60 protein-coding genes and 1 pseudogene (2 of these 61 running past the window's edge) are annotated in these 55,702 nt (G+C 70.2%); 37 read left to right on the forward strand and 24 right to left on the reverse strand.

The genetic code is table 11. The annotated features are described in order from the left end of the window. From J5X75_RS24230 to J5X75_RS24285, 12 genes are all read left to right on the forward strand, one after another. Nucleotides 1–447, forward strand: the 3' portion of a protein-coding gene (locus J5X75_RS24230; protein WP_208469786.1) for a flagellar motor protein. 342 nt of this gene lie to the left of the window's left edge; the window shows 447 of its 789 coding nt (coding positions 343–789); the start codon falls outside the window, past its left edge; it ends in the stop codon at nucleotides 445–447. 5 nt (nucleotides 448–452) lie between these two features. Beyond that, the gene (locus J5X75_RS24235; protein ID WP_208469787.1) at nucleotides 453–1,472 is read left to right on the forward strand and encodes a flagellar motor protein MotB; all 1,020 of its coding nucleotides are present in this window, start codon (nucleotides 453–455) and stop codon (nucleotides 1,470–1,472) included. Nucleotides 1,473–1,487: 15 nt separating this feature from the next. Further along, on the forward strand, nucleotides 1,488–1,946 hold the full coding sequence (locus tag J5X75_RS24240) for a flagellar basal body-associated FliL family protein (protein ID WP_208469788.1): 459 nt from the start codon (nucleotides 1,488–1,490) through the stop codon (nucleotides 1,944–1,946). A gap of 109 nt (nucleotides 1,947–2,055) precedes the next feature. Further along, nucleotides 2,056–3,006, forward strand: coding sequence for a flagellar motor switch protein FliM (locus tag J5X75_RS24245; RefSeq protein WP_307798233.1), 951 nt, complete (start codon nucleotides 2,056–2,058; stop codon nucleotides 3,004–3,006). Continuing rightward, entirely contained in the window at nucleotides 3,003–3,755 is a 753-nt protein-coding gene (gene fliN / locus J5X75_RS24250; protein WP_208469789.1) for a flagellar motor switch protein FliN, read from the forward strand. The genes J5X75_RS24245 and fliN overlap by 4 nt, the downstream gene beginning before the upstream one ends. A 5-nt stretch (nucleotides 3,756–3,760) precedes the next feature. Continuing rightward, the gene (locus J5X75_RS24255) at nucleotides 3,761–4,219 is read left to right on the forward strand and encodes a flagellar biosynthetic protein FliO (protein ID WP_238489045.1); all 459 of its coding nucleotides are present in this window, start codon (nucleotides 3,761–3,763) and stop codon (nucleotides 4,217–4,219) included. A gap of 4 nt (nucleotides 4,220–4,223) precedes the next feature. Then, entirely contained in the window at nucleotides 4,224–4,985 is a 762-nt protein-coding gene (gene fliP, locus J5X75_RS24260) for a flagellar type III secretion system pore protein FliP (protein ID WP_208469790.1), read from the forward strand. Nucleotides 4,986–4,989: 4 nt separating this feature from the next. After that, entirely contained in the window at nucleotides 4,990–5,754 is a 765-nt protein-coding gene (gene fliR, locus J5X75_RS24265) for a flagellar biosynthetic protein FliR (RefSeq protein WP_208469791.1), read from the forward strand. Between the two features lie 58 nt (nucleotides 5,755–5,812). After that, on the forward strand, nucleotides 5,813–6,904 hold the full coding sequence (locus tag J5X75_RS24270) for an EscU/YscU/HrcU family type III secretion system export apparatus switch protein (RefSeq protein ID WP_208469792.1): 1,092 nt from the start codon (nucleotides 5,813–5,815) through the stop codon (nucleotides 6,902–6,904). A 131-nt stretch (nucleotides 6,905–7,035) separates the two neighbouring features. Continuing rightward, entirely contained in the window at nucleotides 7,036–9,087 is a 2,052-nt protein-coding gene (locus J5X75_RS24275) for a flagellar biosynthesis protein FlhA (RefSeq protein ID WP_208469793.1), read from the forward strand. Continuing rightward, nucleotides 9,077–10,606, forward strand: a complete 1,530-nt coding sequence (locus J5X75_RS24280) for a hypothetical protein (RefSeq protein WP_307798234.1) — start codon at nucleotides 9,077–9,079, stop codon at nucleotides 10,604–10,606. Before J5X75_RS24275 ends, J5X75_RS24280 begins: the two co-directional genes overlap by 11 nt. Before the next feature lie 12 nt (nucleotides 10,607–10,618). Further along, nucleotides 10,619–10,867 carry a hypothetical protein gene (locus J5X75_RS24285; protein WP_208469795.1) on the forward strand — a complete coding sequence of 83 codons (249 nt, stop codon included), beginning with the start codon at nucleotides 10,619–10,621 and terminating at the stop codon, nucleotides 10,865–10,867. Between the two features lie 63 nt (nucleotides 10,868–10,930). Here J5X75_RS24285 and J5X75_RS24290 read toward each other — a convergent pair whose 3' ends face one another. From J5X75_RS24290 to J5X75_RS24355, 14 genes are all read right to left on the reverse strand, one after another. Further along, a complete protein-coding gene (locus tag J5X75_RS24290; RefSeq protein WP_208469796.1) occupies nucleotides 10,931–12,625 on the reverse strand; it encodes a flagellar hook-length control protein FliK in 1,695 nt (564 codons plus the stop codon). A 38-nt stretch (nucleotides 12,626–12,663) separates the two neighbouring features. Next, complete coding sequence (locus J5X75_RS24295; RefSeq protein ID WP_208469895.1) at nucleotides 12,664–13,635, reverse strand: transglycosylase SLT domain-containing protein; 972 nt, start codon at nucleotides 13,633–13,635, stop codon at nucleotides 12,664–12,666. A gap of 8 nt (nucleotides 13,636–13,643) precedes the next feature. After that, a complete protein-coding gene (locus tag J5X75_RS24300) occupies nucleotides 13,644–14,096 on the reverse strand; it encodes a flagellar FliJ family protein (RefSeq protein WP_208469797.1) in 453 nt (150 codons plus the stop codon). A 116-nt stretch (nucleotides 14,097–14,212) separates the two neighbouring features. Beyond that, nucleotides 14,213–15,520, reverse strand: coding sequence for a FliI/YscN family ATPase (locus tag J5X75_RS24305; protein WP_208469798.1), 1,308 nt, complete (start codon nucleotides 15,518–15,520; stop codon nucleotides 14,213–14,215). Between the two features lie 11 nt (nucleotides 15,521–15,531). Then, complete coding sequence (locus tag J5X75_RS24310; RefSeq protein ID WP_238489047.1) at nucleotides 15,532–16,200, reverse strand: FliH/SctL family protein; 669 nt, start codon at nucleotides 16,198–16,200, stop codon at nucleotides 15,532–15,534. Then, on the reverse strand, nucleotides 16,184–17,179 hold the full coding sequence (gene fliG / locus J5X75_RS24315) for a flagellar motor switch protein FliG (protein ID WP_238489049.1): 996 nt from the start codon (nucleotides 17,177–17,179) through the stop codon (nucleotides 16,184–16,186). The genes J5X75_RS24310 and fliG overlap by 17 nt, the downstream gene beginning before the upstream one ends. A 52-nt stretch (nucleotides 17,180–17,231) precedes the next feature. Continuing rightward, nucleotides 17,232–18,836 carry a flagellar basal-body MS-ring/collar protein FliF gene (gene fliF, locus J5X75_RS24320; protein ID WP_208469800.1) on the reverse strand — a complete coding sequence of 535 codons (1,605 nt, stop codon included), beginning with the start codon at nucleotides 18,834–18,836 and terminating at the stop codon, nucleotides 17,232–17,234. 1 nt (nucleotide 18,837) lies between these two features. Continuing rightward, a complete protein-coding gene (gene fliE / locus J5X75_RS44580) occupies nucleotides 18,838–19,191 on the reverse strand; it encodes a flagellar hook-basal body complex protein FliE (protein WP_208469801.1) in 354 nt (117 codons plus the stop codon). 5 nt (nucleotides 19,192–19,196) lie between these two features. Beyond that, nucleotides 19,197–19,589, reverse strand: coding sequence for a flagellar basal body rod protein FlgC (locus tag J5X75_RS24330; protein WP_208469802.1), 393 nt, complete (start codon nucleotides 19,587–19,589; stop codon nucleotides 19,197–19,199). A 2-nt stretch (nucleotides 19,590–19,591) separates the two neighbouring features. Continuing rightward, on the reverse strand, nucleotides 19,592–19,939 hold the full coding sequence (gene flgB / locus J5X75_RS24335; protein ID WP_208469803.1) for a flagellar basal body rod protein FlgB: 348 nt from the start codon (nucleotides 19,937–19,939) through the stop codon (nucleotides 19,592–19,594). A gap of 185 nt (nucleotides 19,940–20,124) precedes the next feature. After that, nucleotides 20,125–20,448, reverse strand: a complete 324-nt coding sequence (locus J5X75_RS24340; protein WP_208469804.1) for a hypothetical protein — start codon at nucleotides 20,446–20,448, stop codon at nucleotides 20,125–20,127. 8 nt (nucleotides 20,449–20,456) lie between these two features. Beyond that, a complete protein-coding gene (gene fliS, locus J5X75_RS24345; protein ID WP_208469805.1) occupies nucleotides 20,457–20,825 on the reverse strand; it encodes a flagellar export chaperone FliS in 369 nt (122 codons plus the stop codon). A 52-nt stretch (nucleotides 20,826–20,877) separates the two neighbouring features. Next, entirely contained in the window at nucleotides 20,878–22,263 is a 1,386-nt protein-coding gene (gene fliD, locus J5X75_RS24350) for a flagellar filament capping protein FliD (RefSeq protein WP_208469806.1), read from the reverse strand. 125 nt (nucleotides 22,264–22,388) lie between these two features. Then, nucleotides 22,389–23,213, reverse strand: a complete 825-nt coding sequence (locus J5X75_RS24355; protein WP_204293906.1) for a flagellin N-terminal helical domain-containing protein — start codon at nucleotides 23,211–23,213, stop codon at nucleotides 22,389–22,391. Nucleotides 23,214–23,455: 242 nt separating this feature from the next. On the opposite strand from J5X75_RS24355, the gene J5X75_RS24360 reads away from it, so the two are divergent. The 7 genes from J5X75_RS24360 (at nucleotide 23,456) to J5X75_RS24390 (ending at nucleotide 28,785) form a co-directional block, all read left to right on the forward strand. Further along, nucleotides 23,456–23,941 (forward strand): flagellar protein FlgN, encoded by a 486-nt coding sequence (locus tag J5X75_RS24360; RefSeq protein ID WP_208469807.1) that lies wholly within the window; start codon nucleotides 23,456–23,458, stop codon nucleotides 23,939–23,941. Next, on the forward strand, nucleotides 23,941–25,377 hold the full coding sequence (gene flgK, locus J5X75_RS24365) for a flagellar hook-associated protein FlgK (RefSeq protein ID WP_208469808.1): 1,437 nt from the start codon (nucleotides 23,941–23,943) through the stop codon (nucleotides 25,375–25,377). Before J5X75_RS24360 ends, flgK begins: the two co-directional genes overlap by 1 nt. 19 nt (nucleotides 25,378–25,396) lie before the next feature. After that, complete coding sequence (locus J5X75_RS24370) at nucleotides 25,397–26,293, forward strand: flagellin N-terminal helical domain-containing protein (RefSeq protein WP_274383634.1); 897 nt, start codon at nucleotides 25,397–25,399, stop codon at nucleotides 26,291–26,293. A gap of 56 nt (nucleotides 26,294–26,349) precedes the next feature. Next, nucleotides 26,350–26,733 (forward strand): flagellar assembly protein FliW, encoded by a 384-nt coding sequence (fliW, locus tag J5X75_RS24375; protein ID WP_238489051.1) that lies wholly within the window; start codon nucleotides 26,350–26,352, stop codon nucleotides 26,731–26,733. A gap of 83 nt (nucleotides 26,734–26,816) precedes the next feature. Then, a complete protein-coding gene (gene csrA / locus J5X75_RS24380) occupies nucleotides 26,817–27,059 on the forward strand; it encodes a carbon storage regulator CsrA (RefSeq protein WP_208469811.1) in 243 nt (80 codons plus the stop codon). A 225-nt stretch (nucleotides 27,060–27,284) separates the two neighbouring features. Next, entirely contained in the window at nucleotides 27,285–27,965 is a 681-nt protein-coding gene (locus tag J5X75_RS24385) for a hydrolase (RefSeq protein WP_307798235.1), read from the forward strand. 88 nt (nucleotides 27,966–28,053) lie between these two features. Beyond that, a complete protein-coding gene (locus J5X75_RS24390; RefSeq protein ID WP_238489053.1) occupies nucleotides 28,054–28,785 on the forward strand; it encodes an SRPBCC family protein in 732 nt (243 codons plus the stop codon). Between the two features lie 1,540 nt (nucleotides 28,786–30,325). On the opposite strand, the gene J5X75_RS24395 is transcribed toward J5X75_RS24390, so the two are convergent. Then, nucleotides 30,326–31,732 carry a PAS domain-containing sensor histidine kinase gene (locus J5X75_RS24395; RefSeq protein ID WP_307798236.1) on the reverse strand — a complete coding sequence of 469 codons (1,407 nt, stop codon included), beginning with the start codon at nucleotides 31,730–31,732 and terminating at the stop codon, nucleotides 30,326–30,328. 76 nt (nucleotides 31,733–31,808) lie between these two features. After that, nucleotides 31,809–32,021, reverse strand: coding sequence for a DUF7455 domain-containing protein (locus J5X75_RS24400; protein ID WP_208469813.1), 213 nt, complete (start codon nucleotides 32,019–32,021; stop codon nucleotides 31,809–31,811). A 225-nt stretch (nucleotides 32,022–32,246) separates the two neighbouring features. On the opposite strand from J5X75_RS24400, the gene J5X75_RS24405 reads away from it, so the two are divergent. Continuing rightward, nucleotides 32,247–33,521, forward strand: a complete 1,275-nt coding sequence (locus J5X75_RS24405) for a S8 family peptidase (protein WP_307798237.1) — start codon at nucleotides 32,247–32,249, stop codon at nucleotides 33,519–33,521. A 119-nt stretch (nucleotides 33,522–33,640) separates the two neighbouring features. After that, entirely contained in the window at nucleotides 33,641–34,036 is a 396-nt protein-coding gene (locus J5X75_RS24410) for a response regulator (RefSeq protein ID WP_208469814.1), read from the forward strand. Here the strand turns inward: J5X75_RS24410 and J5X75_RS24415 are convergent. Both J5X75_RS24415 and J5X75_RS24420 read right to left on the reverse strand, forming a co-directional pair. Next, entirely contained in the window at nucleotides 34,033–34,788 is a 756-nt protein-coding gene (locus J5X75_RS24415; protein ID WP_208469815.1) for a class I SAM-dependent methyltransferase, read from the reverse strand. The two genes, J5X75_RS24410 and J5X75_RS24415, sit on opposite strands and share 4 nt — an antisense overlap. Further along, nucleotides 34,788–35,543, reverse strand: coding sequence for an SDR family oxidoreductase (locus J5X75_RS24420; RefSeq protein ID WP_208469816.1), 756 nt, complete (start codon nucleotides 35,541–35,543; stop codon nucleotides 34,788–34,790). The genes J5X75_RS24415 and J5X75_RS24420 overlap by 1 nt, the downstream gene beginning before the upstream one ends. Nucleotides 35,544–35,682: 139 nt before the next feature. On the opposite strand from J5X75_RS24420, the gene mshA reads away from it, so the two are divergent. After that, on the forward strand, nucleotides 35,683–36,996 hold the full coding sequence (gene mshA, locus J5X75_RS24425; protein WP_208469817.1) for a D-inositol-3-phosphate glycosyltransferase: 1,314 nt from the start codon (nucleotides 35,683–35,685) through the stop codon (nucleotides 36,994–36,996). Then, on the forward strand, nucleotides 36,990–37,472 hold the full coding sequence (locus J5X75_RS24430) for a type III secretion system chaperone family protein (RefSeq protein ID WP_208469818.1): 483 nt from the start codon (nucleotides 36,990–36,992) through the stop codon (nucleotides 37,470–37,472). The genes mshA and J5X75_RS24430 overlap by 7 nt, the downstream gene beginning before the upstream one ends. A 494-nt stretch (nucleotides 37,473–37,966) precedes the next feature. On the opposite strand, the gene J5X75_RS24435 is transcribed toward J5X75_RS24430, so the two are convergent. Continuing rightward, complete coding sequence (locus J5X75_RS24435; protein WP_208469819.1) at nucleotides 37,967–39,208, reverse strand: MDR family MFS transporter; 1,242 nt, start codon at nucleotides 39,206–39,208, stop codon at nucleotides 37,967–37,969. A gap of 136 nt (nucleotides 39,209–39,344) precedes the next feature. Here J5X75_RS24435 and J5X75_RS24440 point away from each other — a divergent pair, with 136 nt between their 5' ends. After that, entirely contained in the window at nucleotides 39,345–40,094 is a 750-nt protein-coding gene (locus J5X75_RS24440; RefSeq protein ID WP_208469820.1) for a phosphoglyceromutase, read from the forward strand. 69 nt (nucleotides 40,095–40,163) lie between these two features. On the opposite strand, the gene phoU is transcribed toward J5X75_RS24440, so the two are convergent. Continuing rightward, on the reverse strand, nucleotides 40,164–40,817 hold the full coding sequence (gene phoU, locus J5X75_RS24445; RefSeq protein ID WP_208469821.1) for a phosphate signaling complex protein PhoU: 654 nt from the start codon (nucleotides 40,815–40,817) through the stop codon (nucleotides 40,164–40,166). Nucleotides 40,818–40,999: 182 nt separating this feature from the next. Here phoU and J5X75_RS24450 point away from each other — a divergent pair, with 182 nt between their 5' ends. Then, on the forward strand, nucleotides 41,000–42,280 hold the full coding sequence (locus J5X75_RS24450) for a sensor histidine kinase (protein WP_208469822.1): 1,281 nt from the start codon (nucleotides 41,000–41,002) through the stop codon (nucleotides 42,278–42,280). A gap of 30 nt (nucleotides 42,281–42,310) precedes the next feature. Then, on the forward strand, nucleotides 42,311–42,994 hold the full coding sequence (locus J5X75_RS24455) for a response regulator (RefSeq protein WP_208469823.1): 684 nt from the start codon (nucleotides 42,311–42,313) through the stop codon (nucleotides 42,992–42,994). A gap of 42 nt (nucleotides 42,995–43,036) precedes the next feature. Here the strand turns inward: J5X75_RS24455 and J5X75_RS24460 are convergent, their stop codons facing one another. Further along, a complete protein-coding gene (locus tag J5X75_RS24460) occupies nucleotides 43,037–43,900 on the reverse strand; it encodes a DUF3109 family protein (protein ID WP_208469824.1) in 864 nt (287 codons plus the stop codon). Between the two features lie 85 nt (nucleotides 43,901–43,985). Between J5X75_RS24460 and J5X75_RS24465 the strand changes: the two genes are divergently transcribed. Further along, nucleotides 43,986–44,795: a sugar phosphate isomerase/epimerase family protein gene (locus tag J5X75_RS24465; RefSeq protein ID WP_208469825.1), complete on the forward strand. Its 810-nt coding sequence runs from the start codon at nucleotides 43,986–43,988 to the stop codon at nucleotides 44,793–44,795. Here the strand turns inward: J5X75_RS24465 and J5X75_RS24470 are convergent. Next, nucleotides 44,782–45,324 carry a CGNR zinc finger domain-containing protein gene (locus J5X75_RS24470; protein ID WP_208469826.1) on the reverse strand — a complete coding sequence of 181 codons (543 nt, stop codon included), beginning with the start codon at nucleotides 45,322–45,324 and terminating at the stop codon, nucleotides 44,782–44,784. The two genes, J5X75_RS24465 and J5X75_RS24470, sit on opposite strands and share 14 nt — an antisense overlap. Nucleotides 45,325–45,447: 123 nt before the next feature. On the opposite strand from J5X75_RS24470, the gene J5X75_RS24475 reads away from it, so the two are divergent. The 5 genes from J5X75_RS24475 to J5X75_RS24495 all read left to right on the forward strand — a co-directional run bounded on the left by J5X75_RS24475 (nucleotide 45,448) and on the right by J5X75_RS24495 (nucleotide 49,219). Next, on the forward strand, nucleotides 45,448–46,368 hold the full coding sequence (locus tag J5X75_RS24475; RefSeq protein ID WP_208469827.1) for a proline dehydrogenase family protein: 921 nt from the start codon (nucleotides 45,448–45,450) through the stop codon (nucleotides 46,366–46,368). 191 nt (nucleotides 46,369–46,559) lie between these two features. Next, a complete protein-coding gene (locus J5X75_RS24480) occupies nucleotides 46,560–46,772 on the forward strand; it encodes a helix-turn-helix domain-containing protein (protein ID WP_183222523.1) in 213 nt (70 codons plus the stop codon). 159 nt (nucleotides 46,773–46,931) lie between these two features. Next, a complete protein-coding gene (locus J5X75_RS24485) occupies nucleotides 46,932–47,033 on the forward strand; it encodes a 30S ribosomal protein bS22 (protein WP_007465623.1) in 102 nt (33 codons plus the stop codon). A gap of 76 nt (nucleotides 47,034–47,109) precedes the next feature. Further along, the gene (locus tag J5X75_RS24490) at nucleotides 47,110–48,189 is read left to right on the forward strand and encodes an NAD-dependent epimerase/dehydratase family protein (RefSeq protein ID WP_208469828.1); all 1,080 of its coding nucleotides are present in this window, start codon (nucleotides 47,110–47,112) and stop codon (nucleotides 48,187–48,189) included. Nucleotides 48,190–48,232: 43 nt separating this feature from the next. Beyond that, complete coding sequence (locus J5X75_RS24495) at nucleotides 48,233–49,219, forward strand: lysophospholipid acyltransferase family protein (protein ID WP_208469829.1); 987 nt, start codon at nucleotides 48,233–48,235, stop codon at nucleotides 49,217–49,219. A 414-nt stretch (nucleotides 49,220–49,633) separates the two neighbouring features. Here the strand turns inward: J5X75_RS24495 and J5X75_RS24500 are convergent. Further along, nucleotides 49,634–50,488: pseudogene (locus tag J5X75_RS24500) on the reverse strand (DUF5667 domain-containing protein); the annotation flags it as partial. 166 nt (nucleotides 50,489–50,654) lie between these two features. Continuing rightward, entirely contained in the window at nucleotides 50,655–51,596 is a 942-nt protein-coding gene (locus J5X75_RS24505) for an ECF subfamily RNA polymerase sigma factor, BldN family (RefSeq protein ID WP_208469831.1), read from the reverse strand. A gap of 376 nt (nucleotides 51,597–51,972) precedes the next feature. On the opposite strand from J5X75_RS24505, the gene J5X75_RS24510 reads away from it, so the two are divergent. The 5 genes from J5X75_RS24510 to J5X75_RS24530 form a co-directional block, all read left to right on the forward strand. Then, nucleotides 51,973–53,412, forward strand: coding sequence for an AMP-binding protein (locus J5X75_RS24510; RefSeq protein WP_307798240.1), 1,440 nt, complete (start codon nucleotides 51,973–51,975; stop codon nucleotides 53,410–53,412). Beyond that, nucleotides 53,409–53,654, forward strand: coding sequence for a glutaredoxin family protein (locus J5X75_RS24515; protein ID WP_208469833.1), 246 nt, complete (start codon nucleotides 53,409–53,411; stop codon nucleotides 53,652–53,654). Before J5X75_RS24510 ends, J5X75_RS24515 begins: the two co-directional genes overlap by 4 nt. Before the next feature lie 11 nt (nucleotides 53,655–53,665). Next, entirely contained in the window at nucleotides 53,666–54,307 is a 642-nt protein-coding gene (locus J5X75_RS24520) for an HAD family hydrolase (RefSeq protein WP_208469834.1), read from the forward strand. 232 nt (nucleotides 54,308–54,539) lie between these two features. Continuing rightward, nucleotides 54,540–55,298, forward strand: a complete 759-nt coding sequence (locus tag J5X75_RS24525; protein ID WP_208469835.1) for a redox-sensing transcriptional repressor Rex — start codon at nucleotides 54,540–54,542, stop codon at nucleotides 55,296–55,298. Beyond that, nucleotides 55,295–55,702, forward strand: partial view of a glutamyl-tRNA reductase gene (locus J5X75_RS24530; RefSeq protein WP_208469836.1) — the beginning only. Its footprint extends 888 nt past the window's final position; only the first 408 of its 1,296 coding nucleotides appear in the window; it begins with the start codon at nucleotides 55,295–55,297; its stop codon lies beyond the right edge, outside the window. The genes J5X75_RS24525 and J5X75_RS24530 overlap by 4 nt, the downstream gene beginning before the upstream one ends.

Below are 55,702 nucleotides of genomic sequence, written 5' to 3' on the forward strand. Positions count from 1 at the left end.
GCCATCGACGGCACCGACCCGGACGAGCTGCACGACATCCTGCACGCCGAGGTCGCCGCCAAGAAGAAGGCCGACAAGGCCGGTGTGAAGTTCTTCGAGGGCATGGGTGGCTACGCCCCGACGATCGGCATCATCGGCACGGTGATGGGCCTGGTCCACGTCCTCGAGAACCTGGACAAGCCGGAGACCCTCGGCCACTCCATCGCCGCCGCGTTCGTCGCGACCCTCTGGGGCGTGCTGAGCGCCAACATGATCTTCCTGCCGATGGCCGCCCGCCTCGGCCGGCTGAGCGCGCTCGAGGCCGAGGAGATGGAGCTGGTGATCGACGGCGTCCTGGCCATCCAATCCGGCTCGAACCCGCGTCTGGTCGCCCAGAAGCTGCGCAGCATGTTGCCGCCCGACGAGATGAAGAAGGCCGAAGCGGCATCGAGCAAGAAGGCGGCCTGATCTAGATGAGTTCCGGCAGGGGCAAGCGTAAGCAGAAGCACGAGGAACACGAGGAGCACGTCAACCACGAGCGCTGGCTCGTGTCGTACGCGGACATGCTGACCCTGCTGTTCGTCCTCTTCGTGGTGCTGTTCTCGATGAGCAGCGTGGATCAGAAGAAGTTCGCCCAGCTGGCGTCCGGCCTGTCCGCCGGGTTCGGCGCCCCGACCGTCGCCTTCCAGGGCGCCAAGGCTCCGCTCGACGGTTCGGCCAACAGTGCGCAGCTGGTGCAGATCGAACCGGGTTCCAACCCGGACGACGGCACCTCCGGCACCACGGGCATGACCAAGAAGCAGAAGGAAGCGGTCGAGCGGGCCATCAAGGCCGAGGACCGCAAGCGGGCCTCGATCGACGCTCAGAAGGCGGCCGGGGAGGCCGAGAACCTGAAGGCGATCGAGCGGAGGATCGCCGACGCGCTCGCGGCGCAGAAGCTGCTCAACAGCGCCAAGTTCACCATCGACCAGCGCGGCCTGGTGGTCACCATCGTCACCAACGAGGTGGTCTTCGCCGGCAACCGTGCGGAGCTGCAGAAGGGCGGCGAGAAGATCCTGAACGCGATCGCCCCGACGCTGGTGAAGCTGCCGAACAACATCGAGGTCGACGGCCACACCAACCAGCTCAAGTCGAAGACCACGTTCTACCCGAGCGGCTGGGAGCTCTCCGCGGCCCGGGCCTCGACCACGGTCCGGTTCTTCACCGACCACGGTCTGGCGAAGAAGCGGCTCACCGCGGTGGGCTTCTCCGACACCAAGCCGCTCATCGACCCGAAGGACCCGCGCTCGGTCACCCAGAACCGCCGGGTGGACGTCGTCGTCCTGACCCAGCTCACGCCCGAGCAGGCGGCGCTGCTGCCCTCCGCGGCCGGCGCCGACGGCAAGCTGCACACCGGCCAGACCACGGCCGAGTACCGGGCGCAGGTCAACGCCGAGAAGGCGGCGACCGGCACCGGCACCACCCCGACCACCAGCACCACCACCCACGACTGATTCCGAGGGATTCTGATGTCTGACGAGAAGGACGCGGCCGCCGAGGCGCCGAAGTCGAACAAGATGCTGATGATGATCGTCGCCCTCGCGATGGTTCTGCTGGGCGGCGGTGGAGTAGGGGCGTTCTTCATGCTCCGCGGCGACTCTGCCTCGGCGGCCGAGGAGAAGCCGGTCAAGGGCGCGGTGGTGGCGATCGAGAACCCCCTCACGGTGAACCTCGCGGAAGGGCACTACCTGAAGTTCGGGTTCGCCCTGCAGATGACCGAGAAGGCCGGCGAGGAGGAGGTCGACACCAACGAGGCGCTCAACCTCGCGATCGAGCAGTACACCGGCCGTACCGTCGCCGAGCTCTCCACCCAGGCGGGGCGCGACAAGATCAAGGCCGACCTGCTGGAGAAGATCGAGAAGGCCTACGAGAAGGACGACGAGCAGATGGTCATGGACCTCTACTACACCTCCTTCGTGACCCAGTGAGGCTGGGCTGATGGGCGGGCCGCCGCGGGCGACCCGCCCATCAGCGCGAAGAAAGGCGGAAAGCGCCGCCACGGCTCAGCGGATCGGTAAGTGAGCCGATGAGGACGACGTGACCACCGCTTCCCGTTCCACCGGCAGGATGGCACGTCGCGCCCAGGGCGGAGGCCCGACCGCGTACGACTTCCGGCGCCCCATCAAACTCTCCCGTGAGCACGTCCGCACGCTGCAGATCGCCTTCGAGACGTACGCGCGCAGCTGTGGCACCCTGCTGACCACCCGGCTCCGGGCGGTCAGCAACATTTCGCTGATCTCCATCGAGCAGCTCACCTACGACGAGTACGTCGCCTCGCTCGTCACCCCGACGATCATCGCGGTGGTCGCTCTCGACCCGCTGCCCGGCACCGGCCTGCTGGAGATGTCGCAGCCGGTGGTGATGACCGCGATCGACCACATGCTCGGCGGCCCCGGTGGTTCCCAGCCGGAGCGGCCGCTGACCGAGGTCGAGATGCCGCTGCTGCGCGGCCTGATCGACCGGATGCTGGGCGAGCTGCGGTACGGCTTCGAGAGCATGGTCGACCTCCGGCCGAAGCTCAAGGAGATCGAGTACAACGCGCAGTTCCTGCGTGCCCACGCGCCCGGTGACACCGTGGTGGTGGCGTCGTTCGAGACGAAGATCGGTGCGGAGGAGTGCCTCTCCACCATCTGCCTGCCGTTCAACGCCATGTTGTCGGTGCTGGAACGGACCGAGGCGGTCGTGCTCAGCGCCGCCGAGCGGGAGGTGCGGGATCAGGCCCGGCGCAACCTGACCGCCGGACTTTCCGCCGCTCCGATCGACGTAGCAGTGCGATTCCACCCCATTCGGATGCGTACCGATGACATCGTGGATCTACGTCCCGGTGACGTCGTCCCGCTGGGACACCCGACCAGCCGGCCGCTCGAGGTGACCACCGCCGACATCGTCTTCGCTCATGCGGTTCCCGGTAATCAGGGCACCCGGCTCGCCTGTCTCGTCGTGCCGTCGTCCAACGAGAGTTCGTCCAAGGAGTCTGGCCGCCCATGACAGCACCCACCATGACTGTTTCCCAGCTCGGCCTTGCCCGGAACGCCGCCGAAGCCGCACTGGCCGTCCTGCCCACCAGCCACACCCTGGTGGTCGCCGACCCGGTGGCGCCGACCGCTGCGACGATGATCGAGGGGCAGGCGATCACGGCCCGATTCACCGGTGCGGCCTCGGGTGAGGTCGTGGTGGTGGTCGGCCAGGATCTGGCGAACGCCCTGCGGGAGAGCCCGCTCGGCGAGCTGGATCTGACCGCGGCGGTCCGCCCGGCTCTGGAGGCCGCGGCCCGGGTGTTCGGGCCGGTGGTGCTGGATCCCGGTCAGCTGATGGAGCCCGAGGTCGCGCTCAGCGCGCTCGCCGTGAAGGAGGGCGCCGTCGCGGTGCCGTTGCGCGACGACGCCGAGGTACGCGCGGTCGTCGCTCTCGCCCTGAGCCAGTGGCCCGGCGACGACCCCGGCGCGGTGGACGTCGCCCAGCGTGCCGCGCCGGTCAAGGAGTCCGGTGGCCGGCGCGGGCTGGACATGCTCTACGACGTCGAGATGGAGGTGTCGGCCGAGCTGGGCCGGACCCGGATGAGCGTGCGGGAGCTGCTGTCGCTCACCCCGGGCGCGATCGTCGAGCTGGACCGGGCCGCCGGTAGTCCGGCCGACCTGCTGGTCAACGGCCGGCTGATCGCCCGCGGCGAGGTCGTCGTGGTGGACGAGAACTTCGGTATCCGGATCACCGAGATCGTCTCCCCCGGTACGGAGTAGCCGTCTTGATCTCCTCCGCCGTCCGTATGATCCTCGCCCTGTTGGTCGTCCTGCTGCTGATGTGGCTGCTGGCGAAGGTGATGCGCAGGCCGTACGCGAGCCGCCACGCCGGTTCGCTGTCGGTGCTGAACCGGCAGCAGCTCAGCCGGGGCGCGGCGGTGGCGGTGATCCGGGTGGCGGACCGGGCGCTGGTGGTGGGGATAACCGAGCAGCAGGTGAGTCTGCTCGGCGAGGCCGACGTCCACGCCTTCGAGACCGAGACGGCCGAGACGACCGAGCCCGCCGAGACGACCGAGCCGGCCGAGACGGACGAGGAGCACCGGGCGATTCTCGAGGTGGCGCCGGACGAGCTGCCCGGCCGGCACGCGGCGAGCCGCCGCGGCGGGCTGGAGGGCTCGGCGCACGCTCTGCGGACGTGGGGTTCGGCGATCGAGTTCCTGCGGGACCGAACAGCGAGGCGATGATCCGATGAGCCGGCGCGCGATCCCGTTGCTGCTGATGGCGGCCACCCTGGTGCTGCTGCCGGAGGCCGCCGCGGCGGCTCCCGCGCCGACTCCGTCGCCACCGAGCGTCGACATCCAGATCAACGGTACGAATCCCGACGGCGGCCCACCCGCGTCCCTGGTGATCGTCCTCGCGCTGACCGTGCTCTCGGTGGCGCCGGCCCTGCTGCTGCTCTGCACCTCGTTCACCAAGGTGTTCATGGTGCTCGGCATCACCCGCAACGCGCTCGGCCTGACCAGCATGCCGCCGAACCAGGTACTCGCCGGGCTGGCCCTGTTCCTGAGCATGTTCATCATGGGACCGACCCTCTCGGCCATCAACCAGGAGGGCATCCAGCCGTACCTCAACGGCGAGAAGACCCAGTCCGAGGCGTTCGAGGACGGGGTGCAGCCGCTGCGCGAGTTCATGTACCAGGTGACCCGCCCGGACGAGATCGCCCTGCTGACCAAGGCGGCCGGTCAGGAGAAGCCGGAGAACATCGACGACGTCCCGCTGGCCACGCTGATTCCGGCCTTCGTGCTGTCCGAGCTGCGTGCCGCGTTCATCATCGGGTTCGTCATCTTCATCCCGTTCCTGATCATCGATCTCGTGGTGTCGGCGTCGCTGATGTCGCTGGGCATGATGATGCTGCCCCCGGTCACGATCGCTCTGCCGTTCAAACTGTTGCTGTTCGTGCTGGTCAACGGGTGGGCGCTGATCATCACGGCACTGGTGGGGTCGTATTGAGGCGATGGACTTCAGCATCCCGATCGGGGAGTTCATGGCCTTCATGCTGGGGGTCGTGCGAACCAGCGCGTGGTTGATGGTGTGCCCACCGTTCAACTCGCGGTTCATCCCGGGACCGGTGAAGGCGCTGCTCTCCGTCGGCCTGACCCTGCCGATGGCGCCCTACCTCCGGCAGACCGTCCCGTCGCTGGAGACGATGGATCTGATCGCCAGCGCGATCATGCAGGTCTTCATCGGCGCCGCGCTCGGCTTCATCACCGCGTTGTTCTTCGCCGCCCTCCAGGCCGCCGGTGACCTGCTCGACCTCTTCTCCGGCTTCACCCTGGCGTCGAGCTACGACCCGTTCTCGCAGAGCAGCAGCTCGATCTTCGGCCGGTTCTACAACCTGGTGGCGCTCACCCTCCTGTTCGCCAGCGACGCGCATCAGATCATCCTGCGTGGCTTCCTGCAGAGCTTCGAGACTCTGCCCCTGGACACCGTCTTCTCGATGGAGACGTTCAGTCAGGTGCTGATCCAGGGGATCGGTGAGATGTTCCTGGCCGCGATCCAGATCGCCGGGCCGCTGATCGCGGTGCTCTTCCTGGCCGACGTCGCGCTGGGCCTGCTGAACCGGGTGGCGCCCGCGCTGAACGTGTTCCAGCTCGGATTCCCGATCAAGATCTTCCTGGTGGTCACCCTCTCCGGCATCGCCATCATGATGCTGCCGGGCGTGCTGGAGAAGCTGGTCGAGGAGGCGGTCACGATGGTGGTGCGGCTCAGTGGCGGCTGAGGTGCGCCGAAGAGGCCTTTGACAGGCGCGCGGCGCCCCGGCGCCGAGGAGGTGAGACGTGTCCGGCGAGAAGACCGAGCAACCCACTGCCCAGAAGCTCAAGAAGGCCAAGCAGGAGGGGCAGATCGGCCGTACCCAGGACCTCGGCGCCTGGGCCGGCATGTTCGCCGCCAGCATCATCCTTCCGCGCACCCTGACCAAGGCCATGGAGCACGCCCAGGAGGTGATGGCGAAGGTCCCGGAGACGATCGCCGATCCGGACCCCGGCAAGGCCCTCGCCATCCTGAAGGAAGGGCTGATGGGCGCGGCCTGGACGGTGCTGCCGCTGGCGCTGACCATGATGGCGGTCGGCATCGTGGCGGCCGGCGCGCAGGGCGGCATCCGGGTCGCCACCAAGCTGTTCAAACCCAAGTTCAACCGGCTCAACCCGTTCACCGGGATCAAGCGGATGGTCGGCCCGCAGGGGCTGTGGGAGGGCGTCAAGGCGCTGGTCAAGACGACGGTGCTCGGGGTCGTCCTCTACCTGATCATGAAGGACATCGTCCCGACGCTGATGACCGCCGGCCAACTGCCGCTGCGCTCGCTGATCGGCGTCATCAACGACGCCGCGATCCAGCTCATCCGGGCCGCCGCGGCGGCCGGTCTGGTGATGGCCGCGGCCGACTACTTCGTGGTGCGGCGCCGCACCAACAAGCAGCTGCGGATGAGCAAGGAAGAGGTCAAGCAGGAGCACAAGAACACCGAGGGCGACCCGTTGATCAAGGCCCAGATCCGGGCCAAGCAGCACGCCATGGCCCGGAACCGGCAGATGGCCGACGTGCCGACCGCGGACGTCGTGGTGGTCAACCCGGTGCACATCGCGGTGGCGCTGCGGTACGAGCCGGAGAAGGGCGCGCCCCGGGTGGTGGCGAAGGGTCAGGGGCCGCTGGCCGCGAAGATCCGCGACCTCGCGACCGAGAACCGGATCCCGATGGTGCAGGACGTCCCGCTGGCCCGGGCGCTGAACAAGGACTGCGAGATCGGTCAGGAGATCCCGGCGGAGTTCTACGGTGCGGTGGCGAAGGTGCTGGCGTTCGTGATGAGCCTGAAGGCACGTGGTGCGGCCGCTGGTTTCCACCGCAACCCGAACCCCACCCCAGCTGCGGCATAACCACCAAATCCGGAGATTTCCTCACAACACGCTGCAAGAGCAGGGAAGATCGGTGCGTGGCGGTGCCACAGCGGCCTCAGTGACAGCGGGGCTCGGATGGCCACCGGACTGCCCACCGCTCGGAAGGTGCCGTGAAGACGAAGCAGCTTGGCAGGTTCGCCGTACCCGTGGGGGTCGTCGGCATCATCATCATGATGGTCGTCCCGCTGCCGACCTTCCTGCTGGACCTGCTGATCGCCCTCAACATCACGACCGCGCTGCTCGTGCTGCTGATCTCCATGTTCGTACAGAAGCCGCTCGACTTCGCCATCTTCCCCGCGCTGCTGCTCGTCCTGACGCTGTTCCGGCTCGCCCTCAACATCAGCGCGACCCGGCTGGTGCTGCGCGACGGTGACGCGGGCAAGGTGATCCACGCGTTCGGCAGCTTCGTCGTCGGCGGCAACCTGGTCATCGGCCTGGTCATCTTCTCGATCCTGGTGATCGTCCAGATGATCGTGGTCACCAAGGGCGCCGAGCGGGTCGCCGAGGTGGGCGCCCGGTTCACCCTCGACGCCATGCCCGGTAAGCAGATGGCCATCGACGCCGACCTCAACGCCGGCCTGATCGACGACGCCGAGGCCAAGAAGCGCCGCGCCGAGGTCGCCGCCGAGGCCGACTTCTACGGCGCCATGGACGGTGGGTCCAAGTTCGTCAAGGGCGACGCGATCGCGGCCATCATCATCACGGTGATCAACCTGGTCGGCGGCTTCGCCGTCGGCATCATGCAGGCCGGCATGTCCCCGGCCGACGCGATGAACCACTACAGCATGCTGAGCATCGGCGACGGCCTGGTCTCGCAGATCCCGGCACTGCTGCTGTCGGTCGCCACCGGTCTGATCGTGACCCGCTCGGCCACCACCGGGGACATGGGGCAGAGCGTCACCACCCAGCTCAGCCAGAACAAGCTCGCGCTGCGCATCGGCGGCGGCGCCGCGATCGCCCTGTGTGTCATCCCCGGCCTGCCGAAACTCCCCTTTCTGCTGGTCGGCGGGGCGGTGCTGTTGATCGCCCAGCGGGTGAAGGACGCCGAGCCGGAGGTGATCGAGGCACACGGGGCCGCCGCGGAGGGTTCCGACCTGCCCGCGCCGGACAGCCCGGAACAGCTGCTCGGCGAGATGCGGATCGACCCGCTGGAGCTGGCGCTCGCCCCGGATCTGGTCGACCTCGTCGACGCCAACGGCGGTGACCTGCTCGACCGGGTCCGGGCCCTGCGCCGCAAGATGGCCATGGAACTCGGCGTGATCATGCCGCCGGTCCGTACCCGGGACGACCTGGACCTGCCCCTCTCCTCGTACGCGATCCGGATCTCCGGGGTGGACGCCGGCGCCGGCCAGGCGCCACCGGGCACCGTGCTCGCCATCGGCGAGGGCCTCCAGGCGCTCCCCGGCCGCGCCGGCGTCGAACCGGTCTTCGGGCTGGCCGGCAAGTGGGTCCCCGCCGAGCTGCACTACCAGGCCGAGATCTCCGGGGCGACCGTCGTGGACCGAGCCTCGGTGATCATCACGCATCTCGCCGAGATCGTCCGGACCAACGCCAGCCGCCTGCTCGGCCGTGAGGACGTTCGCGCGCTCAGCGAGATGGTCAAGCGCACCCACCCGGTCGTGGTGGAGGAACTGACCCCGGCGCTGCTCAGCCTGGGCCAGATCCAGAAGGTGCTGCAGGCCATGCTCGACGAGGGCGTGCCGATCCGCGACCTGGTCCGCATCTTCGAGGCGCTCTCGTTGCGGGCCAAGATCTCCGTCGACCACGACGGCCTGGTCGAGGCGGCGCGCGCGGCCCTGGGCCCGGCCATCGCCGCCCAGTACGCGACCGCCGGCCGGCTCACCGTGATCACACTCGACCCGATGCTCGAGCAGAGTCTGCTCGAGTCACTGCGACCCAGCGACACCGGCGCCTTCATGGCGATCGACGGCATGCGTGCCGAGGCGATCGTCAGCGAGTCGGGCCGGCTCACCGAGGTCGCCGAGCAGCAGGGCCTGAATCCGGTCCTGGCGTGCTCACCACAGCTGAGGCTGCCGCTGATGCGACTGCTGCGGGCCGGCTCGCGCCGGGTCCAGGTGCTGTCGTACAGCGAAATCTCTGGTTCCACCGCACAGATCGAAACGATAGGGGTGGTGAACGGTGCCTACGCGGGTGCTTCTTGAGGGGCCGGCCATCGAGCCATTGCTGGCTCAGATTCGTGACGAGTACGGCTCAGGCGTACGGATCATCTCCGCCGACAAAGTACGAAGTGGTGGCATCGGGGGCTTCTTCGCGAAGCAGCACTTCGAGCTCTCCGTCGAGGTACCGGATCCGAACGAGGACAGTGAGGACATGGCGCAACAGACCGCTGCCGACAGCGGCACACCCAGCTTCGAGCGCCTGCTCGAACAGGCGGAAGCCCAGGATCGGGTGAACACCGAGAGGGCGGCCGTCGCCGATCGTCCCGCGCGCCAGGAAGGCCGGCAGGCCGGAATGGGCGACACCGGTGCGGCGTTCGCCGAGCTGATGGCCGGTCTGGACGTCGCCGGTCACCTGGGCGAAGGCCGGGCACCGGGCAGCTCCCGGTCGGCCAAGCCCCGGCATGCCGAGGCCGGCGAGGACAAACCCACGGTGCGGCCGTTCCGGCCGGCCGCCGCCGGTGGCACCCCGGTCAACACCGGCCAGCGGCCGGCGCCGGACGAGTTGCCCACCATGCCGAATTTCGGGGAGTGGCCCCCGGGCCGGGATCGGGAGCCCACCGAGCCGCGCGGGGCCATGACACCGATCCGGGCGGCCGCGGCGGCACCGCGCGCCGCGGCACCCCCGGCGTCACCGCAGGCCGCGTTCGGCCCGGCTCCGGCCCCGATGCGGTCGGCCGCCGAGGTGTACGGCCTGGAGGAGTCGGTGCCGCTCTCCCCGGTCCCGGCGCCACCGGTTCCGGCCGAGGCGTCGGCCCCGGCCGTGGCTTCGGCCGTGGCCCCGGTCGCGGTCGGCCGCGGCGAGCTGGATGCCGTCCAGCGCAACCTGGTCTCGGTCGGGATGCCGGAGTCGATGGCTCGCAAGATCACCGGTGGGGACACGTACGCCGGTGTGCTCAGCGTCCTGGCCGCCCGCCCGGCCGCACCCGGCATCCCGGACGGCGCCGGCGAGATCCTGGTGCTGGCCGGTGAGGTGCACACCGCGGTGCCGATCGCCAAGCAGCTCCTCGACCAGGTGCACGTGGACCACAACCATCTGCTGCTGGCGGCGCCCTCCACGGCGGGTACCGGGCTGCACTCGTCCCGGCTCATCTCCAGCGTCAACGCGGCCGAGATGCGGGCCGAGAAGTTGCAGAGTTCCGACAATCCGTGGGTGGTGGTGATCGACGCCCCGGTCGGCGGAACCGACGCGTTCTGGGTCAACGACATGTGCGAGGCGCTCGGGGCCACCGCGCTCTGGGCCGTCGTCGACGCCACCCGCAAGACCGCGGACACCGCCCGTCATCTGCGCGGACTCGGCGAGGTCGAGGCCCTCGTGGTGCACGGCGTGGACCTCACCTCGGACCCGGGTTCGGTGCTGGGCCTGGACGTGCCGATCTTCTCGCTGGACGGCAAACCGGCCACCCCGCACGCCTGGGCCGCGATGCTCTGTGCCCGGATCGCGGCCGAGGTGATGCCGTCCGCGGTCGCCCAGCGCCGGCTGAGCCGCTCCGGCCGTCATTGACCGGGTGCCGCGATGATCAGGCCGTCGGTTCTGCTGTTCGCGCTGCTGATCAGCGCGCCGGCCTGGTACCGCCTACTCCTCGACGAACTGGAGGTGCGCCAGGCGCTGATCCGGTTCCTGGTCGCGGTGCCGGTCGCCGCCGTGCTGCTGGCCGGGCTCCGGTTCGTCCTCGCCGGTTACCGGAAGGTCGAGGAGGAGGAACCGGTACCCGTCGTGACACCCGAGCGGTTCGACGCCCCGGCGCCCGACGAATCACCCTGACCGCCCGCCGTGAAACCGTCGGCGCCGGCCCGCGAACCGCGGGCCGGCGCCGATCACACCACACTAGGCATGGGTGTCCAGCCGCCCGCTGCCCACGTCGGCGCGGCGGGTGGTGGCCGGGGCCGGTTGTTCGTCGCCGGTGTCCGGGCCACCCCGCGATCCGCTGTCGCCGCCCCGGGCGAGCGTCTCGGCGAACTGCTGCCGGGCCTGCTGCTGTTGGGCGTTGCCCTGCCGCAGGTCGAGTGAGCAGTTGCCGAAGCCGGCCTCGTTCAGCTGGCGGCGCAGGTCGTCGAGGGACTGCCGCAGCGCCTCGGTGCCGGCTTCGGTCTGGCCGGCCAACTGCACGGTGATGTCACCGTTGCGGATCTCCGCCACCACCTGCACCGGGCCCAGGTCGGCCGGGTGCAGGTGCACGGTCAGCCGGTGTACGCCGTCCGCGTCCAGCCGCAGCGGGATGATCCGGGTGGCGATCTGCGCCGCGTAGGGCGACGGGGTGGCCGGCGCCGGTGGCGGCGCGGCCGGGGTCTGGGCGACCGGCGCGCCGGCCTGCGGGCCGGTCATGCCCGGCAGCCCGGCGACGCCCGGATGGGCCGGACCGGCCCCGCCGGGTCCGGTGGCCTGGGGCGGAACCGCCGAGAACGCGGTCCCGGACTCCGCGGCGGCGCGTCCGGTGGTGGGCGCGCCCGCCCCGCCGCCCGTTCCGGGCTGGTCACCCTGTCCGGTGGAGCCCTGCTCGGGCGCGGTGTCCCCGGTGGGCGCCGCCGGGGCGGAGGCGTCCGTGGTGGCGCCGAGGTCGGTGTCGGCGGCTTCGGCGCCGGGCGCGGTCGCCTGGGTGGCGGCCTCGCCGGCCCGCAGGCTCTCCGGCCGCAGTGTGGCGGGCGCCTCGGCGCCGGTGGCCGTCCCGGTGCGGCCGTCCGCCGGAACGGCGGCCTGCTCGGTGACCTTCTGACCCGGAACGGCGGCCTGCTCGGTGGGCTTCTGGCCGGGAACGGCGACCTGACCGGTATCAACGGTGGTTTCCGGCACGGGCGGGCCGGCCTGACCCGCCGTAGCCGGTCCGGTCGGTGCCGTCACCGGGTCCGTACCGGCCGCGGCCACGTCTGCCTGCGGCTGGTCGGTGGTCATGGCCTGGACCGCGACCGGCACCGGAACGGCGGCCGTCGCCGCCACGGCACCGGTCTCACCGGCCTCCGGCTCCTTCTCGGCGCCGGTCTGGTCCGGGTCCGAGGACGCCGCGGCGGACCGCTTGGTCGCCCGCTCGGCGGTGTTCCGGTCGTCGGCGGCGCGGTTCGGCGAGGTCCGCTCCGACGCGGTGCGGGCGGCCGGGCGCCGGTCCGCGACCGCCCGTCGGTCGGCGGCCTGGTCGGCCGCTCGCGCGACGGCGGCGCGCTGAGCGGCCTCCCGGCTGTCGGCCGTGCGTTCGGCGGCCTGCTCGGCCGCTCGCGCGACGGCGGCCCGTTGAGCGGCCTCCCGGCTGTCGCTGAGGCGCTCGGCGGCCGCCCTGGTGGCGGCGGCGGCCCGTTCGGTGGCCGCCCGCGACATCGCGGCGCGGGACATGATGGCCTGGTAGTGAGCCGAGCCGGCACCGGGCCGGCCGACGGCACGAACCAGGTCGTCCGCATCGGCCGACTGGTCCAGCTCGTTCGAGAGCGCCGACCCGAAATCCGATCCGTCACCACTGCGGCGCCCGGTCGGCTGGCGACCGCTCTCGATACCGGGCCGGCGGTCGGGTCCGGTCACTGAACTCGGCATGGTCATCGGGTCTCCCTGCTCTTCGATATGTGCCCGGATTCGTCTCAGCCGCCGAGCGCGGCCAGGGCCTTCTGCACCTTCGGAACGTAAGCCTGGGTCTCCGCGTACGGAGGAATGCCGTTGTGCCGGTGCACCGCTCCGCCGCCCGCGTTGTACGCGGCCAGGGCCAGCGGCACCGACTTGAACTCGCGCAGGTGCTGGGACAGCAGCTTGGCGGCCCCGTTCACCGCCTGGGCCGGGTCGAAGGCGTCGTGCACCCCGAGCCCGCGGGCGGTGGACGGCATGAGCTGCATGAGGCCCTGAGCGCCGGCCTTGCTGACCGCGGTGGGGTCGTACCCGGATTCCACCTTCGCAACCGCTGCCAGCAGCTTCGGTGACACGTCGTACTTCGCGCCGGCCTTCAGGAACAGGTCGGCGTACGGCACTCCACCGAGTTCGCCACCGGTCCGCAGACCGGCCGGGCGCAGCGACGACATGTCCTGGACCGCGGCGGTGGGGACGGTGTCGAGGACCCGGCGGATGGCGCTGGGCGTCTCGTACACGGTCTGGATCTTGACGTGGTCGCCCGGTTTCGGCGCCGCGATCATCCGGTTGTCGCCCAGGTAGATCGCCACATGGTCGACCGGCGAGTTGAACGCCAGGATGTCACCCGGCTTCGCCTCGGACAGGTTCGACACCGGGCGCCCGGCGCGGGCCTGCTGCCACGAGTTGCGCGGCAGGTCGACGCCGAGGTCCCGGTAGGCCCGCTGGACCAGGCCGGAGCAGTCCAGGCCCTTGTCCGGGTCGGTGCCACCGAAGACGTACGGCGTACCCAGATACTTCTTGGCCGCCGCGACGATGTCCTCACCGCTCGGTCCGCCGGTGGCGGCCGACCCGCCGAGGGTGCCGGTGGCACTGGCCAGCGCCGACGCGAACTTCGTGCCGGAGGCGCCGCCGGTGGTGGTCGGGGCCGGGTTCAGGCCCAGCTGATTCTGCAGTTCCGCGACACGGGAGAGGATCCCGCTGACACCCAGCATCGTCACGCTCAACTCCGGTTCGGGTCGTTGACGTCTCCGGCGGCGCTGCGGGCCTTGGCGGTCACCGCGAGCTCGTCCAGGACGGCCTGATCGGTCCGCAGGTCGTGGGCCTTGACCATGGCCGCGTGGCGGTCGCCCATCATCTCCACCGCCCGGCGCCGCTTGGCGGCGTCCGCGAGAGCGGCGAGCCTCTCCTGCTCGATCTCCTCGGCCGCGGTCACCATCCGCTGGGCGTCGAAGAGGCCGGCGGCGAGCGACTGCCGGGCGACCAGCGCCGCCACCATGGCGCGCGCGGAGCCCTCGGACGGCGCGTCCGCACCGACGAGTTCGAGCTTGCGGCGCTTGACCATGGCCTCGGCATCCCGGACCTCGGCCCGGGACTGGATCACGGCGCCGCGGGCGGCGTCCTCCTGAGCCTTGCGGGCACGCAGGACGGGCGCCAGTCGGAACAGGCGATTCAACGGTGCCTCCTAGCGGGGCGGGTGGGCCTTCATATGCCGGTTCGGTCAGACAGCCGTTCCGCTGAGGTCCTGCACCCGCTTCGCTCCCCACCTGCCCCGCTTGCTTACCTCAACCCTCAGGTTCCGGCGATCAGGGCACGCAGCTCGGCCCACGCGGACTCGGCGGTGGTGCGGTCGTCGAGGCCCTGGCGAAGGAAGGCGCTGATTCGCGGCCAGGCCGCGTTGGCCCGGTCCGCGTCCGGATTGGTACCGGGCACGTAGGCGCCGATCTCGACGAGTTCGCGGACGTCCCGGTGCGCGGCCATCAGCCGGCGCAGCTCGGTGGCGTCGGCACGCTGCTCCGGCGTCGTGATCTTGTTGGCGACCCGGGAGATCGAGTCCAGCGCCTGGATCGCCGGGAAGTGCCCGGCGGTGGCGAGCTTACGGTCCAGCACGATGTGCCCGTCCAGGATCGAACGGGCGGCGTCGGCGATCGGCTCGTTGTGGTCGTCGCCTTCGACCAGCACCGTGTAGAGGCCGGTGATGCTGCCGCGGGCGCCCGGCCCGGCCCGTTCCAGCAGGGAGGCGAGCATCGCGAAGACGGACGGCGGATATCCGCGGGTGGCCGGTGGCTCGCCGACCGAGAGGCCGACCTCACGCTGTGCCATCGCCGCACGGGTCACGCTGTCCATCATCAGCAGCACGTCGGCGCCGTCGTCCCGGTAGTACTCGGCGATCCGGGTGGCCACCGCGCCGGCCCGGAGCCGGACCAGCGGTGGGGTGTCCGAGGTGGCGATCACCAGCACCGAGCGGGCCAGCCCTTCCGGGCCCAGATCGTGCTCGATGAACTCGCGTACCTCCCGGCCGCGCTCGCCGACCAGGGCGACCACGTTCAGTTCCGCCGAGGTGCCTCGCGTGATCATGCTCATCAGGGTGGATTTGCCGACCCCGGAGCCGGCGAAGATGCCGATGCGCTGACCCCGGCCGCACGGGACGAGGGTGTCCAGGACGCGTACCCCGAGAGACATCGGCGCGTCGACGAGCTGCCGTTCCATGGCCGAGGGCGGCGCCGCGTCGATCGGGACCAGATGTCCGCGCAGCGGCGGACCACCGTCCATCGGCCGGCCCAGCCCGTCCAGGATCCGGCCGCGCAGGTCGGGGCCGACCGCGACGCGCAGCGGCCCGCCGGTGCTCACCGCCGGGGTGCCGGCGCCGATCCCGGCGATCGGGCCGAGCGGCATGCAGGAGAGCCGCTCCCCGTCCAGCGCGGCCACCTCGGCCAGCACGATGTCGTCGCCGACGCCGAGCCGTAGCAGGTCACCGACGTTCGCCTCGATCCCGCTGACCGTGACGCGCAGCCCCACCGCTCCGGTGACCCGCCCACTGACCAGGGGACGGGCCGCCTCGACGGCACTGTGCAGCCGGTGCTGGAACAGATCGGTCATCGCCGGGTCCTCTACATCCGTAGTGCCTCCCGGGCACGGTCCATCGCGGTGGCGATGGTCGCGTCGACGGTCGCGGTACCCGTCTCGGCGACCGCGTCACCGGGTCGGAGCCCGGGTTCGGGGCGCAGCACGATCCGCCGCCCCTGATAGTCGAAATCGCCGCCGGAGCCCTCACCGACCAGGCTCCGGAAGTCGTCCGGGTGCAGGCTGACGACCACGTCGGCGTGTTGCGGGGCGGCGGTCATGGCCCGTCGCAGGGCGTCTGCCCCGCGTTCCGGGTCGTCCCGCAGCGTCCGGCCGATGATCCCTTCGGCCAGCTCCCAGGCACTCGCCATGATCATCTCTTGCACATCGGTGTAGGTCGGCCTGAGCTGGTCCTCCAGCCCGGTGACGGCACGGCCGAGGGCGTTCACCGCCTGGGCCAGAGCCATGGCACGGCGATGCTCGTGCTCCTCCTCAGCGACCACGGCGCGCGCCGCGGCGGCCTCGTTGGCCGCCGCGGCGTCTCGTTTGCCCGCCGCCCACCCTTCGGCGTAGCCGGTGGTCCGGGCCTGCTGTTTGGCCTTCTCGACGGCTTCGCTGTCGACCGGGGTGTCGGGCCGCAGGTCGACGGCGAACCGCGCGGCGGCGGCGTTGTCGGCCATCGCCCCGCGGATCACCCGGTCAGACGATGAGCTCATCGGCCTCGCCGCCACGCTGGATCTCGATCTGGCCGGAGTCCTCCAGCGAGCGGATGACACCGACGATCTTGGCCTGGGACTCCTCGACCATCTTGACCTTGACCGGGCCCAGCAGATCCATCTCCTCCAGCAGATTCTCCCGGCCCCGCTCGGACAGGTTCGCGGTGACCTTGTCCCGCACGCCCACCGGCACGCCCTTGAGGGCGGTGGCCAGGTCGGCCGGCTCCACCTGCCGCAGGATCAGCTGCACCGCGCGGTCGTCCAGGTTCACGATGTCCTCGAACATGAACATCCGCCGGCGGATCTCCTCGGCCAGCTCCGGGCTGCGCGTTTCGAGGGCCTCCAGGATGAGCCGCTCGGTGGTGCGGTCGGCGCGGTTGATGATGTCGACGAGCGGTTGCAGACCACCGACCGTGGAGAGCTCGTCCGGCTGCAGCACGCTGGACAGCTTGCGCTGCAGGGCACTCTCCACCTGCCGGATGATGTCCGGCGAGGTCCGGTCCATGATCGCGATGCGATGCGCGACCTCGGTCTGCACCTCCAACGGCAGGTTGGCCAGGATCGACGAGGCCAGCGCCGACGGGATGTGCGCCAGCACCAGGGCGATCGTCTGCGGATGCTCGTACTGGACGTAGGACAGGAGTTGCCGCGGGTCCGCGTTGCTGAGGAAGTTGAACGGGATGTCGTCCATCGACGCCTCGAGCCGGTCCAGGATCAGCGCCGCCCGCTCCGAACCGAGCGACGCCTCCAGAAGCTCCCGGGCGTAATCCATGCCACCCGCCCCGGCGTACCGGGTGGTCGCCATGACGTAGAACTCGTCCATCACGTCGTCGACCTGCGCCGGTTGGAGCTTGCCCAGCCGGGCCACCTCGGCGGACACCATCTCGACCTCTTTCTCGGTCAAGTTCGCCATCACCTGGGAGGCGTGTTCCTTGCCGAACTGGACGAGCATGATGGCGGCCTTGCGAGCTCCCGTCATGGACAGGGTGGCTAGCTGCGGTGTAGTCAACGGGTACTCCTGCCGTTCAGTGCTAGACCGGGTCAGAGGAGATCCAGCTGCGGATCAGCGCCGCCGTCTCGTCGGGCTTCTCCCGGACCAGTTCCTCGATCTCCCGGCGACGTTCCTCGCGCGCCTCGTCCACCTGGTTGGTCGGCTCCGGCGCTTCCAGCGCCGCCGGTGTGTCGATGTCCAGCTCCGCCCGCTGGGCCTCCAGCGCGGCCTGCATCTCCTCGAGAAGACGACGCTCCTCGTCGGTCAGCTGCTGCTGGCGCTTCTTGGCACGCCGGTGCGCCCGCCAGGCCAGGAAGACCAGGATCAGCACCACGAACAGCAGGACCGCCGTCTGGATGACCTTGGACCGCTTGTCCGACTCCTCCTCCGCGGCCGCTGCCGCGAGCTCCTCCTGAGCCGCCTTCGCCTGGGTCTCGTCGAACGGCATGGCGGCCACCGCGATGGTGTCGCCCCGGGTCGGGTCGATGCCGGCCGCCGCGCTGAGCAGCTGCTGCACCTCGTCCTTGTTGACCGCGCCGGCGACCGCGCTGTTCAGGAGAACCGACACGTTGAGCCGCTCGATGCTGCCCGGAGCGTTCCGGCGCACCTCCTCCACCTCGTTGAAGCGGCGGGTACGGGTCTCGTCCTTCTGCTGGTACTGGCCGGTCCCGCCGGCGCCGTTGGGCACCTGGATGTTGTCCGGGCCGAGCACGCCGCCGGTACCGGTGCCGGTCCCGGCGTACGTCTCGCTCTTGACGTTCTCCTGCTCGGCGGGCATCGACGGGTCGGTGCTGTAGTTCTTGCTACGCGTCTCGGTCTGGTCGAAGTCCAGGACCGGGCTGGTGGTGACCACCGCGTTGCCGGGGCCGACCAGGTTGTCGAGCATCCGCTGCAGCGACGAGTTCATGCGGTTCTGGAAGGCGACCGTCTGCTGCTCGGTGCCACTGTCGGCGCCGGCGGCGCCGACCGTGTTGCCACCGCCGGTGGAGAGCATCTTGCCGTCCGAGCCGGCGACCGTGACCTGGGTGGGGTCGAGTCCTTCGACGCTCGACGCGACCAGGTGCACGATCGACTGCACCTGCTGCTGGCTGAGCTCCTGGTTCGGCTTCGAGGCGACCAGCACCGACGCCGTCGGCTTCTTCTCGTCGTCGGAGAAGATGTCCTCCTTCGGCATCACGAGGTGAACCGTCGCGGCCTCGACACCGTCGATGGATTTGATCGTGCTGGCCAGCTCGCCCTCGAGCGCCCGCTGGTAGTTGGCGTGCTGCATGAAGTCGCTGGTGGTGATGCCCTGCTGGTCCAGCAGCGAGTAACCGGTGCCCTCGTCGCCGGGCAGGCCCTCACTGGAGAGCTGGAGCCGCAGCTCGTTCACCTGGTCTTTCGGCACCATGACGGTCTGGCCGTCGTTCGCCAGCTCATAGGGGGTGCCGGACTTCTCCAGCGACTCGACGATCGCGGCGGCGTCCTTGGTCGAGAGATTGTTGAAGAGAGCCTGGTACGACGGTTTGGCCGCCCAGGTGGCGAAGAAGTAGCCGCCGACGATGAGAGCCAGTACCGCGAAGATCGTGACCGCCTTCTGTCCCGGTGTGAAGGACTTGAAGGTGTCCGTAACGCGGCGAACGGGAGCGGGAAGGCGGTCGGTCATGTCAGGCCTGCATCCTCATGATCTCTTGGAAGGCCTCGACGGCCTTGTTGCGAACGGCCATGGTCAGCTGCAGCCCGAGGGACGCCTCGGTGGCCGCCATCGTGTACTGCGCCGGGTCCTGCAGCCGACCGTCGGCCACCTGCACGGCCAGGTCGCTGGCCTTGGTCTGGGCGGCCTGCACGTTCTCCAGGCCCTTGGCGATCATGCTGGCGAAGTCGCTGTTCGGGCCGACCGCGGACGGCGTGGACCCGGTCTCCGAGGCGCCGCCGAGGCCGCCGAGTTTGAAGCCGCCGGTGACACCGCTGAGGCCGGAGACGGAGGAGAAGCCCCCGATGGGGCTGATCGGTGAGGTCACGGCAATCACTTCCCGAGGTTGATCGCGGCGGTGTACGTCTCGCGCGCCCGGTCGACGACCGCGAGGTTCGCCTGGTAGGAGCGCTGGGCCATCATCATCTGGGCCATCTGGTTACCCATGTCGATGTCCGGCCGGCGGACGTAACCCTCGGCGTCGGCGAGCGGGTTGTCCGGCTCGTAGGCCAGGATCCCCTCAGCGCTGCCGAGGTGGGTGCCGGCGATCTCCGCACCGTTCCCGTCCTGCGCGGCGCGCGCCGCGACGTACCGGGCCTGGAAGGCGTTCTCGCTGGTCCGGGTCGTGGTGTTGACGTTGGCGAGGTTGTCGGCCACGGCGTCCAGCCACTTCCGGTAGACCGTCACACCGGTGCCGGCGATCCCGATGGCGTTGAAGGTGCTCATCGTCAGGCCCCCTTGATGGCTTCGCGAAGCAGGCTGTACTTGCCGTCCAGCGCCCGAATGGCGAGGTTGTAACGCATCGTGGTGTCGATGTGCGACAACGTCTCCTCGTCGAGGTTGACGTTGTTGCCGTTGAGCCGGGTGGGCTCCAGGGACCGCAGCTCGGCCGGGGTCACCTCGGCCGGTGACCGGCCCTGACTGACGGCGCTCTGCAGCGCCTCCTCGAATTTGACCTTACGGGCCTGGTAGCCGGGGGTCTCGATGTTGGCGATGTTGTTGGCGATGGCCTGCTGGCGCGCCGCCAGGCCGGTAACAGCCACCCGCAATGCGGACGACGAGCGGTCGTCGAACAAGGGGGCTCCCTCCGTCGATCCGGGTTGTCGCCGATCCTTGGCTTCTCGTTCGAGCGATCCGTCGCTCGTACCCTGCACTTCGGCGCGCCCGCCGATCCGCTGAGTACCAACCGGTTGCCGGAAGGTTGCACACGAAAAAGGTCCCGTCCCCCGTGTCCGGGGGACGGGACCTTCATCGGTCGTGATCACATGGCGCAGTCGAGGTAAACCGGGCGCTTCACCGCTTCGCCGGTCTCGATCCGCGCCGTCACCGCCGTCTGCTGGCGGTTCGCGGTGATCCGCCGGGCGATCTCCTCGGCCGCGGCCAGCTGCCGGGTGAGGATCTCGTCCGCCCGCGGCCTGAGCTCGAGCGGGAGAGCGCCCAACTCGGTGGGCGGAAGCCACAGGTTCGACGGTGGCGTCTCGGCGAGGCGCCGCTCGTCGGCGAGCAGCGTCTCGACCGCCAGCACGTCCATCTCCAGCTCGTCCAGCGCCGCGGTCCAGGCGCCCCGCCAATCGACGGACGACATGGCGGTCGTCACGCCGGGGCCAGAGCAGCCTCGCGCCACGCGTCACGCAGCGGTTCCACCAGCTTCCGGCACCCGGCCACCCGGTCGGCGTCCTGCTTGACGTTCGCGCCGATCAGCTCGGTGAGCATGAAGCTGTAGAGGTTCGCCAGGCCCGGCGCGCCGTCCCAGGCGTCCAGCTTGAGGCTGGCGTGCAGCTCCATGACGATCTCCTGCGCGTGGCCGATCCGGTTGTTCGCCGACTCCCGGTCACCGCCGCGGAGGGCCTCCTCGCCCTGCATCAGGTCCAGCACGAGCCGGTCGTAGAGCATCATCAGCAGCTTCGCCGGCGAAGCCGTGTTGATCGAGTCCTGCAGGTAGCGGTCACGGAGGTTGCTCACGGTGGTCGTCCCCTCGGTCGGTTGGTGCGGGAGTCGGTGTCGCGGACGGGTGTTACATCAGGCCGGACAACTGCCCGGAGAGCCAGCTCGACTGGTTCTGGAGCTTGCCGAGCGCGACCTCCAGGCCGGAGTACTGCCTCTGCAGCGCCTCACGCTTGTTCACCAGCCGGACGTCCCAGCTGCTGATCTGGTCGTTCAGCGAGTCGATCTCGTTCTTGCGGCCGGTGACGGCATTCGTGATCACCGTGGACTGCTTGTCGGCGAGACCCTCCACCTGGGCGGCGAACGCGCTGCCGACCTGCTGGATCTTCTGCGGGTCCTTGTTGTATTCGGCGGTGAACTTGGCCGCGTCGAAGGTCAGCTGGCCGTCCCGGTTCAGCCCGACGCCGAACTGGCTGAGGCTGCCGAAGTCGACCGTCTCGGTGCTCTGATCGGGCAGGGTCCGTTCGTAGGACAGGCCCCGGCTCACCGTGCCCAGAATCGCCTGGCTCATCTCCCGCACGGTGGAGTCACCGGTGAGCGGCGAGCCCTTCTTCGTCCCCAGGTTGTACGCGGTCTGCGTCTTGACCTCGGTGAGCGCCGCGTTCATGGCGTCCACCATCGCCTGCATCTTCGCGGTGACGGCGGCGGCGTCCGCGGTGGCCGTGACGGTGACGCCGGTCTCCTGCTTGGTGGCCGTGATCGCCACGCCCGGCATCAGCCCGTTGAACGTGTTCGTGTCGCTGCTGACCGAGTACTCCGCGGCGGTACCCGGGTTCACCTTGAGGAGGGCGCTCTGCGAGGGCGTGTCCTCGGAGGTGAGGCCGGCCGCGCTGAGATCCACCTGGAACCCGTTGCCGGCGCCGGTCTTGGTGCCGGAGAACTGGAGCACGCCGTTGGTGCCGTCGGTGTTGACCACGGTCGCGCGGACGTTGAGCCCCGCCGCGTTGACGGCGGCGGCGATGTTGGCGGCGGTGGGGTCCTGATCGGCGGGGATCGTGATCGTGGTGGGCGCGCCGCCGGCGGTGAACAGGTCGTTCGTCCCGTCCGCGTCGCTGTCCGACCACGATCCGGTCGTGATCGTGAACGATCGGGGGTAGGTGGTCGCGGTGGTGTCGACGTTCTTGACCACGCTGACCTGTGCCCGGGCCACCTGATCCACGTCGAAGGTGATGCTGCCGGTCATGCCGGCCATGCCACCGGTGGCCGCCGCGGTGACGCTCGTCGAGGTGGACTCGGCCTTGAGCGATCGCCAGGTGGCGAGCGACTGCATCGCGTCCGCGGCCGTCTTGACGGCCTTCAGCTTGGTGTTGACCGACTGGTAGGCGTTCTGCGCCTTCTGTGCGGTCTCCGCCTTGGCTCGGAGCTTGTCCTGCGGGGCGGCCTCGACCTGCATCAACTGCGAGATCATCGAGGAGGTGCTGAGACCGCTGACGAGACCGTCGATGGAGCTGACCACGGGAACCTGCCTTCAGGGTCTTGCCGGTTGGAATGCGGATGGGGGTGGCCGTTGCCGGTCCACCCCCATCTTCGGTATCGCGTCGTACTTATTCAGTTGTTGTCGGTTGCCGTCCGGTTAGAACGTCAGCGGAGCAGCGACAGCACGCCCTGCGAGGACTGGTTCGCCTGCGAGAGCATGGCCGTGCCGGCCTGCGTCAGGATCTGGGAACGGGTGAACGAGACCATCTCCTGGGCCATGTCGGCGTCACGGATACGCGACTCCGACGCGGACAGGTTCTCCACGGTCGTGTTCAGGTTGTTGATGGTGTGCTCGAAGCGGTTCTGCGACGCACCGAGCGAGGCACGCTGGTCGGTCACCGTCTTGAGGGCGGCGTCCAGCGCATCGATGGCGGCCGTAGCACCGGCGCTGGTGCTCAGGTCGAGGGAGTCGATGGCGAGAGTGGTCGCGTCCATGGCACCGATCGAGATGCTGAGGACGTCCTCCGTACCCGTGTTCGCGCCCACCTGGAAGTCCTTGGCGGTGAAGGTACCGTCGAGCAGCTTGGACTTACCGAACGACGTGGTGTCGCTGACACGGGTGATCTCGAGGGCGAGCTCGTCGACCTCCTTCTGCGACGCCGCCTTGGCGTCGGTGTCCAGAGCGGCGCTGTTGGCCTGGACGGCCAGGTCACGCATACGCTGGACCATGCTGGTGACCTCGCTCAGGGCACCCTCGGCGGTCTGCACGACGCTGATCGCGTCCTGAGCGTTGCGGGTGGCGACCTTGAGGCCACTGACCTGCGAGCGCAGACCCTCGGAGATCGAGAGGCCGGCCGCGTCGTCCGCCGCGCGGTTGATGCGGAAACCGCTGGACAGCTTCTCCAGCTGCTTCGACATCTGGTTGTCGCTGACGGAGAGGTTGCGGTAGGCGTTCTGCGCCGCGATGTTCTGGTTGATGCGAAGACCCATGAGTGATTCCTCCTTGAGTGGGGTCTTGAACCGGCCCGTCCATGGGCCGTGGTGTTGTGCCCTTCCCATCGGCGGTGGGTGGGGGGCCATGAGGATTCCCGAAAAATTCTTCCGGCCTTTCGGGCGAAACGGAGAAGTGCCGATCGGCGGCGAAACTGCTCAGTGTCACGGCGGATGTGCCGAAAGGCCCGGATGAGCGGTCCACCGAGAGGTGGCCGACCACCGACACGACGGAGGACCACGTGAGCCTGACCGATCTGGCCAGTGTCCTGTGGCGCTCACGTGAGCTGCTGGAGATGCTTCTCTTCAAGCTGGAGGAGGAGCAGCTGCTGCTCGCCGCCAACCGTTCACGCTGGCTCAGCCACGCCACCCGCGAGGTGGAGCTGGTGCTCGACCAGATCCGGCAGACCGAGGTCATCCGGGCGGCACACGCCCAGGCGGTGGCCGTCGAGTTGGGCCTGGACCCGGAGGTCTCCCTCGGCGAGCTCGCGGACGCCGCCCCGGACCCCTGGTCCGACCTCCTGCACCAGCACCGCAAGGCGTTCCTGCTGCTGACCTCGGAGATCCGGACGCTGGCCGACGTCAACCGTGACCTGCTCACGGCCGGCCAGCGCGCGGCCCGCGAAACCATGCTCGCGTTCGCCGAGACCGTGGAAACGTATGGACCACAGGGACAGACAGTCACCGGCGGCGTGCGCCGCCCCACCCTGGTAGATGAGGCGATCTGATGGGCAGCACCTTCGGCGGCATCAACACCGCGCTCACGTCGCTCTACGCACAGCGTCGCGGCCTGGACGTGACCGGCCAGAACATCGCGAACGCGAGCACCGAGGGATACACCCGGCAGCGGGTGACGATGCGCTCGCTGAACTCCAACACGGTGCCCGGCATGTACTCCATGTCGACGGAGGCCGGCGCCGGTGTCGCGGTCTCGTCGGTCGACCGGTTGCGCAGCGCCGGGCTGGACCAGCGCAGCTACATCGAGCATGGAACCTCGGCCTACCACACCGAGCGGGCCGGATCGTACGGGCTCATCGAGGAGGTCTTCGCCGAGCCGAGCGACACCGCGCTCCAGGCTCGCCTGCAGGACCTGTGGGACGGCTGGAACGCCGTCGCCGTGAACCCCGGCCAGAACGCGCCCAAGGCGGCACTGCTCGAACAGGCCGCAACCGTGGCGGCGTCGCTCAACGACGCGGCCGCCTCGCTGAACAACCAGTACATGACCAACCGGACCGGGCTGGACATCCGTACCGCCGAGGTGAACAAGACCGCCGCGGAGATCGCGAAGCTGAACAAGGAGATCGTGGTGGCCACCGCGGCCGGCCTGCAGCCGAACGAACTGGCCGACCAGCGTGGACAGCTGATGCTGAAGCTGTCCGACATGATCGGCGCGACGGCGCAGAGCCTGCCGAACGGCGCGATGAACGTCTACGTCGGCAACGCCGCTCTGGTCAGCGAGTTCACCGCACAGTCGATCGAGATCGAGCCCGGTGGCGCGACCCGGCTCGAGGATCTCGCCACCACCGGGCTCAACCTGCGATGGAAGGACACCGGGACTCCGGTGAACGCCGGCGGGACCATGGGCGCCCAGATGGAACTGCTCTCCAAGGGCGGCACTCTGGACGAGATCTCCGGGCGGCTGGACAAGGTGGCCGCCACCCTGGCCAAGACCGTCAACGACCTGCACAGCACCGGGTACAGCATCGACGGCACGACCGGGCAGAACCTCTTCATCGCGGGCGGCGGCCTCCCGAGCACCGCCCCGATCACCGCGAAGAACATCGTGGTCGGCATCACCGACACGAACAAGCTCGCGGTCTCCGGGGGAGACCCCACCGGAACACCGGCGGTGCTCGACGGATCGATCGCGGACAGCCTCTCCGAGCTGGGCACCTCGACGACCGGAGCCGACGCCGAATATCAGTCGATGGTCGGCGACCTCGGTGTGGTCGCCCAGTCCTCGATGCGGCGCCGCGACATCCAGATCTCGGTGACCGAGCAGGTGGACGCGGCCCGTGACGCGGAGTCCGGGGTCAACCTCGACGAGGAGATGACCAACCTGCTGACCTACCAACGAGGGTACGAGGCAGCCTCACGCGTCCTGACCACGATCGACTCGATGCTTGACCAATTGATCAACCGTACCGGCCTCGTCGGTAGGTAAGGGGAGCTACTTCATGAGCATGAGCCCGCGTGTCACCGAGAACAGCGTCCGTACCCGGATGATGGGAAACCTGCAGCGCAGCCTCGGCCGGACCCACACGTCCATGGAGCAGATCTCCAGCGGCAAGCAGCTGCACCGGCCCTCGGACTCCCCGACCGGGGCGGTCACCGCACTCCAGTTGCGCGGCGAGGTGCGTGCGAACCAGAAGTACTCCCTCAACGCCGACGACGCCTTCGGCCGCCTCGGCATGATGCAGGACAACCTGCAGTCGATGACCGGCCTGATGTCCCGGGTCCGCGACCTCGCCCTCGAAGGGACCAGCACGGGCGGCACCTCACCCGATGCGAACGCGGCCCGGGCCGCCGAGCTCGACCAGATCAAGGGCACGCTGCTCCAGATGGCGAACAGCAAGTACCTGGACCGGCCGGTCTTCGGCGGCGCCACCATGGGCGCCGAGGCCTATGACCCGTCCGGCACCTACGTCGGCGAGACGACCGTGCAGACGCTCCGGGCGGTCGGCCCGAACGCCAAGGTCCGGGTGGACCTGGGGGGTCCCGAGGTCTTCGGGGCCGAGGGTTCCCCGACCCAGCTCTTCGCCGTCCTGGACGAGATCTCGACGGCGCTCCGAGCGAATGACCACACCGCTATCACCGCCGGCCTGAACAATCTCGATCAAGCGTCTGACCTCGTGAAATCCACCCTTTCGGAGGTAGGTGCTCGATACAATCGGGTTACCCAGATGAAGCAGTCCGCCGAGGATCGCTTGATGTCCGTGTCGTCGCAGCTCTCCGATATCGAGGACATCGACCTGCCGAAGGCGATCATGGATTTGCAGCTTCAGCAGAACTCCTATCAGGCCGCCCTGGCCGCCACGGCCAAGGTGATCCAGCCCTCGCTCATCGATTTCCTGAGGTGACCATGACTACCCGTACCGCATCCCGTCCGATTGAGGCGACAATGTCCGATCCGTCGATGGGGCTGCCGACCATCTCGATGGCAGCACCTATGCCCGGCTTCCCGGAACACCGGGAATTCGTCCTGGTGCGGCTGAACGACAACGGCCTGCTCTACGCGCTGACGTCCATCGAGAATCCCGACCTCCGCTTTCTCGTGGCCCCGCCGGAGCCGTTCTTCCCCGAGTACGCCCCGGAGATCGACAACTCGGTGTTCGCCATGCTGAACACCAAGGACCCGGACCGGCTGCTGCTGCTCACGGTCATCACCGCGGGGGAGAACGAGACCACGGCGAACCTGCTCGCCCCCATCGTGCTGGACCGCGACAGCATGCGGGCCATGCAGGTCGTGCTGACCGGCTCGAACTACCCGGTTCGGGCGATCATGAACAAGACCTTCTAGGCCTCGAAGTGCGGGCGCGGTCGCGTTTCCTCGCGGCCGCGCCTTTGCCATGCTGTCCGTTCCATGGATGGAGGAGGGCACCGATGCTTGTGCTGACCCGGCGGGCCGGGGAGAGCGTCATGATCGGCGACGACGTCGTCATCACGGTTCTCGAAGCCCGTGGTGACGTCATCCGGCTGGGCATCCAGGCACCCCGCGACGTGCAGGTGCACCGCGAGGAGGTCTACCGCGAACTGCAGGAGGCCAACCAGGCGGCCGCCTCGCCCGACGAAGGCGCCGTCAAGGCGCTCGCCAAGATGTTCGAGAAGCCGGAATCGGCCGAGTGAGGAACACCCGGAACGCCCGCCGCGACCACGCGGCGGGCGTTTCCGCGTCACCGGCCCTGCCGCTCCTGACCTGCACCGGTCGTTGACCCCGCTGAACAACGTCGGCCCCGCACTCTCATCTCGGCGGGAGAATCCCGTTCCTGGAACCTGGGAGCGACTGTGGGCGCAGAGCGCGAAGTGATCGATGGCGGTGCGGTCGGTACTGCCCGCGCGCTGAATCTGACGGTGGACGCGCACGTACACACCGGATTCGCGGCCGGCCGGGACGCCGTGGGTGTGGTGGTGTCGGCCGCCGACCAGGCCGGCCTGTCCACGATCACCTTCGCCGATCAGGCCGGACCGGACACCACCTGGCTTCCGGCGTACGCGGCCGCGGTCCGGCGGGCCCGGCACCGTACCGAGATTACCCTGCGGGTCGCGGTCGAGGTCGAGGTGGTCAGCGCGGACGGCTGGCTGGCCCTGCCGGCCGACCTCGCCCCGCTGGACGCCCTGTCGGTGGCGGTCTCCGGCCTTCCGATCGGCGACGACGTGCTCAGCCCGCGCGAGGTCCGCACCCGGATGGACGATGGGCTGCTGCTCCCCGGTCAGGTGGCCGAGCTGCTGGTCGCGGCGGTCGTGAAGGGCATGGAGCGGGCCTCCCGGTACGTTCCCGCGCAGCTGGCCCGGCCGCTGGCCCTGCTCGGGCAGGCCGGCCTCGACGACTCCGTGATCACGCCGGCGCTGGTCGGTGAGCTGGCCACCGCCTGCCGGGCCACCGGCACCGTCGTGGAGGTCAGCGAGGCATGGCGCAGCCCGTCCTCCCGGGTGGTGCAGATGCTCCTGGACGCCGCCGTGCCGGTGGTGCCGGCCAGCGACGCCCGGTACGCCGCCGAAGTGGGCCGCTGGCAATACCTGCGCCGCGTGTGAGCGCGACGAGGAACCGCCAAACTGAACACGATTCGCACTCGTCTACGTACTCTCTGTGATACCAGCACTTCAGCATGGGAGAGTTGCGATGAGCATGGTTCAGCAGGCTATCGAGGTGAGCGCACCGGTCCACACGGTGTACGAGCAGCTCGCGGCGTTCGAGAACTACCCGCGTTTCATGACCGGCGTACGTCAGGTGACCTCGCTGGGGTCCGACCAGACCCACTGGATCATGGATGTGGACGGTAAGCGCCGCGAGTTCGACGCCCAGATCATCGAGCGGTCGCCGGACGAACGGGTCTCCTGGTCCACCATGGAGGGCCCGCTGCTCGCCGAGACCATCACGGTGCGCCCGATGGGAGAGGCCAAGACGCAGATCATCGCCCAGTTGGAGGCTGACATCGCCTTCCTCATGCCGAGTGACCGGCACGGGCAGGAGTCGCTGAACCGGCGCCTCAAGGACGACCTGACCACCTTCAAGGGCCTGGTGGAAAGCGGTGTGCTCGGCGGTCGCGCGATCCCGCCGAGCGGCGCCAGCAGCAAGCGGATGGCCGCCCACTCGCACACCCTGCTGCCCGGCGTCAGCGCCGACCCGGCCACCCCGGCCACGGTCGCCGCCCGCATCCGCAACCGCAACGCCGCCGCCGCCGCCGCTGCTGCCGCTACCGCCGCTGCCGCTGCCGCGAAAGCGGGCACCGGCACCACGGCCCCGACTGGCGCCGACCCGGCCGGCATCGCCGGATCCGCCCGCATGGGCGGCCGCACCGCCCAGAGCGACATGTGGGGCACCGGCATGATCAACGAAGAGGAACGCGGCTAGGGATTCCCGGCCCGCGCGGCCCGGAGACGCTCAGCGTCTCCGGGCCTTCCCTTTCCCGAATCTTGTGGTCCAGGTCCGCGCGCCTCTCACCCCCTTTCCCGGTACGCGCGACCCCGCCCCGCCTTACTGCGACCGTCCCGTCCGTGCCGCGCGCGCTCGGCGGGTGGTCCCGCCCGTGCCGCGCCCGCCGGGCTCAGATCGGTGCTCACGCAGGCCGGCACACAGGCCCCTCACCCACCTGCCGCCGCTCCCGCCCCTGCCGCCGGTCCTGCTCGACGGGTAGGTCACCGTCTCGCTTCGCAGGCGCCCGGTTTGCCTGCTCCCGGTCTCTGCCGCCGGTCCGGTCCGGCCCTGGGTCACCGTCTCGCTTCGCAGGCGCCCGGATCGCCTGCTCCCGGCCTTTGCCGCCGGTCTTGCTCGACGGGTTGGTCACCGTCTCGCTTCGCAGGCGCCCGGCTTGCCTACTCCCGGCCTTTGCCGCCGGTCCTGCTCGACGGGTTGGTCACCGTCTCGCTTCCCAGGCACCCCGCTCGCCCACTCCCGGTCTCTGCCGCCGGTCCCGCCCCACCGGCTGGTCACCGCCTTGCTTCCCAGGCACCCGGCCTGCCCACCCCCCGGCCGTTGCGCCAGGCGCGGTGGGCGCGGGGCCACGGTCGGTCGGCGCCACAGCCGACGGTGCGCCAGGCCGTGCATCACCCGCCACCCACCAGCCCCACCCACCAGGCGCGACCTTGGACGCCCCACCACCCAAAACGGTGGTCAATCGTCCAAGATCGACGCTTCGCCAGGCGCGAGCGGCATGCTGCAGGACTCCGCCCACCAGACCGCGCGATCTTGAACGCCTTGCCACCCGAAACGGTGGTGAAACGTCCAAGATTGACGTGCTGCCGTGCGCGAGTGGTGTGTTGCGCGCCCCTATCGACCACGCCACGCGATCTTGGGTGCTTTGCCGCCCGAAACGGTGGTCAATCGTCCAAGATTGACGGGCTCTCGGGCGCGTGTGACGGGCTGTCGGGCGCGAGTGGTGTGCTGCGCGTCCGCACCCGCCAGGCCACGCGATCTTGGGTGCTTTGCCGCCGGAAGTGGTGGTGAAACGTCCAAGATTGATGGGCTGTCGGGCGCGTGTGACGGGCTGTCGGGCGCGAGTGGTGTGCTGCGCGCCTTCACCCGCCAGGCCGCGCGATCTTGGGTGCTTTGCCACCCGAGACGGTGGTGAAACGTCCGAGAATGACGCGCTGCCAGGCGCGAGCGGCATGCTGCAGGACTCCACTCACCAGGCCGCGCGATCTTGAACGCCTTGCCACCGGAAGCGGTGGTGAAACGTCCAAGATTGACGGGCTGTCGGGCGCGAGTGGTGTGCTGCGCGTGCGCACCTGCTGGGATGCGCGATCTTGGGTGGTCTGCCACCGGGAGCGGTGGTCAATCGTCCAAGATTGAGGGGTTTAGCGGGTGCGTTCGTGTGGGCGGCCGAAGGGGCAACGCTGCCGCGACCAACCGCCGGCTCGGCCGGCGGGCGCGGCACGGGTGGGCGGGAAGGTGTCTAGAGTGCCGGCGCCGCTTCCAGGGTGACCAGCAGCCGGGCGCCGCGTGGTTCGGCGTGTTCGTAGCGGACCGAACCGCCGTTCGCCTCGGCCAGGTGCCGGACGATGAAGAGGCCGAGCCCGGCGCCTTTGATGAACCGGCCGAACAGGTTGGGCAGTACGTCCTCCGGGATGCCGGCGCCGCTGTCCTGCACGATCAGGCACAACGTTCCACCCGGCTCCCGTTCGGCCCGGATGTGGATGGGTGGCGCCCCGTGGGCGAGGGCGTTCTTCAGCAGGTTCTCCACGATGACGGTGAGGTGCCCGCGGTCGGCCAGTGCGGCCAGGTCCTCGTCGATGGTGATTTCCACGTCGCTGGAGCCGGCTACCGACGCGCTGACCGTTTCGACGACCTCGAGCAGCGGGACCGGTACCCGGCGGGCGGTGACCGCGCCGGTGTCCAGCCGGAACAGCAGCTGCAGGTCGTTCATCATCTTGATCAGCCGCCGGGTGTTCTTGTCGATCTTGGTGGCCAGTTCCAGCCGGATGTCTTCCGGCAGGTCGGCCCAGTCGGCGCAGAGCAGATCGGCGAGGCTCGCGATGCTGCTGATCGGCTGCGCCACGTCGTGGGTCAGCATCGAGGTGAGGTCGTTCTTGAAGGCCAGGGCGGCGGCCAGTTCGGCGTTGCCGCGTTCCAGGTCGGCGGCGTGCCGGGTGAGTTTCTCCTCGGCCTGCTTGCGTTCGGCGATGTCGACGTAGGTGGCGACGTAACCGCGGGTCGCGCCGGCCGCGTCGGGGATGGCGGCCATGGTGGCGAGCACCGGTACGTCGGTGCCGTCGGCGCGGGGCAGCAGCCAGTCGCCGCCGGTGCCGGGAGGGGGGAGCGGCGGCGATTCCGGCAGGGTGTCACCGTGTCCGGTGAGTTCCCGCCAGCGCCGGTTCACGTCGATCACGTGGTAGTTGGCGTCCAGCACCATGACCGCCTCGTTCATCGACTGGAGCAGCGTCTGCGCGAAGTCCTGCCGTTCATGCAGTTCGTCGAGCAGGCGCCGCTGGCGCCGGACGGCGTGGTAGATGCGTACGCGGTAGGCGAGAAGGGCCAGCAGGGTGAGCGCCACGAGGATCCCGGCGACGCCCACCGCGGCGGCGCCCGGGTCGATCTCCAGTCGCCCGGCGAGGGTGTTGCCGCCCAGGCCGGCCGCGACCAGGGCGAACGGCGCCGCCGTGCGGGCACGGAAACGGCCCGTCCCCCCATCGGGAACGGGCGTCACCTGGAGCACTAGGGCGATCCCAGCCGGGATCAGGGCGGCCGCCGGAGCGCCCTCGAGGCCCTCCGGCGGATCGCCCACATCGCATGTGTGCAGCGCGCCGGAGACGGCGACCATCACTCCGGCGCATCCGGCAGTCAGCTGGGACAGCCTGCCCACGCCGCGCGCCGCGATACGCACAAATACCCCCAATACGTGAGGGAAAGAGCATAACGCGGGCTACCCCGTCGAGCGGTTACCTACCGGCCCACTCGAAGCCTTCCTCCACGCGGATCTTGCTGGCGACGCGGGTGATGTCGGCCTTGTGCCGGTTGGCGTGATGTCCACAGAACGCCAGGTCTCCACCGCTGGTCAGGACGACCTCCAGCTTGGCGGCCGAACCGCAGCGGTCGCAGCGCTCGGTCAGCTCGCCGACGGTGTCGATCGCGGGCGACAGCAGAGTGTTCATATCGCTCTCCTTGCTTCGGTGGCGGTGCAGCGGTCCCGACAGGGAGAAGTTCGGCCCGCCGCACGGCCGACTTAGCGGTTCGCCGTGTGACACGTCCGATCGGAACGTTCTCTCATCCCCGCAACCCGGGCACAACCCGGCGAATACCTGGGACGCACTCATCCCTCTCCACCATTTCCCTCAGCTGCTTTCGGCATTCCCCCCGGGCCGGAACTTCATCGACCTGTGCTGACGACCGAGAGGGACACCCACTTCATGTTCGGTAACGACGCCCGCCTGGCCATCCGACTGACCGTTGCCGCGAGCGCCGCCACCGCAGTCGTCTGGGGCCTGACCGGACCGGCCGCCGCCGCTCCGGCCGCGCCCGCGGTCGGCACCATCGCCGGGGCCGGCGTGGAGGGCGCCATCCCGGGCAGCTACATCGTCGTCATGAAGGCCGGCGCCCGGGCGGCCGCCCGGGACGCCGCCGCACACGAGCTGACCCAGCGGTACGGCGGCCGGGTCGAGGGCGACTACCTCGCCTCGGTCCGCGGCTTCCACCTGCGGGCCACCGTCGACGAGGCCCGGCGCCTGGCCGCCGACCCGTCCGTCGAGTTCGTCGAGCAGGACGCCGAGATCAGCACCGCGGGCCGCACCGCGACCGCGCGCACCCAGTCCGGCAAGGCGACGGCCTGGGGCCTGGACCGGCTCGACCAGCGGAAACTGCCGTTGTCGAAGAGCTACACCTACAAGTCGGCCGGGAAGGTCACCGCGTACGTGATCGACACCGGCGTCCGCGTCTCGCACAAGCAGTTCGGCGGCCGGGCGAGCAACGGCTGGGACTTCGTCGGCAAGGACAAGGTCGCGAACGACTGCAACGGCCACGGCACGCACGTCGCCGGCACGATCGGCGGCGCCACGTACGGCGTCGCCAAGGACGTCAAGCTGGTCGCGCTCAAGGTGCTCGGCTGCGACGGCTCCGGCTCGTACGCCGACTTCATCGCGGCCGTCGACTGGGTGACCGAGAACGCGCAGCTGCCGGCCGTGGCCAACATGAGCCTCGGCGGCCCGCTGAGCAAGGCGCTGGACACGGCGGTCAAGCGCTCCATCGACCGCGGCGTGACCTACGCGATCGCCGGTGGCAACGATGGCAAGAACGCCTGCCAGGCCTCCCCGGCCGCCACCCCGGAGGCGATCACGGTCGGCGCCGTGGACAGCCGTGACGCCCGCGCCTCGTTCTCCAACTACGGCACCTGCCTGGACCTCTTCGCGCCGGGCGTGAACATCACGTCGGCCGGCAAGGCGTCCGACACCAACGTCGCGACGATGAGCGGCACCTCGATGGCGGCGCCGCACGTGGCCGGCGCGGCCGCCCTGGTGCTCGGCGCCCACCCGGAGTGGGCGCCCCGCCAGGTCCGCGACGACCTGGTCCGCTACTCCGGAAAGAACCTGGTCCGCAACCAGGGCAAGGGTTCGCCGAACCGCCTGCTCTACACCGGCCACCTGAACACCGCCCGCTGACCGGGCGCTGCCCCGAACGCCGCGCGACGCCTCCGGTGCGTCGCGCGGCGTTCGTTTTCCCAGACACCGGGCCCCGGGGCGATTAGCGTTGGGAGCGACCCCAGCCCGAGGAGGATCCGATGCCCGAGGCGCCGGTCGCCGAGCAGCCGACAGTGCTGGTCGTCGACGACGAGGAGGATCTGCGCGACATCATGCAGCGCATGCTGGAACGGCGTGGCTCCTACGCGACACTGGCGGCCGGTGATCCGGACGAGGCCATCGCGATCTGCCGGGAGCACCCCAGCGAGATCGACGTGCTGATCACCGACCTCACCCTGCCCGGCGTGTCCGGCGGGGAGCTGGCCAAGACCATCCGCGACCTGCGCCCCGGCATCGGCGTGGTGTTCGTCTCCGGGCTGCCCAAGGACATCGCGGTCGGCAAGGGGGAGATCGACGAGGGCGACGTGCTGGTGAAGAAGCCGTTCACCGCCGACCCCCTGCTCGAGGCGGTCCGCGAGGCGCTGCGGAAGGACTAGAGGGGCCAGGGCAGCGTGAGTTCGCCGAGCCGCCAGCGGGCCGGCCCGTCGAGCACCGGCCAGCCCTCGCCCCGCATCCGGCGGACCGTGGCCAGCCAGCGCTGCCGCGGCCCGAACGGGGTGGCCTCGGTCTCCCAGGCCCGGCTCAGCGCGCGCAGCAACTCGTGCACCGGATGACCGGGGACGTTGTGGTGGATCAGGGCCTTCGGCAGCCGTTCCGCGAAGACCGCCGGGTGTTCCAGCACCGGCAGCCGGGCCGAGAGGGTCAGCGTCCGGGGTGCGCCCTCCTCGACGACCGTCCACGTGGCGATCCGGCCCAGCTCGTCGCAGGTGCCCTCGACCAGCAGCGCGCCGGTGGCGGTCATCGTCCGCCAGGCGGCGGCCACCTCGTCCTCGGCGTACTGGCGCAGCACGTTGAACGCGCGCACCACCACCGGCGCGAGCCCGGCCAGCTCGAACCCGCCGCGGTGGAAGGCGAGCCACGGCGGGTCCGCGAACGGCTGCGCGTCGCTCACCCGTACCGGATCGATCTCCAGACCGACCACCGTGACGTCCGCACGGACCGCGACCGCCAGCCGGCCCCGCAACTCCACCGCGGTCACCGGCGACGCGCCGTAGCCCAGGTCCACGACGAGCGGCTTCGCCGCTTCCTTCAAAAGCCCACCACAGCGGTACGCGATGAAGTTGTCGACACGGCGAAGCCGGTTGGGATTGGTGGTCCCCCGGGTGATCGCGCCGACCGGTTTGGGCACTACGGCTCCCGGTGCACCTTGTGCTGGGCGGCCTGGGCGACCGGCCGGACCACGAGGCGGTCGACGTTGACGTGCTGCGGGCGGGTGGCGGCCCAGGCGACGCAGTCGGCGATGTCGTCGGCGACCAGTGGCTCGCGCACCCCGGCGTAGACCGAGTCGGCGCGGTCCTGGTCGCCGCCGAAGCGGTTGAGCGCGAACTCGTCGGTGCGCACCATGCCCGGGTCGATCTCGATCACCCGGACCGGCTTGCCGCACAGCTCCAGCCGGAGCGTGCCGACCAGGGCGGTCTCGGCGTGCTTGGCCGCCACGTAACCGCCACCGCCCTCGTACGGGGTGAAGGCCGCGGTGGAGCCGACCGTCACGATCGTGCCGCGGCCGCTCGCCTCGAGCGCCGGGAGCAGCGCCTTGGTGACCCGCAGCGTGCCGAGGACGTTCACGTCGTACATCCACTGCCAGTCGTCGACGGACCCGGTGGCGACCGGGTCCACGCCGCGGGCCCCGCCGGCGTTGTTCACCAGCAGCGTGACCGGGGCGCCGAGCGCGGCCACCGCCTCGGCCAGCGCGGCCACCGCATCGTCCGAGGTGACGTCGCACTCGACGGCGGTGGCGTTCGGGCCGATCTCCTTGACCAGCGCGTCCAGCCGGTCCGCGCGGCGGGCCGCCACGACGACGTGATACCCCTCGTCGGCCAGCCGGCGGGCGGTCGCCGCACCGATTCCGCTCGAAGCGCCGGTGACCACTGCGATGTTCTGCATGTCCTGATTCTTGTCCATGACCCGGATCGGGCCGCGCGCTCCATGACCTGGATCACCCCGCGTCGTCTGCGTGGTGGTTCGCCGACCCGGGATGGGGAAGATGAACGTTGGCGCGACAAGTTTTACGTATCCGTAACGGATGGGAGTCAGCGTGGCCCAGCCTCGAGGCGTCGGCGGACTGCCCGCCCTCCACCGGATCGCCACCCTTTCCGTGCACACCTCGCCCCTGGAGCAACCGGGCACCGGGGACGCGGGCGGCATGAACGTCTACATCGTCGAGATCGCGAAGCGGCTCGCCGAGCGGGGCGTGGAGGTGGAGATCTTCACCCGGGCCACCGCCAGGGACCTGCCACCGGTGGTCGAGATGTCGCCCGGCGTGCACGTGCGCCACATCACCGCCGGCCCGTTCGAGGGGCTGTCGAAGGAGGAGCTGCCCTCGCAGCTCTGCGCCTTCACGCACGGCGTGCTGCGGGCCGAGGCGGCGCACCCGCCCGGCCACTACGACCTGGTCCACTCCCACTACTGGCTCTCCGGGCAGGTCGGCTGGCTGGCCCGGGAGCGCTGGGGGGTGCCGCACGTGCACACCGCGCACACCCTCGCCAAGGTCAAGAACAGGTTCATCGCGGCCGGCGACCGGCCCGAGCCGAAGGCCCGGGTGATCGGCGAGGAGCAGGTCATCGCCGAGTCGGACCGGCTGGTGGCGAACACCGACTTCGAGTCCCGGGACCTGATCGCCCACTACGACGCCGATCCGGCCCGGGTGAGCGTGGTGCAGCCCGGCGTCGATCTGCGCCGGTTCCGCCCCGGTACGAGGGACCGCGCCCGCTTCGGCCTGCCGGAGGACGGCCGGATCGTCGCCTTCGTCGGCCGGATCCAGCCGCTGAAGGCGCCCGACGTGCTGATCGCCGCGCTCGCCGAGATGCGCGCCGCCGGCTCCCGGGACGTGACCCTGGTGATCTGCGGCGGCCCCAGCGGCAGCGGCCTGGACCGGCCCACCGCCCTGATCGAGCTGGCCGCCTCCCTCGGTGTCGCCGACTCGGTGGTGTTCCTGCCCCCGCAGACCGGCGCCGACCTGGCCGCCCTCTACCGGGCCGCCGATCTGGTCGCGGTGCCGTCCTACAACGAGTCGTTCGGACTGGTCGCCCTGGAGGCGCAGGCCTGCGGCACCCCGGTGGTCGCGGCCGCGGTCGGCGGCCTGGTCACCGCGGTCCGGGACGGGATCAGCGGGGTGCTGGTCGACGGGCACGATCCGGCGGACTGGGCCAAGGTCCTGGACCGGCTGCTCGGCGCGCCCGGCTTCCGGCACCGGCTGGCCGCCGGCGCGGTCGCGCACGCGGCCCAGTTCTCCTGGGATCGCACCGCCGAGACGCTGTTGCGGGTCTACCGTGACGCGGTGAGCGAGCATCGGGCGTTGATCAGAGCGCGACTCGAGGGGGCGTCCTGCGCATGGTGACCGAGCTGATCGAGCGGGTGCTGACCGACCGCGAGCTGGACTGGGAGCCCACCGGGGAGGGCTCGTACGTGGTCAGCCTGCCCGGCACCCACAAGCTGAAGACCGCCTGCAACCTGATCGTCGGCCAGCACTCGCTGCGGATCGAGGCGTTCGTGATGCGCCGCCCGGACGAGTGTCACGAGGAGCTCTGGGCCTGGCTGCTGCGCCGCAACGCCCGGATGTACGGCGTCGCCTTCTCCATCGACACGGCCGGCGACGTCTACCTGACCGGCCGGGTCTCGCTCAAGGGCCTCGACGAGGACGAACTGGACCGCCTGCTCGGTTCGGTGCTGACCTACGCCGACGAGTCCTTCGACACGATGCTGGAGATCGGCTTCAGCTCGTCGATCCGTCGCGAATGGGACTGGCGGGTCAAACGTGGCGAATCGACGGCCAACCTGCGCGCGTTCCAGCACCTGGTGGAACGCGCCGACTGACCTTTCCGATCATCGGCAGTCCAATGTGGTCACCCCGGCGGGAATCGCGATCGATTCGTACGGATGGCACGCCGCACGCCACTGCGGGGAAGGGTATAGGTCGTGAATTCTTCCGGCGTGCGAACCCGTACGAGTGATTGGCGGATCATCCGATCGGCTGGTTGTTGGTGAATGTGACGGTCGGAACAAAGGTCGACACGAAATCGGGTTGTCGAGCTTGACTGCCCCAACTAGCGTGGTCGATGGACGCCGAACCGTCAGTTCGGGGAACGGGTCGATCAGCAATGATCGCCGCGGGTCGGCGTTTGGGGACGGGTGGCATGAGCCGTTGGGGGACGGCGCGACCCGAGACCGGCGGTTAGTGCGGGCGGCGCCTATGGGGATGGGTGTCGTCCGCCGCCGCCGGCGCTTTGTTTCCGGCAGATGACTTTTTCTTCACACATGTTCCAGCGAATGGCGCTGTGAATTCCCCGATTCCCGCGGCCCGCCCGGATTCACGACATGCTGATCGCGTCTGCCGACCGCTGCTCCCGCAACCACGCCGCCCGCCGGGCCCGCGCCGGAGCGGCCAGCCACTGGCCCACCGCCACGAGCGCGCAGAGAACGAAACATCCGCCCCACAGCGCCGTGCCGCCCGCCTTCTGCAGGATCAGGCCGCCGGCGATCGGGGCCAGCGCCAGGCCGGCCTGCCAGGAGAGCGAGTTCAGCCCCTGGTAGCGGCCACGCAGCTCGGCCGGGGAGAGCGCCGCGATGGTGGCCGCGTTGCTCGGAGACTGGATCATCTCGCCCAGCGTCCAGACCACCACGGTCAGCGCGTAGGTGACCGCCGACCCGGCCAGGCCGACGAGACCGAACCCGGCGCCGATCACCAGCGTGCCGACGGCCAGCACCCGGGCGCTGTCCCGGCCGTCGATCAGCCGTGGGACGAAGAGCTGGCCGACCACGATGAGCACCCCGTTCACCGCGACGACCAGCCCGTACGTGGCCGCGGACAGCCCGTCGGCGAGCATCGTGATCGGCAGCGTCGACTGGTGCTGGAACATCACCAGCACGACGCAGAAGTTGAGGCTCACGAAGATCAGGAAGGTCCGGTCCCGCAGGACCGTGCCGAGCCCGCCGGAGGGCGCCGCCGTCCGCGTGCGCGGCCCGGTCCGGGCCGGCCGGGTCTCGGCCAGCAGGATCAGGCTGATCAGGGCGGTGAGCAGGGTGGTGGCCGAGTCCACCACGAAGAGCAGCAGGTAGTCGGCCTGGGCGGCCAGCCCGGCGCAGATCGCGGCGAGCGCGAAGCCCAGGTTGATCGCCCAGTAGTTCAGGGAGAAGGCGCGGACCCGGTCCGCCTCCGGGACGATGTCGACCATCATGGCGCTGAACGCCGGGCGCACACCCTCGGCGAACAGGCCCAGGGCGAACGCCGTCGCCAGGATCTGCGGGTACGAGTGGGCGAACCCGAGCGCCAGCATCAGGGCGGACGCGCCGAACTGGGCGGTCAGCATGGTGGGCCGGCGTCCCCAGCGGTCGGCCAGCACGCCGCCGGTCATCGTGCCGATCGCGCCGCCCACTCCGTACAGGCCGAGGACCAGGCCGGCCTGGCTCTGACTGAAGCCGCGCTCGCCGGTCAGGTAGATGCTCAGGAACAGCACCACGAAGGAGCCGAGCCGGTTGATCAGGGTTCCCGTCCACAGGAACCAGAACTGCCGCGGCAGCCCGCCCGCGGCCTCTCGCAACCAACCGTGCACAGAGTCTCCTCAGTAAGCTGTGATCATCATTTATTCCCTTACATCTGGCGGGCCGGCGCAACCGAGTTTCGGTGTGGTGGCGGACACGTGCCGGGTGGCCGGTACGCGCGCCGCGGCCACGGGGGAAGATGTGTTCATGACTGGAACCCTGGTGCTGCTGCGACACGGCAACAGCGAGTGGAACGCCAAGAACCTCTTCACCGGCTGGGTCGACGTGGACCTCGACGCCAAGGGGGAGGCCGAGGCACAGCGCGGCGGCGAGCTTCTCAAGGAGCAGGGGGTGCTGCCCGACGTGGTGCACACCAGCCTTCTGCGTCGCGCCATCCGGACCAGCGAGATCGCCCTGCACATCACCGACCGGCACTGGATCCCGGTCAAGCGTCACTGGCGGCTCAACGAGCGTCACTACGGCGCACTGCAGGGCAAGGACAAGAAGCAGACCCTCGAGACGTACGGCGAGGAGCAGTTCATGCTCTGGCGCCGGTCGTACGACGTGCCGCCGCCCCCGATCGAGGACGACTCCGAGTTCTCCCAGGCCGGCGACGCCCGGTATGCGGACCTCGCGCCCGAGATCCTGCCGAAGGCGGAGTGCCTGAAGGACGTGCTGGAGCGGGCCCTGCCGTACTGGTACGACGCCATCGTCCCGGACCTGCGCGCCGGTAAGACCGTGCTCGTCGCGGCGCACGGCAACTCGCTGCGCGCCATCGTCAAGCACCTGGACGACATCTCCGACGAGGCGATCGCCAAGCTCAACATCCCGACCGGCATCCCGCTGCGCTACGACCTGGACGAGAACCTCCGCCCGGTCACCAAGGGCGGCACCTACCTCGACCCGGTCGCCGCGAAGGAGGCCGCCGAGGCGGTCGCCAACCAGGGCAAGAAGTAATGACGAGGGCCGGGACACCCCTGTGGTGCCCCGGCCCTCGCATCTCCGGGCTCGCGCCCGGGACCGATCTCAGCCCTCGCTGGTCACCGTCTCGCCGGTGACCAGGTAGATGAGGTGTTCGCCGATGTTGACGGCGTGGTCGGCGTAGCGCTCGTAGAAGCGGCCCAGCAGGGCGCCGTCGATCGCGGTCTCGGCGCCGTAGGGCCAGTCGTCGGCCAGCATGATCTTGAACAGCTCGCGCTCGAGGTCGTCGATCGCGTCGTCGTCCTTCTCGAGCTGGGCCGCGCCCTCGGCATTCGGCTTGCCGATCAATGCGGTGATCTTCTCGGCCATCTCGTCGGCGACCTGCGCCATGCTCTTGAAGGTCGGGCGCAGCTCGGCCGGGACCGCGGGCGACGGGTGCCGCCGCGCGGCCGTCTTCGCCACGTGCTCGGCCAGATCGCCCATCCGCTCCAGGTCGGCGCCGATGTGCAGAGCGGTGATGACCCGCCGCAGGTCGGACGCGACCGGCGCCTGCCGGGCGATGGTGTCCGCCACCTTCAGCTCGACCTGCTCGTAGATGGCGTCGACCTCACGGTCCCGGTTGATCACCGCTTCGGCGGCGCTCAGGTCGGCGGTCAGCAGGGCGGTGGTCGCCTTGCGCAGTGCGGCGCGGACCGACTCGGCCATCGTCACCAGCAGACGGCTCACCTCGACGAGATCGGCCTGGTACTCCTCGCGCATTTCTCAAGTCCTCTTTCGCTGGGTGACACCCCGTGTGCCGTGCTCACGCTAGGTCCACGGGACGGCCTCAACATGAACACCGATGAACGACGCCGGGCCTGATGGTGAACATTGTTCGACGCGCGCCCGATTTGCCGTAATGGCCCTGTGGCTGAGATGAACAATGACCCTACGATCGCAGCGTGGAGTGGGAATACGCCGTCGGCCTGGTGTCCGCCGCGCTCGCCGTCGGTGTGGGAGCGGGACTGACTCTCGCCCGGTTGCGCCGGTCGGGTGGATCGGCCCGGCCCGGCGCACCGGAGGGGAGAGCCGACATCGAACCGGACGACGATCGCCCGGCGGGCAAGCACGTCCTCAAGGGGCTCGGCCGCAAGAGTCTCGACTCGCTGCGGGTCGGGGTCGTGGTGCTCGACGCGGAGGACCATCCGGTCCTGGTCAACCCCGCGGCGCGGGCCATGGGGCTGTTGCGGTCCGGCGGGGCGCCCGGGACCATCGCGGCTCACCCGATCCTGCGTACGCTGGCCGGCCAGGTGCGCCGCACGGGCGTACGCCGGGAGGTTGAACTCGATCTTCCGCGGGGTCGTGCCGGAGGCGGGCACGCACCGCTCGGCCTGCACCTGCGGGCCGTCGCGCTGAACTCGACGCACGTCGCGGTCGAGGCCGCCGACGTGACCGAGGCGCACCGTCTCGCCCGGGTCCGCCGTGACTTCGTGGCCAACGTCAGCCACGAGCTCAAGACGCCCATCGGGGCCCTGCAGCTCCTGGCCGAGGCGCTGCTCGACGCCACCCAGATGCCCGAGTCGGCGCCGGAGGCCCAGTCCGAGGACCTGCTGGCGGCGCGCCGGTTCGCCGAGCGCATCCACCACGAGTCCGCCCGGATGGGCCGTCTGGTGAACGAGCTGCTCGAACTGACCCGGTTGCAGGGCGCCGAGCCGCTGCCCGACCCCGAGCCGGTCTCGCTGGACTGGGTGATCGCCGAGGTGATCGACCGGACCCGGACCACGTCCTCGGCCAAGGGCATCGAGATCACCTACGACGGCCCCAAGGGCGTCATGGCGTACGGCAACGACAGCCAGATCGCCACCGCGGTCACCAACCTGGTGGAGAACGCGATCGCGTACTCGGGCGAGGACACCAAGGTCTCACTCACCCTGCGTCACAGTGACGACTGGCTGGAGATCGACGTCGCGGATCAGGGCATCGGCATCGCCCCGCAGGACGTGGAGCGGGTCTTCGAGCGGTTCTACCGCGCCGACCAGGCCCGATCCCGGTCCACCGGCGGAACCGGCCTGGGCCTGGCCATCGTCAAGCACATCGCCACCAACCACGGGGGCCGGGTCGACGTGACCAGTTCACTCGGCGACGGCTCTACGTTCACCTTGCGCCTACCCGCGCGACCCCCCGAGTCCCCCTCGTCGTCACCGACGGCGATTGAGATCGAGTCCGGTGTGGCCGGGCGTTGACCCGGCCGCCGACGACGGAAGGAAACTTCATTGGCCCGCGTGCTCGTGGTCGAGGACGAGGAGTCGTTCTCCGACGCCCTGTCGTACATGCTGCGTAAGGAGGGTTTCGAGGTCTCGGTCGCCGCGACCGGAACCTCCGCGCTCACGCAGTTCGACCGGACCGGTGCCGACATCGTGCTCCTCGACCTCATGTTGCCGGAGATGTCCGGCACCGAGGTCTGCCGCCAACTGCGGCAGCGCTCGGCGGTTCCGATCATCATGGTCACCGCCCGGGACAGCGAGATCGACAAGGTGGTCGGTCTGGAGATCGGTGCGGACGACTACGTCACCAAGCCGTATTCTCCGCGGGAGCTGGTCGCCCGCATCCGTGCGGTGCTGCGCCGCCAGGGGGCCGAGGCCGCCGAGGTGAGCACCCCGACACTCGCCGCCGGCCCGGTCCGGATGGACGTCGAACGGCATGTGGTGACCGTCGACGGCACCGGCGTCCAGCTGCCGCTGAAGGAGTTCGAGCTGCTCGAGCTGCTGCTGCGCAACGCCGGCCGGGTGCTCACCCGGGGCCAGCTGATCGACCGGGTCTGGGGCGCCGACTACGTGGGCGACACCAAGACGCTGGACGTGCACGTGAAGCGGCTGCGTTCCAAGGTGGAGCCGGAGCCGTCCGCGCCGCGTTACATCGTCACCGTGCGAGGTCTGGGCTACAAGTTCGAGCCCTGATTTCACCCTTGCGTGATGACAACATGCCCCGTGACAATGGAGTCATCGGGAGGCCGTCCGTGAGCGGCCACCCGACCCCCCTGGAAAAGGCGGCGAGGCCGGCTCACGCCCGCCTCGCCGCTGGGGAGCGGCCGCCTCGGCCGTGGCCGGGTGCACCGCGATCAGGCCGCTCTTGATCCGGGCCGCGCAGATGGTGGCCAGTTTCTCGTAGGCGGCGGCGCCGATCAGCTCGGTCAGCTCCGGGGCGTAGGTGAGGTACATCGGCTCGGTCCCGACGTGGGCCTCCGAGGACGACGTGCACCACCAGGCGAGGTCGTGGCCGCCCGGCCCCCAGCCGCGGCGGTCGAACTCGGTCAAAGTGGACTGGAGCAACTTCGTCCCGTCCGGGCGGGTGATCCAGTCCTGCTCCCGGCGGACCGGCAGTTGCCAGCAGACGTCCGGCTTGTAGGCGAGCGGGTGCACCCCGTCCCGCAGAGCCTGGGCGTGCAGTGCGCAGCCGCCACCGCCGGGGAAATCCGCCTCGTTGAGGAAGACACAGGGGCCGTCCGCGGACCGCGTCGCCGTACGCCGGGCGGGCTTCGTCCCGTCGACCGTGTCCACCTCGGTGTAATTCTTGAACCCGCGCCGGTGGTGCTGCCAGGTCTGCGGGGTGAGTTTCGCGGCCGCCGCCTTCACCCGGTTCTCGTCGTCGGCGTCGGTGAAGAACGCGCCGTGCGAGCAGCAGCCGTCCTCGGCGCGGCCGGGCAGGATGCCCCGGCAGGCGGAGCCGAAGACGCAGGTCCACCGGGAGAGCAGCCAGGTCAGGTCGGCCCGGACCAGATGCTGTTCGTCGGCGGGGTCGAGGAATTCGATCCATTCCCGAGGGAAGTCGAGGGGTACTTCCCGGGTGGGCGGCGTGCGGCTCATCCGGCTCAGGGTACGCGCACCGGTGGATCATGACCGTTTAGAGCGGATATATCCGAGCCTGTTGCGCGCCGCTACGCTGGAGAGCGTGACTTCCCGCGTACCCGTGCTTCTCTCCAGCTCCTCGGTCTTCCCCGAGCCGACGGCGGCGGCGTTCGAGATGGCGGCCACGGTCGGCTACGACGGTCTCGAGGTCATGGTGTGGACCGACGCCGTCAGTCAGGACGCCGGCGCCCTCAAGGGCCTGGCCGATCACTACGGCGTGCCGGTCCTCTCGGTCCACGCGCCCTGCCTGCTGGTCACCCAGCGGGTGTGGAGTTCCGATCCGTGGGAGCGGCTGACCCGGGCCGCCCAGCTCGCCGAGACGCTCGGCGCGCCGACCGTGGTGGTGCACCCGCCGTTCCGCTGGCAGGGCGACTACGCGCGCAACTTCGCCGAGGGGCTCACCAAGGTCCGCGGCCGCCATCCGGATCTCACCTTCGCGGTGGAGAACATGTTCCCGGTCAAGATGGCCGGCCGCTGGGTGGTGCCGTACAACCCGGGTTGGGATCCGACCGAGACCGGCTTCAACGCCTACACGCTGGACCTGTCGCACTGCGCCGCGTCCCGCGTCGACGCGCTGGAGATGGCCGACCGGATGGGCGCCGGCCTGCGTCACGTCCACCTCGGCGACGGCACCGGCGAGGGCCGCGACGAGCACCTCGTGCCGGGCCGCGGCAACCAGCCGTGCGCCGAGCTGCTGCGCTCGCTGGCCGGCCGCGGTTTCACCGGATCGGTGGCGCTGGAGATCAACACCCGCAAGGCGGCGAGCCGCCCGGCCCGCGAGGCCGACCTGCGCGAGGCGCTGGCCTTCGCCCGGCGCCACCTGGAGACCAGTCCCGCTGTCAGGCAGGCGTGAGGGTGGCGTTCGCGGCCCGCTTGCGGGCCCGGTGCGCGGCCACGTGCGAGCGGGTGGCGCAGCGCTCCGAGCAGAACCGGCGGCAGTTGTTCGACGACGTGTCCAGATAGACGTTGCCGCAGCGGTCGTCGGCGCAGATCCCGAAGCGGGCGCTGCCGAACTCGCAGAGCCAGACGGAGAGGCCCCACACGGCGCCGGCCAGGTACTCGGCGCTGACCGAGGAGCCGCGGCTGGTCACGTGCATGTGCCAGTCGCTGGCGTCGTGACCGGAGATGCGTGGCTGCACCGGGTACGCCTCGAGGAGGCTGTTCAGCTCCCGCACCGCGTCGTTGTCGTGACCGGCGGTGCCGTGTTCGAAGACCTCGCGCAGCCGGCGCTGGGCACGGCGGAACGCGACGAGGTCCTTCTCCGCGACCTGATCGCGCATGTAGGCCTGATCGCCGGAGAACAGGGCACGCAACCCGGCGAGGTCGTCCAGACCGGCGTTGACGAGGTCGATCGCCGTCCGGGCGTACGCATCGAAGTTCACCCGACAACGGTAGCGGCACCGGGGGCGATGCAGCACACATGTGCTGCCCCCATCGGGTCCGATCGGTGCTGATCGGCGGCGCACCGCGGCATCCGCGACGGGCTCGGAGGTTACGCTCGGCCCATGCTCCGTTCCCTGTTTCTCGCCGCGGCCGGGTCCGCCCGGCTCGAGCGGCTGGTCGAGTCCGTCCCTGTCAGCAAGGGCATCGTGCAGCGTTTCGTCGCCGGCGGTGGCGCCGACGACGTCCTGCGGGTCAGCCGGGAACTGGTCGACGACGGCCTCACCGTGAGCCTCGATCATCTCGGCGATGACACCCGGACGGTGGAACAGGCGGTGGCCGCCCGCGACGAGTACCTCGCGATGCTGTCCGGCCTGCACGGCGCCGGGCTGACGCCCGCCGTCGAGGTCAGCGTGAAACTGTCGGCGCTCGGCCAGCGGATCGACGAGAAGCTGGCGTACGAGCACGCGCGCGCCATCTGTGCCGCGGCGGCCGAGGCGGGCACCACGGTGACGCTGGACGCCGAGGACCACAGCACCACCGACGCGACCCTGGAGACGCTGCTGGAGCTGCGGCGCGACTTCCCGTCGACCGGGGCGGTGCTCCAGGCGTACCTGCGGCGTACCGAGGGGGACTGCCGGGAACTGGCCACCGCCGGGTCGCGGGTCCGGCTGTGCAAGGGCGCCTACGCCGAGCCCGAGTCGGTGGCCTTCCAGTCGGCGCTGGACGTGGACAAGTCGTTCGTCCGCTGCCTCAACATCCTGATGTCCGGGGAGGGCTACCCGATGGTGGCCACTCACGACCCGCGGCTGATCGCGATCGCCGAGGACCGGGCCCGCTGGTTCGACCGGTCCACCGGGGAGTTCGAGTTCCAGCTGCTCTACGGGGTCCGCTCCGAGGAGCAGGGCCGTCTGGCCGCGGGCGGCAACACGGTGCGGATCTACCTGCCCTACGGCGATCAGTGGTACGGCTACCTGATGCGCCGCCTGGCCGAGCGCCCGGCGAACGTGGGTTTCGTGGCCCGTGCCGTGGCATCGCGCAAGTAACCGGCATCAACGGGGCGATACCGCCATACATCCGGCGTGTCAGGCTTGACTTTTTCTGGGCATTTCACGGAACGTATCGCGTTGGTCACAGCCGTATCGATACCGTTCTGATGACACGCACGTCGTCCCCGCGGCGTCCGGGAGCCTCCGGCCGCGGCGGATCGTGCCTGGGAAAGGATCGGTGCGACGAGATGACGGGTCCAGCCCAAACCGAGGAACGGCTCGCCGAAGTGCGGTTCCTGACGGTGGCCGAGGTGGCCGCGCTCATGCGCGTTTCCAAGATGACCGTCTATCGGCTCGTGCACGGCGGTGACCTCACCGCGGTACGGGTCGGCCGCTCGTTCCGGGTGCCCGAGCATGCGGTTCACGAGTATCTCCGCGGCGCCTTCTCGCAAAGCGCCTGACGACCCGGGGCCGTGTTGGCCCGGCCGGGGCGTGCCGGTACGCTGGACCGGTTGGTTCCCGAATCGGTGTTACCGCTCCGGGTGCCCGCCAGTCCGGCTTCCGGCCGTGCCCCCGGGCACTCCCGGTTCCATTCATCAGTGTTTCGAGAGGCTTTTCGTATGGGCTCCGTGGTCAAGAAGCGCCGCAAGCGTATGGCGAAGAAGAAGCACCGCAAGCTGCTGCGCAAGACCCGCGTCCAGCGTCGCCGTCTCGGCAAGTGACCGCGGGCCGGGCCGTCGGCCCGGCTTTCGGCGGCACTTGCCTCCTGTTCGAGGCCGCGCATCGAAAGGTGCACCCTTGGTGACCTCACCGCCCAGCGTCGTCGTGGTCACCGGAGTCAGCCGTTATCTCGGCGCTCGGGTGGCCGCTCGCCTCGCCGCAGATCCGAAGATCGACCGTGTCGTCGGTCTGGATCCGCATGACCCGCCGGCGGGCCTTCTCGGCCTGCTCGACGGCGTGGAGCGGATCCGGGCCGACGCGCGCGCGGCCACCGAGGCCATCGCCGACCTCGGCGCCGAAGCGGTCGTGCATCTGGCTGTGACCAGCGTGCCCGACGCGCAGCACGGCGGCCGTGCCGCGATGAAGGAACACAACGTCATCGGCACCATGCAGGTGCTGGCCGCCGCCCAGGGCGCGCCGCGGCTGCGCAAGCTGGTGGTGCGCTCCTCCACCGCGGCGTACGGCGCCTCCTTCCGCGACCCGGCCGTGTTCACCGAGGACACCGAGCCGCGCGCGGTTCCGCGTGGCGCGTTCGCCCGCGACATCCTGGACATCGAGGGGTATGTCCGCGGTTTCCGCCGGCGCCGCCCCGAGGTCGCGGCGACCGTCCTGCGGTTCGCCCCGATGATCAGCGAGTCCGCCGAGACGTCGCTGACCCGCTACTTCGCCCAGCCGGTGGTGCCCACCGTGCTCGGCCGCGACGCCCGGCTCCAGTTCGTCCACGTCGACGACGCGCTGGAGATCCTGCACCGCTCGGTGACCGAGGACCACCCCGGCACCTTCAACGTCGCCGGTTCCGGCGTGCTGATGCTCAGCCAGGCCGTCCGCCGGGCCGGCCGGATCTCCCTGCCGGTGCCCGAGCCGGCGCTCTCCACCGGCGCGGCCCTGCTGCGCAACCTCGGTGTCGAGCAGATCGGGCTGGACCAGATCGACCTCTTCGTGCACGGTCGAGTGGTGGACACCACCCGGCTGATCAATGAGTTCGGCTTCACCCCGCGCACGACCGTGGCCGCGTTCGAGGAGTTCATCCAGGCGCACGCGGCCGGGTCGACGCTCACCGCGGACCGGCTGGCCGCCGCTGAGAACGCGATCCTGGACGGCATCCGCCGGGTCCGGGCCGCCGGCGAGCCCACGCCCGCGGGGAGCGACCGCACATGAGCGAGAACTCATCGCGGCGCCGGAGCGCGGCGGAGACGACGGCATGAGCCAGGACGAATACCGGGACATGTTTCCCGGGCACACCGAGTTCCGGTTGCCCGAGCCGCCGCCGGTGCGCCGGGTGAACGGCCGCCGCCCGATCCCGGAGAGCCCCGAGACGGCGCCCGCCGTCGCCGTGGCGGACGGGCTGGACGTCTGGGACCAGCGGGTGGCCCGCGGTCTGGCGTTCCTGCGCCGCCGACTGGCCGGATCGTACGAGGTGGACGAGTTCGGGTTCGACCCCGAGCTGGCCGAGGCGCTCTTCCACCCGATGCTGAAGATCCTGTACCGGGACTGGTTCCGGACCGAGGTGCTCGGTATCGAGAACGTCCCGCTGGACGGCGGCGGCCTCGTGGTGGGCAACCACTCCGGCACGATCGCGCTGGACGCGCTGATGCTGACCGTCGCGCTGCGCGACAAGCACCCCCGTCAGCGGCACCTCCGGCTGCTCGGCGCCGACCTGGTCTTCCGGATGCCGGTGATGAGCGAGCTGGCCCGTGCGGCCGGCGCCACGGTGGCCTGCAACCCGGACGCCGAGCGCCTGATGAACTCCAGCCAGCTGGTCGGCGTCTTCCCGGAGGGCTTCAAGGGCATCGGGAAGAAGTTCTCCGAACGCTACAAGCTGCAGCGCTTCGGCCGGGGCGGGTTCGTGTCGGCGGCGCTGCGCACCGGTACCCCGATCGTCCCGGTGGCGATCGTCGGCGCCGAGGAGATCTATCCGATCCTGGCCGATCTGAAGCCGCTGGCCCGGCTGCTCGGCGTGCCGTACTTCCCGGTCACCCCGACCTTCCCGCTGCTGGGCCCGCTGGGGCTGGTGCCGCTGCCGAGCAAGTGGCTGATCCAGTTCTGCCCGCCGATCCCGACCGCCCACCTGCGGGAGTACGCGGACGATCCGCTCGTCGTCTACAACCTCGCCGATCAGGTCCGGGAGACGATCCAGGCCACGCTGCACGAGCTGCTGGAGAAGCGGCCGGACCCGTTCGGGCCGTGACCTCGGCGAGTGCCAAGTTCCTGGAGTGATCCGTCCGGTCCGTCCTATAGTGACGGTTGAGGGGCGGCCCCGGAGTGTTGAACTCCGGCACCGCCCCTCGCCAGTCGCGTCGTTCTAGAAGAGGTCGCCGAGCAGGCCGCCCAGCACCCCGTCGGCCTTCTCGTCCGCGGTGCCCGCCGGACCGGTGGTCGTGGTCGGCGTCGGCGTGATCCCGGCCGTGCCGGTCGGCTCCGCACCCGGCTGGCTCGCCTTGCCGGTGCCCGGAACGGTCACCTGCCCGGTGGTTCCCGGGTCGGCGGCGCTGCTCTTGCCGGGCTTGGACGTGGCGGTCTGACCCGGCTGCTTGCCGGTCGTCTTGCCGGTGCCGTTCTGCTGCTGCGACGTGACACCCGCTCCGCTGTCGCCGGTGTCCCCGCAGCCGTGCAGCTTCGGGCCGAGCGCGTCGGACCCGGACGGGTCCACCTTGTCGCAGGCGAGGCCGGCGCGCAGGTCGTCGGCGCGGTCGGCGACGTCCTCCAGCAGGCCCAGGGAGACCGACGCACGCTCCCGGTTGGCCGGGGAGAGCTTCTCCAGCGCGGGGGTGAAGGTCCGCCGCTGCCCGGTGGCGAAACCGTCCAGCGTGGTCAGCGGCGTGGTGTCCTTCTGCGACACGGCCGATGTGGTCAGCAGTCGCACGCCCTTGCGGGTGTCGGCGTCCATGTCGTCCAGCACCAGCGCGAACTCGGGTTCGTCACCGCGCATGGCGATCGCCTCGGTCAGCCGGGTCCGGGCGAAGTCCAGGGACAGCTCGCCCCGGGTCACATCGGAGCCGGCGATCGCCAGCTGAGCCCGTTCGGTCTGCCGCTTCACGCTGTACAGGGCGTCGCCCGGTGAGGCGCTCTCGCTGGCCGCGGAGATCCCGGAGACGGCCATCGCGCCGGCGGCCACGCCGATCACGATCGCCCCGCGGGCCCGTATGCGGCGGCCGATCCGCCGAACGTTGCCGGTCTCCACGATCGGTTCCGGATCGGTCTCGACGGCGGTCCGGCCGATGCCGTCCCGCTCGGCCGTGGCGACCAGCATGGCGCGCAGGCCGACGCGGAACTCGGAGTCGACCGGTGCGCCGGGCCGGGCCGCGGAGAGCCGGTTGCCGATGGCGACCAGCCGGTGGAGCTCCTCGTCGGCCTGGCCACGGCTGTGGTGGTGACGGGCGCCGCCGGCGTCGTCGATCAGTTCCGCGAAGTGCTCGGCACTCCGGGAGTTCGGGAACGCGAATCTCACCGTGGGCACCTCCCCTCGCTCGTGACTGTCTCGCCGGCCTGCGGGCCGGCGTCGGCGACCGGGCCGTGGGTCACGGCCCCGGGTCGCATCCGGACAAACGCGCGACACGCGGCCCCGGTTACGGGTGCGAGGCGGTGCCATCGGGTATCGGAGATCGACATCTGAGAACGCTGGATCAAGATTGGAACCCGTCCGGCAGAAGCCTGTTCAATGCCCGGACCGCCCGGTACTGGAGGGCCTTGATGGCGCCCTCGTTCTTGCCCATGGTCTGCGCGGTCTCGGCGACCGAGAAGCCCTGCAGGAACCGGAGCACGATGCACTCCTGCTGCTCCGGGTTGAGCTGCTTGACCGCGGTGAGCAGGGCGACGTTGGTGATGTGGTCGACGACGGCGGACTCCGGGCTGCCCTCCGGGCCCCGGTCCTCGCGGTCGGCGTCGAGCACGTCCCCGGTGGTGACCTCGAGACGGTAGCGGCCGGACTTGAAATGGTCGGCGACCAGGTTCCGGGCGATGGTGACCAGCCAGGCGCCGAGGTCACGGCCCTGCCAGGTGAAGCTGCCGATGCGTTTGAGGGCGCGCAGGAACGTGTCCGAGGTGAGGTCCTCGGCGAGTTGGCGGTTGCCGACCCGGAAGTAGACGAACCGGAAGACGGTGTCCACGTACCGGTCGTAGATCAGCCCGAAGGCCTCCGCCTCGCCGGCCTGGGCGCGTTCGACCAGCGCCCACACCTCGGCCGCCGGATCGCCGCGGTCGGGCCGGGCCGGGTGCTTCGGCGGGGCCGTCTCGGTCGGCGGTCCGGTGGTGCTCTGCGTCGGCAGGACCACGGTGTGGTCACCGGTGACGGTGTCGCTCTCGCCGGTGTTCGAGTGCTGGCCGGTGGACTGGGCCGGGGGGCGGTTGGCGCCGGGGCGGCCGAACCTGTTGCCGTTGCCGGTGTTCGGCGTCGCCACGGTGGGCGGGCTGTTCGGCGGGCGGCGGCTGCCGGCCTGCTTCGGGCTGTCGCCGCGCAGCGCGTTCACGATCGACGACCCGCGCAGGGCGTTCAGCCCCTCGGAGAGCGCGTGCCGGGCCGCGACGACGTCGCGGTGGTACGGGTCCTCGGCGTACACATGAGTCACTGCGCCTCCTCAACCCGGCGGGCCTGCGACGACAGTGGATCCGTCCCGCCAGACATGGATTCACTGCGGTTCCGTGCTTTGTGGGGCACAGCGGCCTCCTCGGGATGAGGGTGGTCACTTCACAACAAAAGGGGCGGGGCAACCCGCTGAAAAGCCGGTCGACCTCACCCGTTGGTGTGGATTAGTTACACAGTGCGGAAGTATCGCCGACTTCGGACACGGGGAGTCGCACACCGTGTGCGCTACGCGCAAAGCCGCGAATTGCGCGAAAGCGGCAATGATCGTCAAGGTCCACCTTTGCCGAACAAGCCGCGTACGCGGCGCACGCGCTGTCCGCCGTCCCGGTCGGGCGTGCTTTGTGCCAGACTCGGGCCTCGTGGAGGAACCCGCTCGCGACCCGGTCGCCGAGGCCGCCGGCCGCCGTCCCGACCGGCCCGCGCTGATCGCCGGGGACATTGTCATCACCTGGGCGGAATTGGACAGCCGCGTCTCCGCGGCCGCCGCCTCGGTCACCGCACGCACCGCGCCCGGCGACCGGGTGGCGCTGCTGCTCGGCAACACCGTCGACTTCGTGGCCGCCTACTTCGGGACGCTGCGGGCCGGCCGGGTCGCGGTGCCGCTCAGCCCGGCATACACCGCGGACGAGCGGGAGTACGCGATCGCCGACTCGGCGGCCGCCCTGGTCGTCGAGGAGCCGTTGCCCCACGGGGGGCGGGAAGTCGCGCGGGACGTCGTACCCGGAAAAAACGATCTTGCGGTTCTGCTCTACACCTCGGGCACGAGCGGGCGTCCGAAGGGCGCGATGCTGACCCACGCCGCGCTCGCCGCGAACCACGAGCAGCTCGACCGGATCGAGCCGCCGGTGGTCGGGCCGGACGACGTGGTGCTGCTGGCGGTGCCGTTCTTCCACGCCTACGGGCTGAACACCGGGCTCGGCACGGTGGCACACCACGCGGCCACCGGAGTGCTGGCCGAGCGTTTCGACGCGGCCGCCTCGCTGGAGCTGATCACCCGTCACCGGGTGACCGTCACGGTCGGCGTGCCCGGCATGTACCAGGCCTGGACCAGCCTGCCCACCGCCGCGGAGGCGTTGCGCGAGGTGCGCACCGCGGTGTGCGGCGCGGCGCCGCTGGAGGAGAGCGTGGCGGCGCGGTTCCGTGAACTGACCGGCCGGGCCGTCCTGATCGGGTACGGGCTGACCGAGACCGCCCCGGTGCTGACCACCACGGCGGTGAGCCACCGGGACAAGAGCGGTTCGATCGGCCGCCCGTTGCCCGGTGTCGAGCTGCTCCTGCGTACCGCCTCGGGTCGGGAACTGTGGCGTGACGGCACCGCCTCGGTCGACGCGGATCTCGAGATCGCGGAGTCGGCCGGGACCGATCCGGGAGAGATCGTGGTCCGCGGGCCGAACCTGTTCTCCGGCTACTGGCCGGACGGGCGCGGCGGCCCCGGCCCGGACGGCTGGTGGCCCACCGGCGACATCGCCTACGCCGACGGCGACGGTGACCTGGTCCTGGTCGACCGGATCGGCGAGCTGATCCTGGTGAACGGCTTCAACGTCTATCCGGCCGAGATCGAGCGGGTGCTGACCGCGCACCCGGCGGTGGCCGCCGCGGCCGTGGTCGGGCTGCCCGACCCGGAGACCGGGCAGCGCCCGCACGCCTACGTGGTGCCGGCCGGGGAGCCGGCGCCGAGCCCGGACGAGCTGCGGGCGCACTGCGCCGGCCGGCTGGCCCGCTTCAAGCTGCCCGGCATCGAGCTGGTGGCCACGCTGCCGCGCTCGCCGATCGGGAAGATCCGGAAGGGCGACCTGTGAGACTCACCCTGATCAGCCGGGACGGCTGCCACCTGTGCGAGGTGGCCGAGCAGACGCTGGACCGGATCGCCCCCGGCCAGTGGACGAAGGTCGACGTGGACTCGTCCATCGAGCTGGAGCGCGACTACGGCGACCGGGTGCCGGTGCTGCTGCTGGACGGCAAGGAGCACGGCTACTGGCGCATCGAGGAGGAGCGCCTGCTGCGGGATCTGGCCCGGCCACCGGGTGAGCCGCGGCTGTAGCCTCGCATCCCGTGACGTCAAAGCACCTGGTCTGGGACTGGAACGGAACCCTGCTCGACGATCTCCACCTGGTGGTCTCGTCGACGAACACGGCCTTCGCCGCGGTGGGCGGCCGCGACGTGGACGCCGACGAGCATCGGCGGGCCTTCCGGCGGCCGGTCGCCGAGTTCTACGCCGAGATGTTGGGCCGGGCGGTCGGCGAGGAGGAGTTCGGCCGGCTGGACCGGATCTTCCACGACGCGTACCGCCTGGGGCTGACCGACGTGTCGCTGGCCGCCGACGCGATGACCGCGATCAAGACGTGGCCGGGCAGTCAGTCGCTGCTGTCCATGTGGTTCCACAGCGAGCTGATCCCGGCCGTCGAGGGGTACGGCCTGGCCGGTCTCTTCGCCCGCGTCGACGGACTGCGGGCCGAGCTCGGCGGCGGGTTCAAAGCCGCCCATCTCGCCGCTCACCTGGACGAACTCGGCGTTGCCGGACGGGACGTGGTGCTGATCGGCGACTCGATCGACGACGCGGACGCGGCCGAGTCGGTCGGCGGGTGCGCGGTCCTCTACACCGGTGGGTTCACCCACCCGGCCCGGTTGCGTGAATCCGGCCGTCCGGTCGCCGACACGCTGGTGGAGGCGGTAAAGATGGCCATGTCACTCTGAGTCAGGTGGCCCTGGCGGGGGTCGAGCGGTAATACTCGACGGGTCGGCCCGACTAACACAGCCGGGTCGATCTTGTCCAATTGTCCCGACAAGATCGCGATTTGTGCACGCCTTCACAAGCGCCTACTCTGTGACTCCGACGAGCCCCGCTACCACAGCCACCCCACGAGGGTTCCACCGGTATCGCACAGACAGGGCTCACCGCAGGTTCGCCTCGTCGGCACGGAGTCAGATGAGTCAGCAGCGTCACGGAAGCACGCCCGGCGAGGCCGGTGGCGTCCCGGCCTTCCCGGATCTACCGGAGGCGACCATCGCCCGGCTGCCGGAATACCTGCGTGCCCTCCACCACCTCGCCGAGACCGGCGCGGAGACGGTATCGAGTGAGGGTCTGGCGGCCGCCGCCGGGGTCAACTCCGCCAAACTCCGCAAGGACCTGTCGCACCTCGGGTCGTACGGCACCCGCGGCGTCGGCTACGACGTCTCCCTGCTCGTCGCCCAGATCGAGTACATCCTGGGCCTCGACGAGAACCGGGCGGTCTGCCTGGTCGGCGTCGGCAACCTCGGGCACGCCCTGGCCGGTTACGCGGGCTTCGCCAGCCGTGGCTTCCGGGTGGTGGCCCTCTTCGACACCGACCCGAAGAAGGTCGGCGAGCAGATCAACGGCCTCACCGTGCGGCACCTCGACGACCTGGAGCGGATCGCCGCCGAGGAGTCCATCGCGATCGGTGTGATAGCCACGCCGCCCGGCACCGCCCAGACCGTCGCCGACGCGCTGGTCGCCGCCGGTGTGACGAGCATCCTCAACTTCGCGCCGGGCGTTCTGTCGGTGCCTTCCAACGTCGATGTACGTAAGGTGGATCTCGCCATTGAGCTGCAGATCCTTTCGTTCCATGAGCACCGCAAGGCGTCTCTGACCGCCCTCCCGGGCGGCCGGGCCGCCGCCGCGAGCCCGGACAAGCAGCCGGAAGACCAGGAGGCGGTCGGTTCGTGAACCTGCTGAGCATCGGAGCCTCGTACCGCACGGCCGACGTCGCGGTCCTCGAGCGCCTCGTCATTCCCGAGCCGTCCGTCCCCGGTCTGCTGCAACGCCTGGTCGCCCAGCCGTACGTGGGTGAGGCGGTGGTCGTCTCCACCTGCAACCGCGTCGAGGTCTACGCGGCGGTCAGCGGCTTCCACGGCGGCCTCGGCGACATCTGCAACGTGCTGTCCGAGCACTCCGGCATCCCGGCCAGCGAGCTCGCCGGCCACCTCTACGTGCACTACGGCGAGGCGGCGGTCCGCCACTCGTTCCGGGTCTCCTCCGGCCTCGACTCGATGGTCGTCGGCGAGGCCCAGATCCTCGGCCAGCTGCGCGACGCGTATCACTCGGCCACCGAGGTCGACTCGGCCGGCCGT

Origin of the sequence: Actinoplanes flavus, assembly GCF_017592555.1 — a bacterium.
GTDB classification, from domain to species: domain Bacteria; phylum Actinomycetota; class Actinomycetes; order Mycobacteriales; family Micromonosporaceae; genus Actinoplanes; species Actinoplanes flavus.

Excerpts from the sequence above, each read along its gene's own strand:
- J5X75_RS24235 (WP_208469787.1), top strand. The coding sequence starts at position 453 with ATGAGTTCCGGCAGGGGCAAGCGTAAGCAGAAGCACGAGGAACACGAG.
- J5X75_RS24240 (WP_208469788.1), top strand. The coding sequence starts at position 1,488 with ATGTCTGACGAGAAGGACGCGGCCGCCGAGGCGCCGAAGTCGAACAAG.
- fliN (WP_208469789.1), top strand. The coding sequence starts at position 3,003 with ATGACAGCACCCACCATGACTGTTTCCCAGCTCGGCCTTGCCCGGAAC.
- fliP (WP_208469790.1), top strand. The coding sequence starts at position 4,224 with ATGAGCCGGCGCGCGATCCCGTTGCTGCTGATGGCGGCCACCCTGGTG.
- fliR (WP_208469791.1), top strand. The coding sequence starts at position 4,990 with ATGGACTTCAGCATCCCGATCGGGGAGTTCATGGCCTTCATGCTGGGG.
- J5X75_RS24285 (WP_208469795.1), top strand. The coding sequence starts at position 10,619 with ATGATCAGGCCGTCGGTTCTGCTGTTCGCGCTGCTGATCAGCGCGCCG.
- J5X75_RS24290 (WP_208469796.1), bottom strand. The coding sequence starts at position 12,625 with ATGACCATGCCGAGTTCAGTGACCGGACCCGACCGCCGGCCCGGTATC.
- J5X75_RS24295 (WP_208469895.1), bottom strand. The coding sequence starts at position 13,635 with ATGCTGGGTGTCAGCGGGATCCTCTCCCGTGTCGCGGAACTGCAGAAT.
- J5X75_RS24305 (WP_208469798.1), bottom strand. The coding sequence starts at position 15,520 with ATGACCGATCTGTTCCAGCACCGGCTGCACAGTGCCGTCGAGGCGGCC.
- J5X75_RS24310 (WP_238489047.1), bottom strand. The coding sequence starts at position 16,200 with ATGAGCTCATCGTCTGACCGGGTGATCCGCGGGGCGATGGCCGACAAC.
- fliG (WP_238489049.1), bottom strand. The coding sequence starts at position 17,179 with ATGACGGGAGCTCGCAAGGCCGCCATCATGCTCGTCCAGTTCGGCAAG.
- fliF (WP_208469800.1), bottom strand. The coding sequence starts at position 18,836 with ATGACCGACCGCCTTCCCGCTCCCGTTCGCCGCGTTACGGACACCTTC.
- J5X75_RS24330 (WP_208469802.1), bottom strand. The coding sequence starts at position 19,589 with ATGAGCACCTTCAACGCCATCGGGATCGCCGGCACCGGTGTGACGGTC.
- J5X75_RS24340 (WP_208469804.1), bottom strand. The coding sequence starts at position 20,448 with ATGTCGTCCGTCGATTGGCGGGGCGCCTGGACCGCGGCGCTGGACGAG.
- J5X75_RS24355 (WP_204293906.1), bottom strand. The coding sequence starts at position 23,213 with ATGGGTCTTCGCATCAACCAGAACATCGCGGCGCAGAACGCCTACCGC.
- flgK (WP_208469808.1), top strand. The coding sequence starts at position 23,941 with ATGGGCAGCACCTTCGGCGGCATCAACACCGCGCTCACGTCGCTCTAC.
- J5X75_RS24370 (WP_274383634.1), top strand. The coding sequence starts at position 25,397 with ATGAGCCCGCGTGTCACCGAGAACAGCGTCCGTACCCGGATGATGGGA.
- fliW (WP_238489051.1), top strand. The coding sequence starts at position 26,350 with ATGGGGCTGCCGACCATCTCGATGGCAGCACCTATGCCCGGCTTCCCG.
- csrA (WP_208469811.1), top strand. The coding sequence starts at position 26,817 with ATGCTTGTGCTGACCCGGCGGGCCGGGGAGAGCGTCATGATCGGCGAC.
- J5X75_RS24390 (WP_238489053.1), top strand. The coding sequence starts at position 28,054 with ATGAGCATGGTTCAGCAGGCTATCGAGGTGAGCGCACCGGTCCACACG.
- J5X75_RS24400 (WP_208469813.1), bottom strand. The coding sequence starts at position 32,021 with ATGAACACTCTGCTGTCGCCCGCGATCGACACCGTCGGCGAGCTGACC.
- J5X75_RS24410 (WP_208469814.1), top strand. The coding sequence starts at position 33,641 with ATGCCCGAGGCGCCGGTCGCCGAGCAGCCGACAGTGCTGGTCGTCGAC.
- J5X75_RS24420 (WP_208469816.1), bottom strand. The coding sequence starts at position 35,543 with ATGCAGAACATCGCAGTGGTCACCGGCGCTTCGAGCGGAATCGGTGCG.
- mshA (WP_208469817.1), top strand. The coding sequence starts at position 35,683 with ATGGGAGTCAGCGTGGCCCAGCCTCGAGGCGTCGGCGGACTGCCCGCC.
- J5X75_RS24430 (WP_208469818.1), top strand. The coding sequence starts at position 36,990 with ATGGTGACCGAGCTGATCGAGCGGGTGCTGACCGACCGCGAGCTGGAC.
- J5X75_RS24440 (WP_208469820.1), top strand. The coding sequence starts at position 39,345 with ATGACTGGAACCCTGGTGCTGCTGCGACACGGCAACAGCGAGTGGAAC.
- phoU (WP_208469821.1), bottom strand. The coding sequence starts at position 40,817 with ATGCGCGAGGAGTACCAGGCCGATCTCGTCGAGGTGAGCCGTCTGCTG.
- J5X75_RS24460 (WP_208469824.1), bottom strand. The coding sequence starts at position 43,900 with ATGAGCCGCACGCCGCCCACCCGGGAAGTACCCCTCGACTTCCCTCGG.
- J5X75_RS24475 (WP_208469827.1), top strand. The coding sequence starts at position 45,448 with ATGCTCCGTTCCCTGTTTCTCGCCGCGGCCGGGTCCGCCCGGCTCGAG.
- J5X75_RS24480 (WP_183222523.1), top strand. The coding sequence starts at position 46,560 with ATGACGGGTCCAGCCCAAACCGAGGAACGGCTCGCCGAAGTGCGGTTC.
- J5X75_RS24485 (WP_007465623.1), top strand. The coding sequence starts at position 46,932 with ATGGGCTCCGTGGTCAAGAAGCGCCGCAAGCGTATGGCGAAGAAGAAG.
- J5X75_RS24495 (WP_208469829.1), top strand. The coding sequence starts at position 48,233 with ATGAGCCAGGACGAATACCGGGACATGTTTCCCGGGCACACCGAGTTC.
- J5X75_RS24525 (WP_208469835.1), top strand. The coding sequence starts at position 54,540 with ATGAGTCAGCAGCGTCACGGAAGCACGCCCGGCGAGGCCGGTGGCGTC.